The sequence below is a fragment of the Natrinema gari JCM 14663 genome (assembly GCF_000337175.1).
GTDB lineage: Archaea > Halobacteriota > Halobacteria > Halobacteriales > Natrialbaceae > Natrinema > Natrinema gari.
The window spans coordinates 1-54,242 of record NZ_AOIJ01000046.1 but is presented as its reverse complement, the minus strand read 5'-3'; the positions used below and the strand labels follow the sequence as shown (position 1 = coordinate 54,242).

64 protein-coding genes and 5 pseudogenes (1 of these 69 running past the window's edge) are annotated in these 54,242 nt (G+C 64.7%); 35 read left to right on the top strand and 34 right to left on the bottom strand.

What is annotated here, in order from left to right:
• The 7 genes from C486_RS08210 to C486_RS08180 form a co-directional block, all read right to left on the bottom strand.
• Window positions 1-36, bottom strand: the 5' portion of a protein-coding gene (locus tag C486_RS08210; protein ID WP_008455028.1) for an orc1/cdc6 family replication initiation protein. 1,191 nt of this gene lie to the left of the window's left edge; 36 of the gene's 1,227 nt are visible here — the first part of the coding sequence; it begins with the start codon at window positions 34-36; its stop codon lies beyond the left edge, outside the window.
• Between the two features lie 546 nt (window positions 37-582).
• Entirely contained in the window at window positions 583-888 is a 306-nt protein-coding gene (locus C486_RS08205) for a HalOD1 output domain-containing protein (RefSeq protein ID WP_008455026.1), read from the bottom strand.
• A 167-nt stretch (window positions 889-1,055) separates the two neighbouring features.
• Window positions 1,056-1,955 carry a phosphogluconate dehydrogenase (NAD(+)-dependent, decarboxylating) gene (gene gnd, locus C486_RS08200; protein ID WP_008455024.1) on the bottom strand — a complete coding sequence of 300 codons (900 nt, stop codon included), beginning with the start codon at window positions 1,953-1,955 and terminating at the stop codon, window positions 1,056-1,058.
• Window positions 1,956-2,051: 96 nt separating this feature from the next.
• On the bottom strand, window positions 2,052-2,486 hold the full coding sequence (locus C486_RS08195) for a hypothetical protein (protein ID WP_008455021.1): 435 nt from the start codon (window positions 2,484-2,486) through the stop codon (window positions 2,052-2,054).
• 95 nt (window positions 2,487-2,581) lie between these two features.
• Window positions 2,582-3,046: a hypothetical protein gene (locus C486_RS08190; RefSeq protein WP_008455019.1), complete on the bottom strand. Its 465-nt coding sequence runs from the start codon at window positions 3,044-3,046 to the stop codon at window positions 2,582-2,584.
• 159 nt (window positions 3,047-3,205) lie between these two features.
• Window positions 3,206-3,760, bottom strand: coding sequence for a hypothetical protein (locus tag C486_RS08185; RefSeq protein WP_049910285.1), 555 nt, complete (start codon window positions 3,758-3,760; stop codon window positions 3,206-3,208).
• Window positions 3,761-3,839: 79 nt separating this feature from the next.
• Window positions 3,840-4,322 carry a deoxyuridine 5'-triphosphate nucleotidohydrolase gene (locus C486_RS08180; protein WP_008455016.1) on the bottom strand — a complete coding sequence of 161 codons (483 nt, stop codon included), beginning with the start codon at window positions 4,320-4,322 and terminating at the stop codon, window positions 3,840-3,842.
• Between the two features lie 284 nt (window positions 4,323-4,606).
• Here C486_RS08180 and C486_RS22800 point away from each other — a divergent pair.
• The 3 genes and pseudogenes from C486_RS22800 to C486_RS08170 form a co-directional block, all read left to right on the top strand.
• Window positions 4,607-5,494 (top strand): annotated as a pseudogene (locus tag C486_RS22800) (aconitase family protein); the annotation flags it as partial.
• Between the two features lie 51 nt (window positions 5,495-5,545).
• Window positions 5,546-6,559, top strand: a pseudogene (locus C486_RS22795) (aconitase family protein); the annotation flags it as partial.
• A 170-nt stretch (window positions 6,560-6,729) separates the two neighbouring features.
• Window positions 6,730-7,653, top strand: coding sequence for a TIGR03571 family LLM class oxidoreductase (locus tag C486_RS08170; RefSeq protein WP_008455014.1), 924 nt, complete (start codon window positions 6,730-6,732; stop codon window positions 7,651-7,653).
• A 108-nt stretch (window positions 7,654-7,761) separates the two neighbouring features.
• Here C486_RS08170 and C486_RS08165 read toward each other — a convergent pair whose 3' ends face one another.
• Entirely contained in the window at window positions 7,762-8,460 is a 699-nt protein-coding gene (locus tag C486_RS08165; RefSeq protein WP_008455012.1) for a hypothetical protein, read from the bottom strand.
• Window positions 8,426-9,094, bottom strand: coding sequence for a DUF7344 domain-containing protein (locus C486_RS08160; RefSeq protein WP_008455010.1), 669 nt, complete (start codon window positions 9,092-9,094; stop codon window positions 8,426-8,428). The genes C486_RS08165 and C486_RS08160 overlap by 35 nt, the downstream gene beginning before the upstream one ends.
• A gap of 517 nt (window positions 9,095-9,611) precedes the next feature.
• On the opposite strand from C486_RS08160, the gene C486_RS08155 reads away from it, so the two are divergent.
• The 4 genes from C486_RS08155 to C486_RS08140 all read left to right on the top strand — a co-directional run bounded on the left by C486_RS08155 (window position 9,612) and on the right by C486_RS08140 (window position 13,350).
• The gene (locus tag C486_RS08155; RefSeq protein WP_008455008.1) at window positions 9,612-10,139 is read left to right on the top strand and encodes a hypothetical protein; all 528 of its coding nucleotides are present in this window, start codon (window positions 9,612-9,614) and stop codon (window positions 10,137-10,139) included.
• 14 nt (window positions 10,140-10,153) lie between these two features.
• The gene (locus C486_RS08150) at window positions 10,154-10,699 is read left to right on the top strand and encodes a DUF1102 domain-containing protein (RefSeq protein ID WP_008455007.1); all 546 of its coding nucleotides are present in this window, start codon (window positions 10,154-10,156) and stop codon (window positions 10,697-10,699) included.
• A 183-nt stretch (window positions 10,700-10,882) separates the two neighbouring features.
• The gene (locus C486_RS08145) at window positions 10,883-12,031 is read left to right on the top strand and encodes a signal peptidase I (protein WP_169316574.1); all 1,149 of its coding nucleotides are present in this window, start codon (window positions 10,883-10,885) and stop codon (window positions 12,029-12,031) included.
• 23 nt (window positions 12,032-12,054) lie between these two features.
• Entirely contained in the window at window positions 12,055-13,350 is a 1,296-nt protein-coding gene (locus C486_RS08140; protein ID WP_008455003.1) for a DUF5305 domain-containing protein, read from the top strand.
• 95 nt (window positions 13,351-13,445) lie between these two features.
• On the opposite strand, the gene C486_RS08135 is transcribed toward C486_RS08140, so the two are convergent.
• Complete coding sequence (locus C486_RS08135) at window positions 13,446-14,675, bottom strand: MBL fold metallo-hydrolase (RefSeq protein WP_008455000.1); 1,230 nt, start codon at window positions 14,673-14,675, stop codon at window positions 13,446-13,448.
• Window positions 14,676-14,778: 103 nt separating this feature from the next.
• Here C486_RS08135 and C486_RS08130 point away from each other — a divergent pair, with 103 nt between their 5' ends.
• Entirely contained in the window at window positions 14,779-15,078 is a 300-nt protein-coding gene (locus tag C486_RS08130) for an IS1096 element passenger TnpR family protein (protein ID WP_008454999.1), read from the top strand.
• Window positions 15,079-15,207: 129 nt separating this feature from the next.
• Here C486_RS08130 and C486_RS08125 read toward each other — a convergent pair whose 3' ends face one another.
• From C486_RS08125 to C486_RS08105, 5 genes are all read right to left on the bottom strand, one after another.
• Window positions 15,208-15,717: a hypothetical protein gene (locus tag C486_RS08125; protein ID WP_008454997.1), complete on the bottom strand. Its 510-nt coding sequence runs from the start codon at window positions 15,715-15,717 to the stop codon at window positions 15,208-15,210.
• A gap of 3 nt (window positions 15,718-15,720) precedes the next feature.
• Window positions 15,721-16,266 carry a DUF7342 family protein gene (locus tag C486_RS08120; protein WP_008454995.1) on the bottom strand — a complete coding sequence of 182 codons (546 nt, stop codon included), beginning with the start codon at window positions 16,264-16,266 and terminating at the stop codon, window positions 15,721-15,723.
• 213 nt (window positions 16,267-16,479) lie between these two features.
• Window positions 16,480-16,896, bottom strand: a complete 417-nt coding sequence (locus tag C486_RS08115) for a hypothetical protein (protein WP_008454994.1) — start codon at window positions 16,894-16,896, stop codon at window positions 16,480-16,482.
• 79 nt (window positions 16,897-16,975) lie between these two features.
• The gene (locus C486_RS08110; protein ID WP_008454992.1) at window positions 16,976-17,320 is read right to left on the bottom strand and encodes a hypothetical protein; all 345 of its coding nucleotides are present in this window, start codon (window positions 17,318-17,320) and stop codon (window positions 16,976-16,978) included.
• A gap of 53 nt (window positions 17,321-17,373) precedes the next feature.
• Window positions 17,374-17,652, bottom strand: coding sequence for a hypothetical protein (locus C486_RS08105; RefSeq protein WP_008454990.1), 279 nt, complete (start codon window positions 17,650-17,652; stop codon window positions 17,374-17,376).
• A 283-nt stretch (window positions 17,653-17,935) separates the two neighbouring features.
• On the opposite strand from C486_RS08105, the gene C486_RS08100 reads away from it, so the two are divergent.
• A complete protein-coding gene (locus C486_RS08100) occupies window positions 17,936-18,334 on the top strand; it encodes a 30S ribosomal protein S6e (protein ID WP_008454988.1) in 399 nt (132 codons plus the stop codon).
• Window positions 18,335-18,361: 27 nt separating this feature from the next.
• Window positions 18,362-18,799: a DUF7112 family protein gene (locus C486_RS08095; RefSeq protein WP_008454986.1), complete on the top strand. Its 438-nt coding sequence runs from the start codon at window positions 18,362-18,364 to the stop codon at window positions 18,797-18,799.
• A gap of 78 nt (window positions 18,800-18,877) precedes the next feature.
• Here C486_RS08095 and C486_RS08090 read toward each other — a convergent pair whose 3' ends face one another.
• Window positions 18,878-19,378, bottom strand: a complete 501-nt coding sequence (locus C486_RS08090; RefSeq protein ID WP_008454984.1) for a helix-turn-helix transcriptional regulator — start codon at window positions 19,376-19,378, stop codon at window positions 18,878-18,880.
• 298 nt (window positions 19,379-19,676) lie between these two features.
• Here C486_RS08090 and C486_RS08085 point away from each other — a divergent pair, with 298 nt between their 5' ends.
• The gene (locus C486_RS08085) at window positions 19,677-20,117 is read left to right on the top strand and encodes a DUF5807 family protein (RefSeq protein WP_008454982.1); all 441 of its coding nucleotides are present in this window, start codon (window positions 19,677-19,679) and stop codon (window positions 20,115-20,117) included.
• A 606-nt stretch (window positions 20,118-20,723) separates the two neighbouring features.
• Here C486_RS08085 and C486_RS20945 read toward each other — a convergent pair.
• Window positions 20,724-21,707 carry a hypothetical protein gene (locus tag C486_RS20945; RefSeq protein WP_152419140.1) on the bottom strand — a complete coding sequence of 328 codons (984 nt, stop codon included), beginning with the start codon at window positions 21,705-21,707 and terminating at the stop codon, window positions 20,724-20,726.
• A 193-nt stretch (window positions 21,708-21,900) separates the two neighbouring features.
• Between C486_RS20945 and C486_RS20940 the strand changes: the two genes are divergently transcribed.
• Window positions 21,901-22,638: a transcriptional regulator FilR1 domain-containing protein gene (locus C486_RS20940; RefSeq protein ID WP_152419139.1), complete on the top strand. Its 738-nt coding sequence runs from the start codon at window positions 21,901-21,903 to the stop codon at window positions 22,636-22,638.
• A 480-nt stretch (window positions 22,639-23,118) separates the two neighbouring features.
• Here the strand turns inward: C486_RS20940 and C486_RS08080 are convergent, their stop codons facing one another.
• Window positions 23,119-24,315: a DHH family phosphoesterase gene (locus C486_RS08080; RefSeq protein ID WP_049910296.1), complete on the bottom strand. Its 1,197-nt coding sequence runs from the start codon at window positions 24,313-24,315 to the stop codon at window positions 23,119-23,121.
• Window positions 24,316-24,485: 170 nt separating this feature from the next.
• Window positions 24,486-24,953 (bottom strand): universal stress protein, encoded by a 468-nt coding sequence (locus tag C486_RS08075; protein ID WP_008454979.1) that lies wholly within the window; start codon window positions 24,951-24,953, stop codon window positions 24,486-24,488.
• A 116-nt stretch (window positions 24,954-25,069) separates the two neighbouring features.
• Here C486_RS08075 and C486_RS08070 point away from each other — a divergent pair, with 116 nt between their 5' ends.
• Window positions 25,070-25,528: a universal stress protein gene (locus C486_RS08070; protein WP_008454977.1), complete on the top strand. Its 459-nt coding sequence runs from the start codon at window positions 25,070-25,072 to the stop codon at window positions 25,526-25,528.
• A gap of 21 nt (window positions 25,529-25,549) precedes the next feature.
• Here the strand turns inward: C486_RS08070 and C486_RS08065 are convergent, their stop codons facing one another.
• Window positions 25,550-26,146 (bottom strand): GNAT family N-acetyltransferase, encoded by a 597-nt coding sequence (locus tag C486_RS08065; RefSeq protein ID WP_008454975.1) that lies wholly within the window; start codon window positions 26,144-26,146, stop codon window positions 25,550-25,552.
• A gap of 2 nt (window positions 26,147-26,148) precedes the next feature.
• The gene (locus tag C486_RS08060) at window positions 26,149-26,520 is read right to left on the bottom strand and encodes a universal stress protein (RefSeq protein WP_008454973.1); all 372 of its coding nucleotides are present in this window, start codon (window positions 26,518-26,520) and stop codon (window positions 26,149-26,151) included.
• Between the two features lie 147 nt (window positions 26,521-26,667).
• On the opposite strand from C486_RS08060, the gene C486_RS08055 reads away from it, so the two are divergent.
• The 4 genes from C486_RS08055 to C486_RS08040 all read left to right on the top strand — a co-directional run bounded on the left by C486_RS08055 (window position 26,668) and on the right by C486_RS08040 (window position 29,872).
• The gene (locus C486_RS08055) at window positions 26,668-28,083 is read left to right on the top strand and encodes an ATP-binding protein (RefSeq protein ID WP_008454971.1); all 1,416 of its coding nucleotides are present in this window, start codon (window positions 26,668-26,670) and stop codon (window positions 28,081-28,083) included.
• Window positions 28,084-28,184: 101 nt separating this feature from the next.
• On the top strand, window positions 28,185-28,580 hold the full coding sequence (locus tag C486_RS08050) for a DUF2237 family protein (protein ID WP_008454969.1): 396 nt from the start codon (window positions 28,185-28,187) through the stop codon (window positions 28,578-28,580).
• Between the two features lie 56 nt (window positions 28,581-28,636).
• On the top strand, window positions 28,637-28,966 hold the full coding sequence (locus C486_RS08045; protein WP_008454968.1) for a hypothetical protein: 330 nt from the start codon (window positions 28,637-28,639) through the stop codon (window positions 28,964-28,966).
• 81 nt (window positions 28,967-29,047) lie between these two features.
• Window positions 29,048-29,872, top strand: coding sequence for an MBL fold metallo-hydrolase (locus tag C486_RS08040; RefSeq protein ID WP_008454966.1), 825 nt, complete (start codon window positions 29,048-29,050; stop codon window positions 29,870-29,872).
• 34 nt (window positions 29,873-29,906) lie between these two features.
• On the opposite strand, the gene C486_RS08035 is transcribed toward C486_RS08040, so the two are convergent.
• A complete protein-coding gene (locus C486_RS08035; RefSeq protein ID WP_049910295.1) occupies window positions 29,907-30,905 on the bottom strand; it encodes a DUF5787 family protein in 999 nt (332 codons plus the stop codon).
• Between the two features lie 320 nt (window positions 30,906-31,225).
• Between C486_RS08035 and C486_RS08030 the strand changes: the two genes are divergently transcribed.
• The 5 genes from C486_RS08030 to C486_RS08010 are packed head-to-tail and all read left to right on the top strand — an operon-like array spanning window position 31,226 to window position 34,200.
• On the top strand, window positions 31,226-32,458 hold the full coding sequence (locus C486_RS08030) for a translation initiation factor IF-2 subunit gamma (protein ID WP_008454962.1): 1,233 nt from the start codon (window positions 31,226-31,228) through the stop codon (window positions 32,456-32,458).
• Window positions 32,459-32,462: 4 nt separating this feature from the next.
• Entirely contained in the window at window positions 32,463-32,855 is a 393-nt protein-coding gene (locus tag C486_RS08025) for a PIN domain-containing protein (protein ID WP_008454960.1), read from the top strand.
• A complete protein-coding gene (locus C486_RS08020) occupies window positions 32,856-33,425 on the top strand; it encodes a DNA-directed RNA polymerase (protein ID WP_007110506.1) in 570 nt (189 codons plus the stop codon). It abuts the gene before it with no gap.
• A gap of 2 nt (window positions 33,426-33,427) precedes the next feature.
• Window positions 33,428-33,625: a transcription elongation factor subunit Spt4 gene (gene spt4, locus C486_RS08015; protein WP_006185929.1), complete on the top strand. Its 198-nt coding sequence runs from the start codon at window positions 33,428-33,430 to the stop codon at window positions 33,623-33,625.
• Window positions 33,626-33,630: 5 nt separating this feature from the next.
• Window positions 33,631-34,200, top strand: coding sequence for a GTP-dependent dephospho-CoA kinase family protein (locus tag C486_RS08010; RefSeq protein ID WP_008454956.1), 570 nt, complete (start codon window positions 33,631-33,633; stop codon window positions 34,198-34,200).
• Window position 34,201: 1 nt separating this feature from the next.
• On the opposite strand, the gene C486_RS08005 is transcribed toward C486_RS08010, so the two are convergent.
• A complete protein-coding gene (locus tag C486_RS08005; RefSeq protein ID WP_008454955.1) occupies window positions 34,202-35,593 on the bottom strand; it encodes a cryptochrome/photolyase family protein in 1,392 nt (463 codons plus the stop codon).
• Between the two features lie 191 nt (window positions 35,594-35,784).
• On the opposite strand from C486_RS08005, the gene C486_RS08000 reads away from it, so the two are divergent.
• The gene (locus tag C486_RS08000) at window positions 35,785-36,144 is read left to right on the top strand and encodes a hypothetical protein (RefSeq protein WP_008454954.1); all 360 of its coding nucleotides are present in this window, start codon (window positions 35,785-35,787) and stop codon (window positions 36,142-36,144) included.
• A gap of 24 nt (window positions 36,145-36,168) precedes the next feature.
• On the opposite strand, the pseudogene C486_RS22650 reads toward C486_RS08000, so the two are convergent.
• Window positions 36,169-36,361 (bottom strand): annotated as a pseudogene (locus C486_RS22650) (fumarylacetoacetate hydrolase family protein); the annotation flags it as partial.
• A 123-nt stretch (window positions 36,362-36,484) separates the two neighbouring features.
• On the opposite strand from C486_RS22650, the gene C486_RS07995 reads away from it, so the two are divergent.
• Window positions 36,485-37,570, top strand: coding sequence for a geranylgeranyl reductase family protein (locus C486_RS07995; protein WP_008454953.1), 1,086 nt, complete (start codon window positions 36,485-36,487; stop codon window positions 37,568-37,570).
• On the opposite strand, the gene C486_RS07990 is transcribed toward C486_RS07995, so the two are convergent.
• Entirely contained in the window at window positions 37,559-38,137 is a 579-nt protein-coding gene (locus C486_RS07990) for a hypothetical protein (protein WP_008454952.1), read from the bottom strand. The two genes, C486_RS07995 and C486_RS07990, sit on opposite strands and share 12 nt — an antisense overlap.
• 108 nt (window positions 38,138-38,245) lie before the next feature.
• Between C486_RS07990 and C486_RS07985 the strand changes: the two genes are divergently transcribed.
• Entirely contained in the window at window positions 38,246-39,676 is a 1,431-nt protein-coding gene (locus C486_RS07985) for an MATE family efflux transporter (protein ID WP_008454951.1), read from the top strand.
• Between the two features lie 78 nt (window positions 39,677-39,754).
• A pseudogene (locus C486_RS22790) lies at window positions 39,755-39,964 on the top strand (dodecin family protein).
• A gap of 275 nt (window positions 39,965-40,239) precedes the next feature.
• Here C486_RS22790 and C486_RS07975 read toward each other — a convergent pair.
• The gene (locus tag C486_RS07975; protein ID WP_008454948.1) at window positions 40,240-41,580 is read right to left on the bottom strand and encodes a TIGR00341 family protein; all 1,341 of its coding nucleotides are present in this window, start codon (window positions 41,578-41,580) and stop codon (window positions 40,240-40,242) included.
• 57 nt (window positions 41,581-41,637) lie between these two features.
• Window positions 41,638-41,775, bottom strand: a complete 138-nt coding sequence (locus tag C486_RS21655) for a hypothetical protein (protein WP_008454947.1) — start codon at window positions 41,773-41,775, stop codon at window positions 41,638-41,640.
• Window positions 41,776-41,899: 124 nt separating this feature from the next.
• Between C486_RS21655 and C486_RS07970 the strand changes: the two genes are divergently transcribed.
• The 6 genes from C486_RS07970 (at window position 41,900) to C486_RS07945 (ending at window position 45,116) form a co-directional block, all read left to right on the top strand.
• Complete coding sequence (locus C486_RS07970; protein ID WP_008454946.1) at window positions 41,900-42,568, top strand: helix-turn-helix domain-containing protein; 669 nt, start codon at window positions 41,900-41,902, stop codon at window positions 42,566-42,568.
• An 86-nt stretch (window positions 42,569-42,654) separates the two neighbouring features.
• Window positions 42,655-42,936 carry a 4a-hydroxytetrahydrobiopterin dehydratase gene (locus C486_RS07965; protein WP_008454944.1) on the top strand — a complete coding sequence of 94 codons (282 nt, stop codon included), beginning with the start codon at window positions 42,655-42,657 and terminating at the stop codon, window positions 42,934-42,936.
• Window positions 42,937-42,967: 31 nt separating this feature from the next.
• Window positions 42,968-43,372, top strand: coding sequence for an LWR-salt protein (gene lwrS, locus C486_RS07960; protein ID WP_008454943.1), 405 nt, complete (start codon window positions 42,968-42,970; stop codon window positions 43,370-43,372).
• Window positions 43,373-43,506: 134 nt separating this feature from the next.
• A complete protein-coding gene (locus C486_RS07955) occupies window positions 43,507-44,142 on the top strand; it encodes an HAD family hydrolase (RefSeq protein ID WP_008454942.1) in 636 nt (211 codons plus the stop codon).
• Between the two features lie 156 nt (window positions 44,143-44,298).
• Window positions 44,299-44,496 (top strand): hypothetical protein, encoded by a 198-nt coding sequence (locus C486_RS07950; protein WP_008454941.1) that lies wholly within the window; start codon window positions 44,299-44,301, stop codon window positions 44,494-44,496.
• Window positions 44,497-44,873: 377 nt separating this feature from the next.
• A complete protein-coding gene (locus tag C486_RS07945) occupies window positions 44,874-45,116 on the top strand; it encodes a hypothetical protein (protein WP_049910282.1) in 243 nt (80 codons plus the stop codon).
• Between the two features lie 150 nt (window positions 45,117-45,266).
• On the opposite strand, the gene hemA is transcribed toward C486_RS07945, so the two are convergent.
• The 4 genes from hemA to C486_RS07925 form a co-directional block, all read right to left on the bottom strand.
• A complete protein-coding gene (gene hemA / locus C486_RS07940) occupies window positions 45,267-46,613 on the bottom strand; it encodes a glutamyl-tRNA reductase (protein WP_008454939.1) in 1,347 nt (448 codons plus the stop codon).
• Window positions 46,613-47,269, bottom strand: a complete 657-nt coding sequence (locus C486_RS07935; protein WP_008454938.1) for a precorrin-2 dehydrogenase/sirohydrochlorin ferrochelatase family protein — start codon at window positions 47,267-47,269, stop codon at window positions 46,613-46,615. Before C486_RS07935 ends, hemA begins: the two co-directional genes overlap by 1 nt.
• A 29-nt stretch (window positions 47,270-47,298) precedes the next feature.
• Window positions 47,299-48,381, bottom strand: coding sequence for a siroheme decarboxylase subunit beta (gene ahbB / locus C486_RS07930; RefSeq protein WP_008454937.1), 1,083 nt, complete (start codon window positions 48,379-48,381; stop codon window positions 47,299-47,301).
• A gap of 125 nt (window positions 48,382-48,506) precedes the next feature.
• Window positions 48,507-48,923 carry a DUF5778 family protein gene (locus C486_RS07925; RefSeq protein ID WP_008454936.1) on the bottom strand — a complete coding sequence of 139 codons (417 nt, stop codon included), beginning with the start codon at window positions 48,921-48,923 and terminating at the stop codon, window positions 48,507-48,509.
• 176 nt (window positions 48,924-49,099) lie between these two features.
• Between C486_RS07925 and uppS the strand changes: the two genes are divergently transcribed.
• A complete protein-coding gene (gene uppS, locus C486_RS07920) occupies window positions 49,100-50,032 on the top strand; it encodes a polyprenyl diphosphate synthase (protein WP_008454935.1) in 933 nt (310 codons plus the stop codon).
• 151 nt (window positions 50,033-50,183) lie between these two features.
• Window positions 50,184-50,579: a DUF7344 domain-containing protein gene (locus tag C486_RS07915; protein ID WP_008454934.1), complete on the top strand. Its 396-nt coding sequence runs from the start codon at window positions 50,184-50,186 to the stop codon at window positions 50,577-50,579.
• Here C486_RS07915 and C486_RS07910 read toward each other — a convergent pair.
• The gene (locus tag C486_RS07910) at window positions 50,576-51,181 is read right to left on the bottom strand and encodes an undecaprenyl diphosphate synthase family protein (protein WP_008454933.1); all 606 of its coding nucleotides are present in this window, start codon (window positions 51,179-51,181) and stop codon (window positions 50,576-50,578) included. The genes C486_RS07915 and C486_RS07910 overlap by 4 nt on opposite strands.
• 161 nt (window positions 51,182-51,342) lie before the next feature.
• Between C486_RS07910 and C486_RS07905 the strand changes: the two genes are divergently transcribed.
• Window positions 51,343-52,668, top strand: coding sequence for a DUF92 domain-containing protein (locus tag C486_RS07905; RefSeq protein WP_008454932.1), 1,326 nt, complete (start codon window positions 51,343-51,345; stop codon window positions 52,666-52,668).
• Window positions 52,669-52,807: 139 nt separating this feature from the next.
• On the opposite strand, the gene C486_RS07900 is transcribed toward C486_RS07905, so the two are convergent.
• Together C486_RS07900 and dnaG are read right to left on the bottom strand one after the other, a co-directional pair.
• Window positions 52,808-53,011 (bottom strand): hypothetical protein, encoded by a 204-nt coding sequence (locus C486_RS07900; protein ID WP_008454930.1) that lies wholly within the window; start codon window positions 53,009-53,011, stop codon window positions 52,808-52,810.
• 67 nt (window positions 53,012-53,078) lie between these two features.
• A pseudogene (gene dnaG / locus C486_RS07895) lies at window positions 53,079-54,224 on the bottom strand (DNA primase DnaG); the annotation flags it as partial.
• Between the last annotated feature and the right edge of the window lie 18 nt (window positions 54,225-54,242).

Below are 54,242 nucleotides of genomic sequence, written 5' to 3'. Positions count from 1 at the left end.
CTGGAAGATGTTCTGCTTCCGCTCGAACCGAGGCATGTCCGTACCAAGCGAGATACAATATTTAAAACCACCTTTTCATATGATGCAAGTGAACTCAGACACACCACTGTTTCACGTGAAGACTAGTGTAGGGGGAGAACAAGAGAACAGTCCGCGCTTTCATCTAAAGCAGTGACACTTTCCCGGAACTGCGGATCGGTTTCGGGAGATTCGGATCGACTTCCCGATAGACGGGCTGTCATGCCGTGAGACGGCGCTTCTCGAGTTCGAATCCAATCCGTGCGGCCGAACGACGACCAGCGACGGGACAGTTCCCCATCGCGGGCCCACCAGTCCCACCCCGCACGACGGCACTTCACTTGCAACAGTGGTGTGTGTCTGTTATCCGTCCCGTTGGCCACGGCTCGAGGTGCCTGCGTCGTTCGGTTGGGACCGGTAATCGACCCCGCCGCGACGCACCCGATGGCCCCGATCGGCACTCACGTATTCACGAACAAAACCCGATTCTCCGCGATCGAAGCACTGATTCCCGCCGGCGACCCGGGTCCGGTTCGCCCGCCGTCCGCCGGGGTCCCAAGCGGCTTACGGAGACGAATCGATGCGAGTGTCCGTCGACTCGTCGGCCGACCCCCCTGCGTCCTCGAGTGTTACCTCGACGCTCTCGCCCGTGACAGTGACCGTTACGGCATAGCCGTGATACGCGAACTCGAGACTGGTAAAGCCGGCCTCCGCCGGAAGCGAATCGAGGAGATCGGGATCGATCGCGTCGTACAGCGGTTCTAACTCGACTGGATCGGTGTCGCTGGTCCGGGCGACGAGATCGACGACGGCCATACTCAGTTGCTCGTCGGCTGTGTCGACATCTGCTGTGGGCTCGAGCGAATTCATAACTCCTGGTCGGGGACCAAGAGTAAAGAAGATGTCCCAATGTTTCAACCGTTCATACATGGAGAAAAGAATGGTCCGATACGCCGGAATACCGGTCGGACGAGGACGACTGTGAGCCCGTATTCCGGGGTCGTATATCCGTGTTCCGGAACGCTTGTCGTGGTCCCCTACTCCTGGCGCGGGACCTCGTGGCGGCCGAAGCCGTACCGGAGCCGGTTCGCCAGCCGTCGCGAGAACCGCCCGTCGTCGGCCCGCGAGCCGAACCGTTCGGACAGCGCCGTGTAGATCAGCGGTAGGGGAACCTCCTGCTCGAGGGCCTCCTGGACGGTCCACGTGCCGGTCGACCCGCCCTCGATGCGGTCGGCCACGGTGCCGAGGTCGTTCCCCTCCTCGCGGAAGGCCTCTTCACAGAGTTCGAGCAGCCACGAGCGGATCACCGCACCGTTGTTCCAGACCGAGGCCACGGTCTCGAGGTCGAGGTTGTACCGACCCTCGTGGAGCAACTCGAACCCCTCGCCGTAGGTCTGCATCAGGGCGTACTCGACACCGTTGTGGATCATCTTGACGTAGTGGCCCGAGCCGGCGGCCCCCATTCGCTCGTGCCCGTCGGGCCCGGTCGCGACGGCGTCGAAGACCGGCTCGAGTTCGTCGTAGGCCCACTGTGGGCCGCCGACCATCAGTGAGAATCCCAGTTCGGCCCCTGCAGGACCGCCGGACGTGCCACAGTCGAGATACGCCGCAGGGCATGACTCGGCGCGGCGAACGGACTCTTCGAAGTAGGAGTTGCCGCCGTCGACGACGATATCGTCGCCGTCCAGCTGGGGCTCGAGTTCCGCGAGCGTGACGTCGATCGCTTCGCCGGCGGGGACCATCAGCCAGATGCGCTTGTCTGCGCCCAGCCGATCGACGAAGTCGTCGATCGAGTCGGCGGGCTCGGCACCGGCGTCGGCAGCACGTTCGACGGCCGCGTCGTCCAGATCGAACGCGACCACATCGTGGCCGGCGGCGAGCGTGCGGTCGACGACGATCCGTCCCATCCGTCCGAGTCCGATCAGGCCCAGTTGCATGGATAGGCGTCGGCCGTCCGGTGTGGTAGTGATTGCGGTTCCGCGGCGGTCGGGGGCCGCGATCGACGTGAAAGAGACCGACAATCGGCGAAACGCCTACGCGATCGGTTCCTCGAGTCGCGCCCAGCCGATCGCATCGAGAACGAGAATGCGATCGTTGTATCGGACGTAGACGCCGTTGTACTCGCCGTCGTCGGCGTCGTAGTAGGGCAGCGTCTGGCGGATGCGGTCGACGACGGACCAGGCACCGTCACGCTCGAGCGTGATGTGTTCCCATTCCTCGCGTGCGCCGTTGCGGATCGCCCGGTCGAGCGCCCGCCGCGCGCCGGGGATCTCGCCAAGTCGTTGTGCGGACGCGTCGACGATCGTCGCGTCGTCCGGGATGTCGTCGGGCCCGACGACTCGCGCACCGAGGTCCGCTTTCGATCGCGACGTGTGGCTCGCCGACCGCTCCGAGTGCAGGACGTAGCCGGCCACGGCGGCCGTCCCCACCGCGAGGACCGACAGGGCGATGTCTTTACCCCTGATCATTAGCGAGTACGTTACAGTAACCGGCTAAGTATCTTTCGCAAGAATGTTCGGCACTGACGTGTCGGACGATGGAACCGAACCGCCGGGAGCGGCGATCAGAGTAGGCGAGCGACGTTGGCCGAGAGCAGGCCCGCGACGACCAGCAAGGCGATCGCGGCGAGGGCCGCCGCGCGGAACACCGGAAGCGCGTCCCGGGCCGGTTCACGGATCTTTTTGCCGGTGAGGCCGGTTTGGAACCGTTTCACGCCGATCTCGACGAGCGCCGTCAGAAGCAGCCAGAGCGCGACCATCGTGAGCACCAGTCGGCCGTTGGTTGTCTCGATAAGTCCTTCGAACGTGTAGCCGTTCCCTGCCAGATGGCCCCCCGTGAGAAGGAGAACGAGCGAGCTCACCCGCGAAATACTCGTCAGTTTCCCCGAGATGACCTCGAGCGGCTGCGTCCTGTTGAACGCGCCGTCGCGTGCGAGCGGAACGACGACGGCGGCGACGAAACAGACACTGCCAGCCCAGAGGGCGGCGAAGACCAGGTGTGCCGTTCTGGCGGCGAGCACGTCGACCATACGGGGCCGGTCGGTTAGCGGGCGTATCAGGGTTCCGACTTCCGGCCAAGGGACAGTCTGCAACGCTGTCACGTCCGTGCGCGAGATGTGGTCGCCGGTCGTCCGAGCGTGCTCCCTGCGTCACTCATTCTCTTCACTCCCCCGCGTCGCTCACTCTCTTCACTCGAGCCAGTCGGGCGTCCACGCGACCAGCCGACGCCGGCAGACCGCGTAGAGCAGCGAGACGCCGATTCCACCGACGATCACGGCGGGGAGTCGGCCATCGAAGACGAGCAACGCCGGCCCCGCGAGCGCGAGTCCGAGGGCGGCGTCCTCGGGTGCGCCGTCGTAGCGAATCCACCGTCGGGGGCGAAGCCATCGCCCGCGGACGTGATCGTAGACCGCCCGCTCGGTCCGTTCGTTCCACGGGTCCAGTTCGGGGCCGCCGCCGATCGAATCGCTCGCGGCGTGGAGCCAGGCCGCGACGGCGAATGCAGCCACCGCGAGCGTGAGCGCCGAGGGAGCGACGACCGCGACGCCGACCGCCGGGACGGCGACCCCGAGTCCTGCGACGGGAAAGTGGAAGGTCCGCCGGTGGACGAAAACGAGATCGAGATCGGGAGCGAGGCCGCCGAGGATCGCCCCCACCGCGAGCGCGACTGCGAACTCGGGGACGACGTACGCGATCGGCGCGACGACCGCGAGTCCCGCGAACACGTGGGTGGTCGCCATCATCGTGTGTCACTCGAGGGAACGCGAGCGAACGGCAAAACGGTACGCGAACCGGCAGGGGTTCGAACGCGCAGGCGGACTCTCACTCGACGTTTTCGCCCTGGTAACGCCCGTCGTAGACGCCTTCGTGGTCGGCCTCGGCGAAGACCAGCTGGGCGATTCGGGCACCGCGCTCGAGTTCGATATCGTGGTGGACCTGCAACAGTCCCTCGCCGCGCCCCTCATATCCCGCGTCCCACACCGCCGTATTGAGCATACAGGAGTTGCGCATGAGCGACGAGCGCGGGTAGACGAAGCCGATATGCCCTTCGGGGATCGCGATCCGTTCACCGTAGCGGACGATGTAGGCTCCCGTCGGCAGGTAGTAGGTGTCGGGGTCGGCCTCCTCGAGTTCCTCGAGCGGGCGAGCGACGCGGTCGCCGATCTGTTTGCCGTCCCGGCCGAGACGGCCCGGCTCCAACTGCTCGAAGACGACGTCGGCGGTCAGATCCACCCCGTTTGGCTGGATCTGCGCGTCGGTCGTCGGCGAGACGTGGTCGGCGACGAAGGCACCGGAACGGAACATGCGTTGTCTGTCCACCCAACGCCGCGGCGACGAGAAAAACGTATCCGTTCGAATCGTCCACTCGGTTTGGTACCGTGCAACACGGTTGGCGTGGACGCGACGGGTCGAGCCGAGCGCGCGGCCGTTTTTGGGGTCATATGGTGGGCTAGTAGAACGTTCTCGACGCTCGTTCACTCGTCCGGCAATACTTACTCGAATCCCCACGTTTCAACCCCCCACACGCCGGTCGTTGCTCACAGAAACACGCTGGATTTATCAGGACGGACGGCCGAGTTCAGAGTGCTATGGGACAGACTCTCACCGAGAAGATTCTCGACGACCACCTCGTCGAGGGCGAACTCGAGACCGGCGAGGAGATCGGGATCGAGATCGACCAGGTACTTACCCAGGACACGACCGGGACCATGGTTTGGCTCCAGTTCGAGGCGATGGGGCTGGACGAGGTCCAGACCGAGATCGCGGCGCAGTACTGCGACCACCAGACTTATCAGTTCGACTTCAAGAACACCGACGACCACCGCTTCCTGCGTTCTGCGGCCGGCAAATACGGCGCTCACTTCTCCCGACCCGGTAACGGTATCTGCCACAACGTCCACCGCGAGAACTTCGCGGCCCCCGGCAAGACGCTGCTGGGTTCGGACAGCCACACGCCCACGCCCGGCGGCCTCGGCGAACTCGCCATCGGTGCCGGCGGGATCGACGTTACCGTCGCCATGGGTGGCGCACCGTACTACATCGAGATGCCCGAAGTCGTCAACGTCCGTCTCGAGGGCGAACTCCCCGAGTGGGCCACCGCGAAGGACGTCATCCTCGAACTCCTCCGTCGCCTCTCGGTCAAGGGCGGCGTCGGCAAGATCCTCGAGTACACCGGTCCGGGCGTCGAGACCCTGACCGCACCCGAGCGAATGACCATCACCAACATGGGCACCGAACTCGGTGCGACCACGTCGATCTTCCCGACCGACGAGCAGACCGAAGACTACCTCCAGCGCGTCGGCCGCGGCGACGAGTACGTCGAGCTCCAGCCCGACGACGACGCCGACTACGACGACGAGATCGTCGTCGACCTCTCCGACCTCGAGCCGCTGATCGCACAGCCCTCGATGCCGGACAAGGTCGTGCCCGTCAGCGAGGCCGCTGGCGAGGACGTCGAGCAGGTCATCGGCGGCTCTGTCTCTTATACACATCTCTGATGGCGCGAGGNGATGTGTATAAGAGACAGGACCGATACGATCGTCGCACCCGGCTCCAAGCAGGCCTCCGAGATGCTCGCCCGCGAGGGCTGGGTCTCGGAGATGATGGCCGCCGGCGTCAACTTCTCCGAGGCGACCTGCGGTGCCTGTATCGGCATCGGTCACGTCCCCTCCTCGGATTCGGTTTCGCTGCGGACCTTCAACCGCAACTTCGAGGGCCGTTCGGGAATCGAAGACGACAACGTCTACCTCTGTTCGCCGGAGGTCGCGGCCGCGGCCGCGATCAAGGGCGAAATCGTCGACCCGCGAGACCTCGCCGACGAACTCGGCGACCTCGAGGCCCCCGGCGTCGAACTCCCAGACGAGTACGACGGCTCCAAGACGGACCTCATCAGTCCAGACGAGGCCGTTGACGACGAGCTCATCAAGGGCCCGAACATCGGCGACGTGCCGCTGAAAGACCAGCTCGGCACGGACATTCAGGGTGAAGCGCTCTTGAAGATGGAGGACAACATCACGACCGACCACATCATCCCCGCGACCCAAGACATCCTGATGTACCGGTCGAACGTCCCCAAGCTCTCCGAGTTCACCCTTTCCCGGGTCGACGAGACCTTCGCCGACCGCGCGCTCGAAGCCGACGGCGGCTTCCTCGTCGCCGGCGAGAACTACGGCCAGGGTTCCTCGCGAGAACACGCCGCGCTGTGTCCGATGTACCTCGGTATCGAGGGCGTCCTCGCACAGAGCTTCGCACGCATCCACCGCGCGAACCTCTTCAACTTCGGGATCGTCCCGCTGACGATCGACGAGGACACCTACGAGAACATCGATCAGGGCGACGATGTCGAGATCGTCGACGACGTCTACGACGCCGTTACCAGCGGCCAGGAGGAGTTCACCGTCCGCATCAACGGCGAGGACGAGTACACGGCGACGCTCGACGCCTCCGAGCGCGAGCGCGCAATCCTCGCTGCCGGTGGCAAGCTGTCCTGGACGAAAGAGCAGGCCGAAGGCGCCAGCGGCGCGACACCCGCCGACGACTGAGGACCCGGCGACGCTCTCGATTCTCCCTTTTTCTCAGCGCCGAGGAGTGACGACGCTCTCGCGAGCGCCCGCGCGCCGGGCTCCATTCGCCCGACCTCGAGCGCCGCGGTACCGGCAACAGTGGCTGGCCAACGCCATCGTCATGCCGGTCCAGCCGATAGCACAGTCGAATGCCTGCCGGTGGACACGAAAACGCTGGCTATCGACGCCTGTTCGAGCGCGACGGTCTGACCTTCGGTGCCGGCTTTCCGCTCACGGGAGCGACCCGTTCGTCGCCGCCCATCGAAGACGAACTGCACCTCGCGAACCACGCCGAGTCGGTCGGGTTCGACGGGCTCTGGGCCCGCGATGTCCCGACCTACTGGCCGACGTTCGGTGATGCCGGTCAGACGTTCGAGACGTGGCCGTGGCTCTCGCACGTCGCCGCCCACACCGACGACATCGCGCTGGGAACCTCGAGCGTCGTGCTCACGCTTCGCCACCCCCTCCACGTCGCGACATCCGCGGCGACGGTCGATCGCCTCTCGGACGGACGACTCGTCCTCGGTGTCGCCTCCGGCGACCGCGACCCCGAGTACCCCGCCTTCGATGTCGACCGCGAGGAGCGCGGTCACCTGTTCCGCGAGTCCGTCGAGACGCTTCGCGCCGTCTGGCGCGAGGACTTTCCCGAACTCGAGGGCCAGTGGGGACGGCTCGAGGGCGACCTCGACGTGGTGCCAACGCCGACGACGGAGACGCTACCGCTGCTCCCGACCGGTCACGCCCGGCAGTCCCGGGAGTGGATCGCCGAGCACGGCGACGGCTGGCTGTTCTATCACCTGCCCGAACGGACGCTCGAGGACTACCTCGTGGACTGGCGCGAGGTCGCCGGCGAGAAGCCGTTCGCGATCGCTGTCCGGGTCGAGTTAGCCGACGATCCGACGGCCGGACCGGAGCCGCTCCACCTCGGATTCCACGCCGGCGTCGAGTGGTTCCGGGCGTACTTCGCCCGGCTCGCGGACTACGGGCTCGACCACGCGATCATCGGACTCCAAAACGATGACCGAGAGGCGGCGCTGTCGACATTCGCCGACGAGATCATCGGCGAACTGTAGTCGCTGCCGGTGGCAGCGTTTCTCCTGGGAGCCGGATTCCGCTCACCGGCGAGTTCGACGGCCGCCCCGCTGGGGGACCCGTGTTCGCCGCCGGCGGGCCGGCATTCGTCAGGACTCGCTCGAGTTCGATGCCGGCACTGACCCCGACTGCCCAGTCGTACCCGAGCGTTGCTGTCTCGACCCCGTGTCGGGGACCGCGATCGTGAGTTCGCGCTCGGCTTCGATGCGGATGTCGTCTCCTCTCGCATCGATCGCGACCAGTCCGGTGATCGTCTCCCCGCTGTCGACCGAGTCCGGCGGGACCCCGATCGTCACGGCGTCGACCCGCTCGCCCGGCCCTAATCCTCCGGTCCCGCCGTCGATGACGAACCGGGTGCCGTCGATCGACTCCCCGTCGGCCGACTGAAGCCGAAACGGGTCGACGGTAAGCGCGACGGTGAGCGACGCCGGACACTGGTTGCTGAGATCGAACCGGACTGGCGGGTGGCGCGGGCCTCCTCCGAACAGCACGCCGTCGTCCTCGACCCCATCCTCAGTCAGTCCGAGATAGCCGGTTGCGTCACTGGCGGGGGCGACGCGAACGTCACGGTCAGCGTCCGCGCTCGAGAACCCGGCCGTTTCGACGGCGAGGACGCTACTCGAACCGGCGATCAGGGCCAGCGCAGCGCGTCGCGTTCGTTTCATGGGCCGTTCGTGTCCAGTGGGTTCGCTGGCGGGGGCGCTGCCGATGGCGAGTGCGGTCTCGAGGTCGCGCCGACCGGTCGACGCGCCATCAGCCGTCCGGGTCCGTTTCGTTCCGGTACTCAAGGGCCACGGCCGACGGGTCGTCGCCGATTCCGAGGCGGGTGCGTCGCGCGTAGTAGCGGTGGGCGACCGCGGAGACGCCGAAGGAGACGACGACGAACAGGCCCCACGCTGACGGCGAGAGCGACGCGAACGGGCCGGGTCCGATCGACACGACCGCAAATAAGAGGCCGGAAAGCGCCACCAATCCGAGATAGTAGTCGCTCCAGGGAATCTCGCGCCCGCGGACGATGTCCATGTAAATTTCGACGTCCTCGAGGGCGGGGGTCGGTTCGACCGTTCCCCGATCGCGGTCGAAATCGACGACGCCGGCCTCGTCCATCTTCGGGAGATGCGACTGGCGAAGCGCCGTGTACACCCGTTTGCGGTCGCTGCTCGAGACCTCCGTGAGTTCGATGTCGTCCTCACAGGCGGCGATTTCCTGCGAGAGGGTGCCGATATCGAGCCGTTCGTCCGCTCGCATCAACTCGTGGAGAATGTACCGCCGTCGTCGGTTCGAGAGGATGGTAAAGAGTTCGTCCTCGGTGAGCGAGTCGGCGGCTGCCGAGGCGTTCACCCCCATCTCGTCTGATTCGGGGTCCGGGTCCGGCTGCGACGCGTCAGCGTCCCCGGACGGTTCGATCTGAGTCGCCCCCATTTCGGATCGACGTACTACATTCCCCGGTAAAAGTGTTAGGACGTAAATAAGTGGTTGTCCGTGATCGGTTCGAAAACCCCGATTTTATTGACTCCTTTCTCGTGTTCCGACCGGTATCGTGAGACGAAACCCTGGCATACCGACGCGTCAACCGTCGATAGACCAGCTCTCGAGGCTGCAGGGACGGCCGGACCCGGGAGTCAACGATCCCAATACCGCACTGATCGCTCGGTCAGTGACCCGTTGACTCCGAACCGACGGACACCGGGCCGCAGGGCATACGACGTTGCGTTTCGCTTCGGGCGGGTCAACCGGGCATAGCCAATCGTTCCGAACTGGTCAGCAGACGGTTGAATCCGCCGAAGGAGCGGTTGAGATTTCGGACACGAACGTATTACAATATCCCTTGTCAGCCATCCCCGATCCGTGATCCCCGCGGCGGGGATCAGACGCGACGAGTCGCGGCGTAGGTGACGAGCGGTCGGACGCAGGCCACACGACAACGGAGAATTCACCAATGCAACGACGCAAATTCGTCATCGGAATGGGAGCACTGGCATCGGGCACAGCCGCAGTTATCGGAACCGGCGCGTTCTCGAGCGTCGAGGCCGACCGACAGGTCGACGTGCAGGTCACCGAGGACGCCAACGCGTACCTCGGACTGGACAACTCGGGGGAGGCGAACGATATGTACTTCGACACGTCCGGCGACGAGTACGCCGTCGACTTCGTCGACTCCAGCAACGGCGGCAACGGTGTGAATCCGAACGCGGACACCGTCGCCGAGGACGTGTTCACGATCACGAATCAGGGGACTCAACCCGTGGAGGTCAGTCTGAGCGGGTCGGGTGACCTGAGTGCGCAGTTGCCGGGGAGTCTCTCGGCACCGAGTTCGGACGGTATCACCGTCGCGCTCGCGGAGGACGACGGCGATAGTGATGACACCTACGAACTCGGGGTCGGCAAGTCGGTCAACGTGGACTTCGCCATCAACGCCGGCACGTCGAATCTCTCGGGAACGCTGACGATCGGCGCGGAGGCCTGATGAGGTCGTCGAGTATGAATCGGAGACGGCTGTTGGCCGGATTCGGCGCGGTCGCCACCAGCGGCGTCGCGCTCGGGACGGGTGCGTTCACGAGCGCCGAAGCCGATCGATCGGTCGGGGTCACCGTCGCCGACGACGATCAGGCATACCTCGCACTCAGTCCGACGCAGGCGGCGAATGCGACGTTCGTCAACCAGGACAGCAGTGCCAACAACGAACTTTCGATCGACATCAACGACGCGACCGGAACGGCGGACAACGGCGACGGCGTCGGACCGAATTCGGTCTACGAGTTCGACGAGGTGTTCCGGATCGAGAACCAGGGCTCCCAGGAGGTCGCGGTGTCGATCGGTAAGTTGGCCGACGGCGACTTCGACCCGACTGCAAGCGGACTCACCGTCCAGTTCTACCCCGGGACCGATGTCGATAGCCTGCTTTACGACGATCCCATTACCCTCGGAACGGGCACCGCGCAAGTGATCGGCCTCAGGATCGAGACCGGAGAGTCGGCCGTTGAGAACTTCGATGCGGACGCGATCGTGAGGGCCGAGGCAATGTAAGGTTCGCTCCTCCGGACGCGACCACGGGCAGTCCCACCTCGAGTCATCGATGGACGGGGACGAGGGCCCGATTCGGACCCGAACGGCAGCAGCCTCGAGCCGCGGGAGCCACGGTTTCCCCCGCCTAACGTGTTAACTATCACAAATGTATAAGTAGTATACTATTGCTGCACTATGTGAGGCATGATTCGACGAGAGGTGACACGAGGGGTCGGGGGCATCGTACTGGTTACCCTCGGTGCTCTCGTCGTCGGGCAGCCGGTTCTGCTGGGATTCGTCGAAACGGGGAGCATGGAGCCGACGATCGACACCGGCGACGGATTCGTGGCGATCCCAAGCGAACTGACCGACGATCCCAAGCCGGGCGATATCATCGTCTTCGAAGCGACGAAAATCCAGGGCGGCGGTCTCACGACTCATCGAGTCGTCGAGGAGACCTCACAGGGCTACGTTACGCGCGGGGACGCGAACCCGTTTACCGATCAGGACAGCGGCGAGCCCCACGTCCGGGACGCCCAGATCGTCGCCGAGGGCTGGCGAGTGAACGGCGAGGTCGTGACGCTTCCGCTGCTGGGGACGACCGTGATGACGGCAGGTGAGACGTTCGAGCGCGTCGGAGCCCGACTCGGCGTCAGCGAGTCCGGTGACGCGTCGGAGTTCGCGCTGCCGATCCTCGGGTTCTCGATCGTCCTCTACGCCGTCGAAACGGTTCGTGAACGGCGGTCCCCTTCCCTCGAGTCGAGAACGACCGGCGACGAGCGCGGGACCGGAGACGGCTGGATCGATCCCCGGTTGCTTGCGGCGGGGTTCGCGCTTCTGGTCGGTCTCGCCGCCGCCGCAGCGATGCTCGTCCCGGCCGGTACCCAGTCCTACGACGTTATCAGCGCGGAGTTCGAGTCGGACCGCCCGCTGGTGATCGAGCGAGGGACGACCGACGACGTCCCCTATTCGATTTCCAACGGCGGGGTCGTCCCGACGCGGTCCTACGTCGAGTCCGGCGACGAGAACGTCCACCTCGAGCCCGAACGGGCGACGGTCGGGCCCCGTGGGGAGACGACGGTTGCGGTTTCGATCACGGCCCCCGACGAGACGGGCCACTACCCGACGTACGTCACCGAGTATCGCTATCTATGCGTCCTGCCAGCGCCAGTCATCGACGCGCTCTACGAGTGCCACCCGTGGCTCCCGTTCGCGACGATCGTCTCGCTGCTCGGAGGTGGGACGTATCTGCTGAGTCGATGGCTCATCGGCCCGGGTGACGTCCGCTCGAAACGGGCGGCGGTCCGCAGTCGCTGTACGGGGGCGCGATCGTTCGTCCGGCGGTTGTACTGAGACCCTGTATCAGAGCACGAACTATGTGTTTCCGATCGACCGAAACCGACGACGCGACGGAGCGACGAACGAGGGCGGACGCGGAGCGTCGGGTGCGGCTCCGCGTCCTGCTCGCGACGTATCGAACGCCGGCCGTCGTCGTCCTGATTTGCCTACTCGCCGTGGGCGCGTGGATGAGTTACGGTGCCTACGCAGCCCCGACCGGAGAGGCGGAAACGACCCGTCGGGTCGAGACGACTTGGACCGCCACGGGGGCCGTCTCTCACGGTGCCTCCGTCACCGAACCGACTGCGGTCTATCCGGCGGGGACGCGACTCGAGAACGAACCGCTGTACTACTCGGCCGTCAGTCCGACGGTCAACGGGACGTTCGTCGGGGGCTACGCGGCCGACGGCGCTGCGGACGTTAGCGTCTCCCTGACGGTCGAGTTGGTGTATCGGTCGGTCGACCCCGACAACGGGACCGTGTACTGGCGCGAGCGCGAACCGCTCGCGGCGACGAACGAAACGGCCGTCCAGCCGGGCGAGTCCGTCACCGCGGCGTTCGACGTCAACGTCTCCGCCGTCACGGCACGAATCGACCGGATCGAATCCGACCTCGGAGCGAGTCCCGGGAAGACGGAACTCCGCCTCGTCCTCGAGCGAGAGATCGATGGCACGATCGACGGCGCGGAGCGGTCGGTCGCGGACGACTACACGGTCCCGATCAGCGTCGAGGACGGGACCTATCGGCTCAAGGACGAAGCGAGCGACGCGTACAACGAATCCTACGAGGAGTACGAAACCGTATCCGCGTCCCCCGCTGCTGGCCCCATGCGATCCCTCGGCGGACCGCTGCTCGTCGCGGCCGGACTCGGCGGCCTCGGTGCGATCGCGGTCGCCTCGCGTCGGTTCCCCGGACCGACGGCGGCCGACCGCGAGTGGCTCGCGTACCGCGACGACCGCGAGCAGTTCGACGAGGTCGTCACGGTCCTGCCGCTTCCCGACGCGGCGCTCGAGGGACCCCACGCACACGTGGATTCCCTGGCGGCGCTGGCCGCGTACGGCATCGATGTCGACACCGCGATCGTCTTCGACCCGGACCGGGCAGTGTACGCCGTTCGCCGCGACGACTTCGTGGCCGTCTTCGAACCGCCGCGACCGCCGTCGGCGGCGGTCGGCGACAACGGCACCGGTGACCGCCCGGACTCGATTTCCGAGGCTGGGTCCGAAGCGGACGCGGTCGGTGACGGGGACGCGACTCCGGACGAGAGCCGGAATCGTACTCGACCGCCCGGCGCGGATGTGTCGACGGTGGGCGAGTCCGGCGAGGAGAACTGAGCGACAGCCGGTCGGTCACTCTTCCCGTCTCGAGTACGGTCGCGGACCCGCCGTTTCTGTCGGTGTTCAGTCACGTTGGCCGACGCGCCCGCTTGTCACCACTCGAGGCGGTCGCCGAGTGCCGGCGCGGTGGCGTCGACGCCGTCGTCGCGAAGCTCCGCGGCGAATGCCTCGCAGCGGTCGCCGTGATTGACGAGGATTCGCGCGTCCTCGTAGGCCGCGAGAAACGTCCGGATCCCGTCGCGGTCCGCGTGCGCGGAGAAATCGTACTGCTCGACCTGCGCGCTGACCGGCAGCATTCGGCCATCGATCTCGGCGCTCCCCGTCTCGAGCAGGTCCCGGCCAGGGGTCCCCTCGACTTGGTAGCCGGTCATGGCGATCTTGTTGGTCGGGTGCGAGCGGACGGCGGGGACGTAGGTCATCGCGGGGCCGCCGTGGAGCATCCCGCTCGTCGTGACGACTGCAGTGTTCTGCTCGGCGATGCGCTTGCGCTGGCCGTCGCGGCCCGTCACGAACCGGGCGTGAGATGCCGCCCGCTGAAGCGCGTCCGCGTCGCGGACGAACTCGGGATGCTGCAGCAGTAGCTTCGTGATTCGTTTTCCCATCCCGTCCACGTAGCAGGGGATATCGTGTTGCTCACAGATGAGCAACATCTCCTGCGTGCGACCGATGGCGAACGCGGGGATCACGACGGTCCCGCCCTCCCACAGCGTCGTCTCGACGCTCTCGACGAACCGGTCTTCGACCGTCGATCGGTTTTCGTGTTCGACGTCGGAATAGGTGCTCTCACAGATCACCACGTCGGCGTCCGGATGGACGGTCGTCTTGGAGACCAGTCGTTGGTCCACCGTGTGGAAGTCCCCGGTGTAGAGCAGTCTGGTCTCCCCATCGTCGACGAGTATGTGCGCCGATCCGGGAATGTGGCCCGCGTCGAACAAGGTCACCTCGTGACCGGCGGTCTCGAACGTCTCGCGGTAGCCATGAGTCTCCGAAACCTGCGTAACGCGCTGGACGTCCGTCTCGGTAAACGGACACTGTATCGTGCCACCGTGTAACTTCAGCGTGTCTCGCGCGAGCGTCAGCGCCAACTCGCGCGTCGGCGGCGTCCAGTGGATCGGCGGTTGGGTGCTGCCGCTCAGCAGCGACGGGATCGCGCCGACGTGGTCGAGATGACCGTGACTTACCACGACCGCGTCGGGAGCGGCGTCTTCAGGGAACTGCGTCGGATTCCCCGATTTCATCCCGTAGTCGAGCAGGAGGCGATCGTTTACCAGGATCGCGCTCCGACCGACTTCTCCCGCACCGCCCAGAAACCGAATATCCATTAGCGACTGGTAGTCGCTCGTTCCGTTTGACAACGTCGAATCACCCCACCTCGTTCAGAGGCCGAACGTTCGCTATCGTCGGTCACGGGAGAACGAAACGAGAATGACAGCCTACCGCTTCCGCGTCAAACTCGATTCTGACTCGACATCGCTGTGGCGAGATATCGTTGTCGGCTCGGACTCCACACTCGAGGCGTTCCAGACGACGATTAATGCGGCGATGGGGCTCGATCAAGGACACCTCTGGTTCTTCGGCACAGACGATGACTACTGGCGGAGCGACGTGAAGTACCAGTGTTCCCAGGAAGTCGAAGATATGCCGAGCGGCGAGCCCTCGCAGAGCCGGCGTTCGGCGGCTCTCGAAGAGTCCAACGATACTCAACGCCGGAATCGGCTATCGTAGCAACTGAAAGCCATTGTACACCTGATTGCCCGACAGCGTTGTGACCAGCGTGTAACTCATTTCAGTCTACTATAATTCGGAAGTAGTGGTTCTGAACGAGACGATCTCGTTTGTCAGCCTGAAATAGCGTCACACGTCGTCAGGCGGCCACCGAGAGAGCCTCGGACGGTCGTTCTCCCACGCCACCAACTCGAGAATCGACGGGACGAGCGAGAGCCGTTGCTCGAGGACGGTCACCGGATGGCTGTCGTGGAACACGGCCGGTTTTCGGGCGACCGTTTCGTCACGATGGTCGAGTTGGAAGTGACACTTCCCGAGATCGGGATGAGTTTCGTCCTGGTGCCATCCGAACGAGTAGTTCCGTTCCCCGTCGATCCACTGAATTTCGTAGTAATCGTGTTCGGTATCGTCAGGGAACTCGAACTCGACGCGAAGTTCCGCCGTCTCTGAGTGAGACGGCTCTCCCAGCAGTATCTCGGGATCGATCGTCGCACAAACCTCGTATCGCCGGATGGAACTCGGCGCGTACCGGACATCGCGGCACCCGCCCTGGTTGCACAGCCACGTTTGGATCTCACCGTGAGCGGTGTGCTGGTCGAGCAGACTTCGGTGAGCGAGAAAGACGAACAGCGACGCCATCGGTTACTGTGCCGCCTCGCTTGGCCGAGAGCCGGATTCGGGGCCGGTGACGCTTTCGAGGTCGTCGTACAGGGAGAGCGCGTGGTCGACGAGGCGTTTCGTCTCCCGGGACCGCTCCCACCGGCGGATGACTGCGTTTCGCTTGCGAATCTCGTCACTCGACAGGTCGGCGTCCGTCACCGAGGTCTCCAGTTCGCTCAGGGAATCCACGTCGTAACTGTCCTGCCACGCTTCGATTTGCTCTTGGATTGCCGCGACCTCGTTCCGTAGTTCGTCTTTGGTGTGTTCGGCCGCGAGTTCTTCCACGCGGTCGAGATAGCGCCGCCGATAGTCGGGACCGTACCGATACTGCGTCTCGCTCCCGCTGTCGTCTTCGATGCGCTTGATCTGCCCGTACTCGACGAGTCGCTCGAGTTCGTCCTTCGTGGTATCCCACGACGCGACGTCGGCTTCGTTCTTGATCCAGTTAACCGACCGAGGTCGGGTGAGCGAGAGCGCGATCTTTCGGACGCGGTCTCTGGTACTGACCCCGTCAGTCCACGAGTCCATGATATGCAACCCGTGCTGGAGTACGAGATGGGGATCTATTATATTTTGGGCTAGACCAGAATAGAGTGACTCATTTATAAACAATCGCCGATGTTACCTAGCTACTACCAGCGCCCCTTCGTTTCCGAGCAGTCCACTCGTCGTGGGGATGACCGTGTTTTGTTCGGCGCTCCGCTTTCGCTGCCCGTTGCGTCCGTCTCGGACCGGGCCCCGTCACCGATCCCGAAGTCGCTCCCGTTCGCTCGCCGGGTCACGGGTCCGCGAGCCGTCGACACCCGGCCGGGTCGATCGGTCCTCGGTATCGAGGACTCGCTCGAGTTCCCGTTCGAATGCCTCGTCGTCGAGGTCGCCGTCGACGTACCGGGAGCGAACGCGTTCTTCGGGACCGGGGCGGTTTTCGGCCGGGGTATCCGAGCCGCTTCCGGTGCTCGAGTCCGAGCCGAACAGCGAGAGCAGTCCGACGGCCGCCAAAACGACCACCGACAGGACGGCAAGCGTCAGGACCAGCGAGAGGACAGCGGCGATCACCGAGAGGGCGATGCCGACGATCGTACCGACGACGCTCAGCACGACGATCGCAAGGAGGAGCACGCCGAGCCCTTTGAGCAGGACGGAACTGAGACGTCCCATACTCGTCGTTCGGGCGACAAGTACAAAAACCACGCGGGGGGTCACACTACTCGAAGCCGGCGTCGCCGACACGGGAGCGTCAGGAACTGTTCGAGCGACGGTCGTCCCCGCCGGCCGGCGGGAGCGTGGTCCGTTCGACCAGCCCGATGAGATAGACATCGAGCAGACAGACCAGGAGGATCGTCAGCGGGACGGCCACGTCGGTGTAGCTCACGGCGTCGAACTGCAGTGCGGTTACCACGAACGGCTCCTCGAGGCTGAGCGCACCCGAAACGGTTCGCGCGCTCAGGAACACGAGCGCGAGGCCGTAACAGAGGAACCAGATCCCGCCGCGCTTCCACCGGCCGAGATAGCAGTGACCGAGGCCCGCGACGAGGACCGACAGCGGGTACGCCGGCCAGACGGGTCGCGACAGTTCGCTCATCGGCGTCGTCTACGGGCCGGAGGACAATCGGTGTTGCCCTTCGTTGCGGGTCGCTATCTCTGATAGCGCTGAATATCGAACCGGTTGTAGCCGCCGTATGCGAGTTCGAGCGAGCCGATCCACCAGTTCCACCGGTCCGGCGGGGTCCCATCGGGAGCGTCGGCCAACTCCTCGAGGACGATCTCGTTTGTCAGGGCGGTCCCCACGTCCGATTCGTACGCACCCGAGTCCGCGAGATCGACGGCCTGCCGGACGACGACCCGCAATTGGGCCGTCGTCCCGCCGAACTCCTCGCGTAGGCGCACCTCGAGTCGCTCGGGGTCGATGAACACGTGTCGACGGAGGAGTTGCAGCTACTTGACTGTTCGAGCACACCGACTCCTGAATCGAACCGAGCCTGTACTTACTGGCCGGGAGGACGTCTCGAGCGCTGCGAGAGCCGTCCGACCCGGGGAAGGGCAGGCGCTCACCCCTTCCCACCGTGAGCGACTGCAAGGAGCGAGCGGCCTTTTTTGGTCGAGATTTTTGCGTGAGCGGTGAACGCAGTGAACCCGAACGGAAAAAAGGTCGGTACCGATCGATGATCTTTTGACCGACGGCCGTCTTCCGTCGGGCATGGCAAGTTTCACTGTCGTTGTCGGCGACCCGGAGTCCGGGTTAGCCCACCAGCTCGAGGCCGAGGAACAGGACGCGAACCGCTTTATCGGCAAGTCGATCGGCGAGGAAGTCGACGGCGGTGCCGTCGGGCTCGACGGCTACACGCTCGAGATCACCGGCGGCTCCGACGAGGCCGGCCGCCCGCTCACCGACGAGGTTGCGGGGCCGAACCTGAAGGAAGTCATGATGACAGACGAGCAGACCGGTTACAAACCGTCCCGTGACGGCGAGCGCCGCCGGATCACCGTCCGCGGCCGCGAAGTGTCCGACGCCGTCGCCCAGATCAACGCCTCGATTGTCGACCGCGGCAGTACCGACGTCGACGAACTGCTCGGCGACGACGGCGACGACGAGTAAGTCGCCGCCCGTATTCATTCGTTTTCAATGACTGACAGAGTTGCGAGCGACCATCCCTCAGTCCAGACGGTCCGGTCGACGTGTACGGAGACGGCGACGGGCGTCAAACTCGAGGTGCCAGCCGACGACCGCGAGGCGTTCCCGACCGACGAGGTCGTCCGAGTCGTCCTTGACGGCGAGGAACTGTTCGCGCGAGTCGAACGGGCGTTGACCGGCGACGACTTATCGATTCCGGGCGTCTACGACACACCGGACCTGGCTCGAGACCCCAGCGGCGGGACCGACCGGCTCACCGAGTGGACCACAGACCACGACGTTCCGGCGGGCGGCTCGGTCCTGATCGATGTCGTCGAACCCGAGTTCCTCTATGGCCTCCGCTCGCCCGGCGAGACGACCTACTACGATGCACGCGAGCCGCCAACCGAGAGCCTGAGCGAGATCGCGGACAGCCTCGAAGACGAGTAATCCGGGTTCGATCCGCGCAGTGGCGTCGAACGCCGCCGTCCCGCGCTCGAGCGACGCGTCGCGACTTCGTGATCGGGGTTACAGACGCGGGAGGACGGCGTACAGCAAGAGCCCGAAGGCGAGGTGTTGGACCATCGTCTGCTCGACGGTCGCACGCACGTACGCCTCGTCTGCGATCGAGTACTCCTTGGTTCGAACTTTGGCGTGCATCGAAAGCACGTCCGCGTCCTCTAACTCGTGGAGGGTCGGATAGACGGTCCCCGGACTGAGTTGCGTCTCGAAGAGGGAGGTCAACGCCGAGATAAGCGCTTTGCCGTGGGTCTCCCCGTGGAGCGCGATGAGCAACAGGAGGAGTTCCTCCAGATTGTCCCTGATCATGGCCTCGTCGAACTGGACGTCGTCGGCCGGGAACGCTCCGTGGACCTGCTCTACGAGTTCGTCGAGGTGCCGTTCGATGTCTTTCGGTTCGTCCTCGGTCGACTCGAAGGCGGGATCGGACGGGTCCGACTGACTGTCCGTGAGTATGCTCCTCGTGAGTTCGTCGAGCACGGATTCGACGGCGCGGCTGTTGTCATACATTGACGATCACTGGTGGGGGTCGTGAGATGGGCGTCCTCGGCCGCCGGCTGTGGTCGACCAACGGTGGAGCGAGTGCGGGACAGCGATACGACTACTGAGTCCGTATCACTGAGACGTATTAAGCGGCAGGGAAACGAACGGTCGCCCGCTCTCATAAATTAATAGATCGGAACGGAAACGACAAACGTCAACCGCCGAAACACCCGTAATCGGGCGGCTGACTGTGGGTCGTGTGTCGGTCCCGAACGGAGCGACGCGAATACCGCCCTTTTTCCACGTCGAGCGTGAATCCGTGGCCATGAGTAACCCACGCGAGGAGTTTCTGGCGGGCGACCGCCTCGAGGACGTTGCGTTGTTTCTGGCGGACTCTTACGTTTCGGACGAGCGACTCGAGCGGTTCGGGGACCGCGTCGACGATGGCATTCTGATCGTAGTCGACGGCGAGCGCGGCCGGAGCGCCTTTCAGGCGGCGACGGGAACCGGTGCGATGGAGTTCGCCAAGTCCGCGATGAGCAACGAAGGGGAAATCGAGGGCGACCTGACCGACGGTCACTGCCCGGACGCGTCGGACGATGAAGACCACGCGGTCCAGTTCGTCTTCGCGTTCGCCGAAGCACAGAACGAGGAGGTTGGCGGCATCTACGCCGAGGGAGCTGTCGTCCACGCCTACGCCCAGTGCACGTGCGGGACGGCGTTCTCGGACCGATGGAACGCAGTTGATGAAAAGAGTACCAGTTAGATAATTGAAATCGACTATTGTAGCCTCTATTTCGAATTAGCCATATTATAAACATGTGTGTTCTCAATACTTGTCGGTACCTCTCCTAATTCCCCTAGAAACTGGCTAGTTGAGTTTGTTTGTAAAGGTACTACGTTGTTGGTTTCTTATTGTCAGAGCAGCCACCGGATGGTTGCTTTACATTCGGTATTGAATGAAATAAAATTCTGATAATACCATAATTAAATATGTATTGCAGCTCTCGAAATACGGTTTGATTGGTATACAATTATATGAATAAAATTTCACTGACTTAGAAAACTCAATTTGATATATGTTCGACAGCAATAACAAGACGATATAGCAAGTATAGAACGATTAGAAAGGCTATTACAAGGATCCATCTCCCAACAAACCCGTACAAGATACTAGCGCCAAAACCCACTATCCCGAAAATAGTAAGAGCAAGGAGTTGCAGATTACTGACCTGATCTCTATGGTTCATAGTGAGAAATACTATCTGAAACTACATGAATGTATCGGTTGTTCTCAGCTATATTTTAGCATAACAATTTAAAAATAACACCTGTGCGATCTTGTCTAGAAAAACATGCTATAAATATAAAATTACGTTATGGAACAAATTGAAGCAAGCCCTACATCTACATGTGTTTTCCACCAGAACGACCTTGGACCTGAAGAGCGGGTGTCCAGAATGAAACTACCTGTAGCTAGTCCAGTAATACAATCACCAACTTCGTATCCAAATTGAGCACCACTGTGATCTGGATTCCATTCATCCTCATACTTGGACGGTGGTTCTTCTCCATATCCATCCTCAATTTTTGATGGGGATGGCTGTTGATAGCCGCTGCTTCCGCCACCGAAATCAGATCCAATTTCTGCGAATCCGAGGTTCAAAGATATACTATCCCCCGAACTACCGAACTCTTCTTTTGTATCGGGTTCGTACTGCACAAATTCCATATTATCATCTCTGAACTGAACCTTTGCAGTCATTGATTTTGTTGCGTATTTCCCAGCTAGATCATTCTTGGCGTCAGAATAATTGTATCCTCTCCAGAGGTAGACTGTGTTACCATCACTATCAGTCTCGTCTGTTTTGAATAGTGTGATAAAATGGTTAGTCTCGGATATGTTCTGGTTGATACTATTCTCTACAACGTAAGAGTGATCCCAACTGTCGACTCTTGTTACGCCCTCTGTGAGACCACCGTCACCCATCATCGTACTCACTGTCTGGTTATCTTTGTTTAATCTACTTGGTGCTCGGTCGGGGAATGTTGCCAGAGCCGCTCTTTCACCATGCTTTTCGCTAATTTCATCAATTGCTTCGGACACCTCCTTATCGCTCATTGAGTTTTCTGGTGTTACCTCCATCACATGTCCATTTGAGCCACGGTACTTTTCGGCTTTTTCGGCACTAGTTTTCTTCTTTTTTTCTCCCTTGTAGTTAGATTCGTTACTCTGGTGAGCTCCAGCACTTCCTGTAAGAGCGAGACCCAGTATACTTCCAGTCGTCATTCCAACAAACGTTCGCCGGTTAGTTGAATTGTTTCTACCACTCGAATTGGATCTTTTATCTTCCATATCCATTTTAGAACTACTCTATCACGTATTAACTTTATTCCCTGAATATCTATTCATAGTTTGAAATATTCTCAGAGGTTGATGTCGATGAACTAAACTATTAGGTTTGGCTAACTAGGGCACTATCTTCTGGATATAGTGGCAACTTATTTTTAGTAGTAACTTTATTCACTACATAGGGTGAATTAACCAGATGAATGAAAAAATACCCAATCACGAATATACAGTTATTAATAGATGGAAGGTTTTAAAGAGGCTAATTGAAATAGGTGGGACAAAACGTGACTTAGAGAGGTGTTTAAACATTTCTCGTTCAACGATCGACCGCTCAATCCAGGATTTGCGGGATGAAGACCTACTTGAGCAAAACACACTTGATCCAACATTATTTGGATTGATGTTATATGACGCATACAAAAGATTTACCAATGCATCCAAATCAATAAATAATGCAAAAATCATTCTCATCGAACAGGGTCAAACTCCTCGACTTCCATTAGAAATATTTGACAACGGGAAAATAATACTAAATGATAAAGAGTGTCCTCAAAAGGTACTAATGGAACTTTCTAAATTAGTAGCTGATACACAGCACATTCAAATTGCAATTCCGGTTATAAATTCGTGGTATCTCCAATTCTTCATAGAATTTTCACACAGTGGGGGATCAATTGAGGTATTGCTGGAGGAAGATATATTTCAGAAACTCAAATCGGATTTCGACCAATCCTGGGAAATGATACATGAATCCAATGATATCAGAATAGAAACGACAGCAAACGAAATACCATTCGCGCTCTCAACCCTTGATAAAGACGTTGCCTGGATCTGTCTTTACAATAACCGTGGTCTAGAAATCGGGGGTATGGTTTCAGAAGACGATTTAACCGTTGAGTGGGCCAGAAACATCTACAAATCGTATGTAACCTGAATAAGCGGAACTAACTAGTTAAGCCAGTTTGAGAAGTGAACAAGTTTGTGAGTAGTAGGGATAATGAGCAGGTCTGCGAGCATCTTTGGACAAGAAACTCAACGCCCTGTTCACTTCTCACACTGACTCAACTAGACAGTGCCAGTGATTTATTCTCGTCGGTACTACTAAGACAGAACTGCACGGAGTTCCGCAAGAGAAGGGAAGTGCTATTCGAAGGCCCTCAGATTGAGAGCAGGGTCTTCTGACGTACCGTTTTTTGATGGTGACCAAACCCACATGCCAGCCTAGCTACTCAGGCTGTCACGTGCTACCATGCTGTATCGGCTTCATTGGTAAGATGTAGCGATTTGTGTAAGTGGTTCGGCGTCAGCCGAACCGAGCGACCATCCAGTACTGGTACCTCTTCCAATTACTATCGGAGTCACCATGGTCTGGAGATTAAACACCTATCGAACCCCTCAAACGAGGAGGTTTAATCTAGCAGTATCCCTCATCAGTTGAATTCGCATCTTCTGCGAGAACATCACGGAACGCATCCAGAATGACCCGTTTCGTCACGGCCCCCCGCGTCGTCCAGTGGTTCGCGTAGTCGAGCATGTCGTCGTAGATGTCGGGCTTGCAGCCCGCGGCTTTGGGGTGGCCACCGCCGTTGACCTTGCCCGCGACCTCGTGACAGCGTTCGAACTCGTCGGTCCCGCGAATGGAGGCCGAGCCGGCGGGCTTGACGATGATCGAAGCGTCGGCACCCTGTTCGCGCATCGCTTCAGCGACCTCGTTTTGCGAACAACGGCCGTAGGTGATCCCGACCGTGTAGCCGCCGATTTCGCGGAGTTCGGCGCGGCCAACGGCCTGATCGATGAGCGCCTCCTTCTCGACGCGGCGCTCGGCAATATACTCCTCGACCCACGCGGGGAGGTCAACGCCGTACTCGCGGACGACTTCGACGTACTCCGCGGGATCGGTCCAGTAGGCGTAATCCGCGAGGTCGTCGCTGCGCGGGTCCTCGCGCAGCCAGAGGTCGTGGTCCCGGGTCACGGCGGCCAGTTCCTCGTACATCGGCCCGAACTCGTACTCGAGCGAGCGGGCGACCACGTCGGCGCTACACTCCTCGTCGGAGTCGCCGATCACGAGGTCGACCCCGGCATCCCGGACCGCCCGTGCGACGTCGTCGCCCCACTGGTGGTGGTCGTACCACGCGAGCCGATCGGCGATCTCGAGCGCGGCCGTGAGTTCCTCCGCGACGTACTCGTACCGATCGGGCGCGAGGTCGCACACGAAGATATCGATCCCGTCGTCGCCGTACTCGGCGACGCGAGCCAGCGCGTCCTCCACGTCATGAGGACTCGCAGGGAGCAACGCGACGCCGTTGGGCGTCGGCTCGGGCTCCTCGAGCGGTGCGCCGGCGGGGTCCGTCGTGTCGCCGTCGTCATCGATCTCGTCCGACTCCGGAACGTTCTGGATGTCGTCGTAGGCCTCTCGAATGAGCGCGACACAGGCCAGCCCGTCGGCGTCTGGATCGGCGATGACCGCGGTTTCGGCTCCCTCGAGTGCGGCCTCGGTCCGTTGGTCCGCGAGGTCGTCCTCGAGCGTATCGGGCAGGAAGAAACCGGTCCCCGGCAGGACGGACTTCCGCGAGAGCGACAGATCGTCACTTCGAATGAGTTCGTCGTACATGCTGCGTACTGAGAGACCGCCCGGGAAGTAATCGCCGGTCTCGCGGTTCGTCGGTCGGTCGCTGCGCCGCGGCGTCGTGCGACGCCGCCGCCCGAGCTCGGACACGCGTCCCGGACGCGCTCGGCGATCGTCACCGCCGGTCGGCGAGCGCGGTCGTCTGGGACGGGCCGTCAGGCGACGCTCGCGTCCCCCTCATCCCCATCGTCGTCGCCCGCAGGCGCGAGTTGCCGCACCGTTAGTACGGGGACCGGCGAGGTGCGAACGATCCGTTCGGCGACGCTGCCGAGCAGGAGACGGTTCTCGCCGTGGCGACCGCGGGTGCCGGTCGCGACCACGTCGGCGTCGACCTCGCGGGCGTAGTCGCAGATCTCGACGGCGGGCCGCCCCTCGCGGACAGCCGTCATTACGTCTCTATCCGCCCGCTCCTCGACAGTCGTGAGCGCGGCGTCGGCTGTCGTCTCGAGAGCAGTGCGGAGTTCGTCCCGGAGCTGCTGGGGTGAGGCGTCGACCTCGCTGGCGTCGATCACCGAGAGCGCGTGGACCTCGGCGTCGAACCGGTCGGCGAGATCGAGCGCGATGTCGACGGCCCGTTTCACGCTGTCGGACCCGTCGGTGGCGACCACGACCGTATCGAACATACGTAGCGGTTACGCTCGCGGTTGCTTAAATACCCCCGTTCGACGGGGCCGCGGCAGCCGACTCGGTCCCGGAACGGTGGGATGGCTTTTTTGTGACGGGCCGCCCACTGCCGCGTATGGACGCCAGCGAGCCGTTTACCGTCGACACCGTTCTTGCACCGGTCGACGGGAGCGACGAGTCAGCCACCGCCGTCGAATACGCCGTCGCCGTTGCCGACCGCTATGACGCCTCCGTCCACGCGCTGTTCGTCCTCGGACGCGGCGTCGTCCGGGGATTAGACGCCGGCACGGTCGACGAAACCGCCGTCGCGGAGAACACACAGGAGTTTTTGGATGATATCGGCGACATCGCCGCTGACGCGGACGTGGCGCTTACGACCTCCGTCGACGAAGGCTTCTCGCAAACACGAAAGACGCGGCACCCGGGCAACGTCGTGCTCGACACCGCCGACGACATCGACGCCGACTTCATCGTTCTCCCCCGGGAACCGGTTACCGAAACCGAGGCCGAGGTCCTCGAGAAGGCCGCCGAGTACGTCCTCTCCTACGCGAGCCAACCGGTCCTCTCGATCTAACCGTCTGGGCGTCCGACGCGGTCAGCCGCCGTCGGTCACACCGCTGCCGTCGCCCGCGAGGCGGATCGCCATCTCCTGTTCGAAGCTCTCGGTGCCGGTCGACTCGAACCCGACCCGCTCGTAGAGCGTGATCGCCGGGTTGTTCCAGCGTTCGACTGTCAACCACACCCGCTCGATGCCGCCGTCGCTCGCATGGCCCAGGAGGTTCTTCAGCAGAACCGTCCCGATTCCGGCCCGCTGGTAGGCCTGCAGGACGAAGATCGCGAGTTCCCACTCGATGTCGGACGCGTGGTCGATCGCGGACGGATCGTCGGTGTCGGGAACGAGCATCGCGTGGGCGATCGCGTCCCCGTCGTGGCGGGCGACGACGTTGACGCTGTCGTCACCGATCGTCTCGAGCCAGGTTCGGATCCGCTCCTCGCCGGTCGGCGGGATCCCCTGTGCACGGTCGGTCGGATCGAACTCGGTGTACATCCCGACGACGTCGTCGAGCGTCTCGCCGGTGAACGACTCGGCTGCCCGTACCTCGATCGACCGTCCGTCCCGATCCTCGACCGTCGTCGGGGGCGAGGGGAAGGGGCCGGACGGTTCGTCGGGATACTGACGCGTCCCGGCCATCGTTATCGCACCAGTTTGACCGTTGTCGGCGCGTTCAGCAGGACGAACTCGGTAATCGGGCCGAGCTGAATCTTCCCCATCGGGCTCAGGGTTCCGCCGCCGATGACCAGCTGATCGTAGTCCCCCTGCTCGGCGTAGTTGACCAGCGCGCTTCCGGGGTCGCCGTCGAGTTTCTCCACCTCGACGTCGGTGATGTCAGCCTCCTCGAGTTCGTCGACCGCCTGTCGGTACATCTCGTCCTGTGAGCGTTTCGACTCGGGTTTCTCGACGACGACGATCGTCAACTCGTCACCGACCTCGCGCGTTCGCTCGATGGTTCGCCGGAGCGTCTTCACCGACTCGTCGCTACCGCCGAGACCCAGCAACACGTTCATACGGGTGATTGTGAGCCCGTACACGAAAACGGTTGTGCCGCTGGCCGGGGCCGATACGCCACTCGCACGGTCGCCGGGGATGGAACCCCCTCACATACGTTGCACGGGACGACGCTGTTAAGAACGTGTAGTGACTACGTTCACCGAATGAGTGATGCAGCGCTCGATGTCGTGGAGTTCCTGCTCACGACGAGCGTGTATTCGGACGACCGGACGCTAGACGAGAACGACCTCCCGCCGTCGTTCCGACGGGTCTACTGGACCGGGGGCGTCGGCGACGAGGACGGGAGCGACACCGAGGGCGGTACCGGATCCACTCGAAAACCCGCCGGCATCGACCGCCCGCTATCGGTCACGACCACCACCGCCCGCGAGGCGACCGGCGTCGACCGCCCGTGGGAGGCGGTCTCCGAACTGATGTTCACCGAGCGCGACGAGTTCTCCGGGACGATCACCCTCGCCCAGCAGGGGATGGCCGAGGAGTGGTTCGCCGAGCGCGTCGACGCGGACCGATTGCTCGAGAACCCGACGCTGGCGAAACACTTCGAGCGCCACGACGACTACGAGTTCGACGTCACTCACGAGGCGGCTCGCGAGCGCAACCGGCCGATTCAGGCCGACCGCGTCTGGATCGACGGCCTCCTCAACGAGTACTTCGACGAGGAGGACGACGAGGAGATGTTAGACCTCGTGGAGGTTCGTGCGCCCGAAGAGGTCGACATGTCCCTCGACGACCTCGTGCTCACCGAGGATCAGCAGAACGAACTCGACAAGATCTCGAAGGCGATCGAACACCGGGATTATCTCGCCGATATCGGGCTGCGAGAGATCGGGAAACTGCTGTTCGTCGGGCCGCCGGGAACCGGGAAGACGTCCACTGCGCAGGCGCTGGCACAGGACATGGATCTGCCGTTCGTCGAGGTCAAACTCTCGATGATCACGAGCCAGTATCTGGGTGAAACGGCGAAAAACGTCGACAAGACGTTCGAGGTCGCGAAGCGACTGTCGCCCTGTATTCTCTTCATCGACGAGTTCGACTTCGTCGCCAAGACCCGCCGCAGCGACGAACACGCCGCGCTCAAGCGCGCGGTCAACACCCTCCTCAAGAGCATCGACAACATCTCGCTCATCGACGACGACGTCTTGCTCATCGGCGCGACCAACCACCCCGACCAGTTAGACGACGCCGCCTGGCGACGCTTCGACGAGATCATCAACTTCCCCAAGCCCGATTCGGGCATGCGGGCCGACATTCTCGGCCTCATTACCCGAACGATGGACATCGACGAGTTCGACCCGCATCTCATCGCCGAGGTCACGGAGGGGCTGACCGGCAGCGACCTCCGGATGGTCTTGCGGGAGGCCGTCCTCGAGGCGCTGACCGAGGACCGAACGACGCTGACACAGGAGGACCTCCTGAACGCCGTCGAGGAGTTCGAGGAACGGGACACGTTGAAGAACATGGACATGATGGAGGGCGACCACGACGCGCTCGTCGCCGGCGGCGACATCGACAAGGCCAGCGACGGTGGCCACTCCCACGATCACGACCACGATCACTGACGATCGATCCCATTTCGCCCGGGCAGCGACGCGAGGATGGCACGGCTGTTCGCCGGCGATCCGACGCCACGCTTTTGCACCCGTCCGCCGTTACGGGGCACATGCCCGACGACCGGAACGTATACGGGACCGAACTCGAGCCCTGCTGTACCGACCCAATGACGGGCTTTCTGCGGGACGGGTGCTGTCGCCGGGTCGAATCCGATCGTGGCCGCCACGAACTCTGTGCCGTGATGACCGAGGAGTTTCTCCGCTTTAGCCGCGCGCAGGGCAACGACCTGCTCACGCCGAAGCCGGCGTTCGAGTTTCCGGGGCTCGAACCCGGGGATCGCTGGTGTCTCTGTCTCGCACGGTGGTTGGAAGCCGAAGCGGCCGATTGTGCGCCGCCGGTCGTGCTCGAGGCGACCCACGAGGCGGTCCTGCGCGATGTCGATCCGGACCTCCTTCGCGACCACGAGTACGACGCCGGCGATGACGCCGATCCCGGGACGGTGTAGGGACCGCCCCGTCCTACGGGGAATACCATTTATGCGACGGCTGTCAATCACCCCCTATGAGCGATGACCCACCACAGGGGGACGCCGCGGACGCGTTCGCGGCCCGGGCACGGGCCGACTACGGCGAGTCGATCCGCGAACTCGTCGTCTTCGGCGATGCCGTCCGGGGTGACGACCGCGGCGTCCACACGTCCGTGGAGGTACTGCTGGTCCTCGAGGAGGCCGACGAGGAGAGCGAACGACAACTCGAGGCCCTCGCCGAGACCGTCGGGCTGGAGCACGGCGTCGTCTTCTCGGTCCACGTCCTCCCGGCCGATCGGTTCGACTCGCAGTCGGACCACCCGTTCATCCGAACGGCGCTCGAGGACGGGCGATCGTATGTGTAGGGTGTGGCGAGCCGTGGGGTCGGGCTCCCGGCGCTCGCTCGCGTCCCGTCCCGCGACCGCACCCGGAGGGGCGACGTAACGATGCGCGTGACGCTGCTCGGAACCGGCGACACGACGGGGACGCCGACCGTCGGCTGCGACTGTGACACCTGTACCGCCGCACGCGAGCGCGGCGTCGAGCGCACCCGATTCTCGGTCCACGTCGAGAACGAGCGGACCGACGAGTCGCTGCTGATCGACTTCAGTCCCGATTTCCGGTACCAGTTCCTCCGCGACGAGGTTCCGCTGCCCGACGCCGCCGTCATCACGCATATCCATTTCGACCACCTCGACGGCCTGGGCAACGTCTTCCGCGTGCTGGACGACCTCGCGGTCTACGCGGCTGACGAGACCGATCCCGAGACGGGCGCGAGCGTCGCCGAGACGGTTCGCGACGACTATCACTACCTCGATCGCGTTACCGTCGTGCCGACGACACCCCTGGAAACCGAGCGGATCTGCGGGCTCGACGTGACGCTGGTACCGGTCGAGCATCCGCCGCTGGTCTGTTACGGACTCGCCGTCGAAGATCCGGAGACGGGCGCGAAACTGTCGATTACCGGCGATACGAGCTACGCGGTTCCCGAGGAATCCCGCGCAGTGTTGGCCGGTCCGGACCTCCTGCTGGCCGACGCGATCGTCCCGGCGAGCCTCTGTGACCATCACCCCCTCGGCGGCCGCCACGAGGACGCCACCGGTGTCGCGCGGACGTTCGGCACGAAACACATGACTCGAGAGGGAGCCCTCGCACTGGCCGCGGAACTGGACGCCGAGCGGACGCGGTTGGTCCATCTGGCCCACTTCTATCCCGCCGCGGAGGCGTTCGAGGAGCCGCTGGCGATCGACGGCGAGCAGTACGTCCTGTGACCGCGGCCGTCTGTCGACGCCGCGGCCGCGAGCGTCAGCCGAACCGATCCAGCCCCGACTGCCGTCGACGCTTTCCGCTCGGCTCGGCCTCCCACGACGTTCGCCGATCTCGTTCGGCCTCGAGATCGACGGCGGTCGCCGACGCCGCCTCGTAGCCCGGACACGCGCTCCCACACTCCGATCCAGCGTTGATCACGCGGTCGTTCCACTCGCAGTACGGTAGCGTCGCGCCGCTCGCGTCGTCCGGACGGCAGGCCACACAGTCGGGGAAGTCGTACGTTCGCCAGCCCTTTCCATAGGCCCGTTCGGCGAGCCGGCGGCGGGCCCGCGCCTTCGCGGCGGGCGAGACGGGCGCGATCTCCGTCCGACCGGGATGGGACTCGAGGGGCTCGATCCCGGGTTCGGCGACCGCTAACGGCGTCGGCTCGCGGAGCACCTCGATCTCGAGCGAGCGACCCGCGTCCGCCCCGTCGCGGTGGAGCCGCCAGACGCCGACCGCCTCGGGGAGCCGGTGTAGGTGGGCACGGGTCACGTAGCTCTCGGTCGCGAGCACGACCTCGTCGACCAGCGCGAGGCTCACGTCCGTCCGTAGCTGGGCCTCGAGATCCCCCGGGCGGCCGAGATCGGGCTTGTTCTCGATCCCGACGATGCGGTCGTACCAATCGGGGTAGCGAGCGACCTGACGGACGTACTCGCGGCTGCTGGCCGCGCTGGCGCTGTGGTCGCGTTCGAAGAAGCCGATCTCGAGCGCCCGCTCCGTGGCGCTGCGAGCGCGCTCGGGATGGCAGTCGAAAGCGTCCTTCCAGTAGCGCGCCTGCCCGGTGCCGACGGCCGACTCGATGGCGGCGTCCGGGATCGTCTCGCTCGTGATCGCGACGCGGTCTTCGAATTCGGGTCCGGGGTCGACACAGACGATATCGAGGATCCGCCCACCGGGTTCGGCGACGCCGCCGCCGAGCTGACGAGCGACGAGTCCGTCGCCGTGCTCCTCGAGGCGGGCGCACAGTTCGAGTTCGAAGGCGAACTCCGACACGGTCACAGGGAGTGTGGGCACGGAAATAAGTCGTCGGATTCGGCGGGCTCGAGCCGGTCGGCGGGCCACGACGCCGAGCACGGCGATGGAGTTCGGTCGTGACGCTGCGCCTGCATTTACAGTCCCCGCTCGAGGGCCTCGGACCGTCGACCGTCTCCGTGTGGAGATTGGGGCACTACGTGGGACCGCCGAAACCGACCCGTGAAAAGCGCCCGTCCTGACGGGAGCTGTCATCATACTGGCTCGTCCGAGCCAAGCGATAGCTCGCAACCTTTATCAGTCGCACAGCGGAATCACTACGCAAGATTACTCATCGTCTTATGGTAGGAAATCGACAACCGGAGGTGAACATCGGGCTCGTCGGTCACGTCGACCACGGCAAGACGACGCTGGTGCAAGCGCTCAGCGGCTCGTGGACGGACCAACACAGCGAAGAGATGAAACGCGGGATCTCGATCAGGCTCGGCTACGCCGACGCCACGTTCCGTCACTGCGAGGGACTGGACGAACCCGAGTGTTACACCGTCGAGGAGGAGTGTGCGGACGGCACGCCGAGTGAGCCGCTCCGGACCGTTTCGTTCGTCGACGCCCCGGGGCACGAAACCCTGATGGCGACGATGCTGTCGGGCGCGTCGCTGATGGACGGTGCCGTGTTGGTGGTCAGCGCCAACGAACCCGTCCCACAGCCCCAGACCGAAGAGCACCTGATGGCGCTCGACATCATCGGGATCGACAACATCGTCATCGCACAGAACAAGGTGGACCTCGTCGACAGCGAGACCGCGCGGAACAACTACGAGCAGATCAAGGAGTTCGTCGAGGGGACCGTCGCGGAAGACGCCCCGATCGTCCCCGTCTCCGCTGGCCAGGAGGTCAACCTCGACCTGCTCATGCAGGCAATCGAAGAGGAGATTCCCACACCGGATCGGGATCCCGACGCTGACCCCCGGATGCACGTCGCCCGGAGTTTCGACATCAACAAACCCGGGACGACCGCGACAGACCTCTCTGGCGGCGTCCTCGGCGGCAGCCTCGTGCAAGGCGAACTCGAGGTCGGCGACGATATCGAGATCCGACCCGGCCGCGAAGTCGAGGAAGGCGGCAAGACCGAGTACGTCCCGATCGAGACGACCATCCGATCGCTGCAGGCCGGCGGCGAAGCCGCCGATACTGTTACGCCGGGCGGGCTGCTCGGCGTCGGGACCGGCCTCGACCCCTCGCTGACCAAAGGTGACGCGCTTGCCGGTCGGATGGCCGGCCCGCCGGGCTCGCTCCCGCCGACGTGGAACGAGTTCACCATGGATGTCGACCTCCTCGAGCGGGTCGTCGGCGCGGAAAGCGGCCAGACGGTCGACGAGATCAGCACGGGCGAACCGCTGATGATGACCGTCGGGACGGCGACGACCGTCGGCTCGGTTACCAGCGCTCGCGAGGGCGAATGCGAGGTCGCGCTCAAGCGCCCCGTCGCGGCCGATCCGGGGACGAAAATCGCGATCAACCGCCGTATCGGCGCGCGCTGGCGGCTGATCGGCCTGGGAACGCTCACGGATTGAGGCGATGAGCACGCCGACGCGGGTCGCCATCGACACGAGCGCGCTCATGATGCCGGTCGAACTTGACGTACGGCTGTTCGAGGAACTCGAGCGGCTTCTGGACTCGTTCGAGCCGACGATTCCGCAGGCGGTCCTCGAGGAACTCCGGCGGCTCTCGGAGACGGGCGGCCAGGAGGGGACGGCCGCGACCGTCGGCCACGACCTGGCGACCGAACGCTGTCTCGTCGTCGACACGGAGGCATCGTACGCCGATGACGCGCTGGTCGAACTCGCCCGCGAGGGGACCGTCGACTACGTCGTCACGAACGACCGCCCGCTGCGCGACCGAGTGCTCGAAGCGAGCAGACCGGTAATTGCATTACGCGGGAGAAACAAGTTAGCGATCACTCAACCATAGATGTACAAACGGGTTAGACTGAAGGACACAGTGGAAGTACCGCCGGAAGAGCTCGGCGACGTTTCGCCGGATCGAGTCAAACGACTGCTCCAGGACAAACTCGAGGGGCGGATGGACGAGGAGGTCGGCAGCGTCGTCTCCGTCACCGAGGTCCACGATATCGGTGAAGGAACGGTGTTGCCGAACCGTCCGGGCGTCTATTACGAGGCCGAGTTCGACGCCGTCACCTTCGATCCGCAGATGCAGGAGGTCGTCGACGGCACCGTCGTCGAAGTCGTCGAGTTCGGTGCCTTCGTCGGGATCGGCCCCGTCGACGGATTGCTGCACGTCTCGCAGATCAGCGACGAGTATCTCGCCTTCGACGGCGAGAACCAGCAACTCGCCTCGAACGAATCCGCCCGCTCGCTCGGCGTCGAGGACGCCGTCCGGGCCCGCATCGTCACCAAGAGCATCGACGAGCGCAACCCCCGCGACTCGAAGATCGGGCTCACCGCGAAACAGCCCGGGCTCGGCAAGCACGGCTGGCTCGAGGACGAACGCGAAAAACGCGAAGCGGCCGCAGGTGAATAACCATGGCATCCGACCGTCTCGTCTGTCGCGAGTGTCACCGGGTCAACGAACCGGACAACGAGACCTGTGACGCCTGCAACTCCTCGTCGCTGACCGAAGACTGGGCGGGCTACGTCATCATCGCCCACCCTGAAGAGAGTCAGATCGCGACGGAGATGCAGATCACCGAACCGGGCGCGTACGCCCTGAAGGTTCGCTGACTCGCGTGACCCGCGACGACGAAGCGCCGACGCTCACCGCCGACGAACAGCTCCTGGTTTTGCCCGACGACCTCCGCCACGAACTCAAAGAGCCGATGGGCCCGATCGAGACCGACGCCGAACGGCTCCTCGAGACCGTCGACGGGCCGGTCATCGCCATCGGCGATGTCGTCACCTACCACCTCCTGCAGGCGGGCCACCGCCCCGCCGTCGCGCTCGTCGACGGCCGGACGAAACGCACCGCGGTCGACGAGGAGATCCGCGATGCGGTCACCGAAGGCGCGAGCATCGAGGTCCGGAACCCGCCGGCCGAACTCGGCGCGCCGGTCGTCCGGGCGCTCCGGCGCGCGCTCGCGGCCGACGACCCGACCACGATTCTGGTCGACGGCGAGGAGGACCTCGTTGCGCTACCGGCGATCGTCGCCGCGCCCGAGAATGCGAGCGTCGTCTACGGCCAGCCCGACAAGGGGATGGTCCATGTGACTGTCACCGACGACCACCGCGCCGAGATGCGCGACCTGCTCGAGCGGTTCGAAGGCGACACCGAGCGGTTCTGGGAGTTGCTCGAGGGATAAGTCAGCCGTCGTCTCGGTTTCCGAGTGCCCGTTCGAAGACCCGCTGGGCTCGCTCGTACGCGGCGGTTCTGTCGACGATCGGTGCCGGATAGTCGGGCGCGAGCGCCGTCCGGCGCTCGGCCGGCAGCGTCGGCCACTCGATGATCGCCTCGGCGGGCACGTCGGCCAGTTCGGGGACGTACTCGCGGACGAACGCCCCGGTGTCGTCGTACTTGGCGGCCTGTGCAACGGGATCGAAGATCCGAACGTCGACCGAGTCGGTCCCCGTCGAGGCGATCCACTGCCAGTTCCCGGGGTTGACCGCGGGATCGTGATCGACCAGCCGCTCGCGGAAGTGTGTCGCACCGCGTCGCCAGTCGAGCAGGAGGTGTTTCGTCAGGAAGCTCGCGACGACCTGTCGCGGTCGGTTGTGGATGTATCCTTCCCGCTCGAGTTGGCGCATCCCAGCGTCGACGAGTGGGTACCCGGTCTCGCCGCGTTTCCAGGCACGGAAGTCGGCCTCGTCGTTCCGCCACGTGATCTCGTTCGGGAACTGCTTGTAGTTCTCCGTCGCCAGATCAGGGGTGTGGGCGAGCAGGTGATAATACTGCTCGCGCCACGTGAGCTCGAACGCGTACTTGTCGACGTTTCGTCGCTCGTCGCCGTCGACGCCGTCCCGGATGTCGGTGACGGTCGCCCAAACCTCGCGGATCCCGATCGCGCCGGCGGCCAGAGAGGGCGAGAGCCGGGAGACGGCCTCGAGCGGGCGCTCGACCGCGGCCGCGAGATCGTCCCGGGTGTCGGCGTAGCTCCGCAGTCCGGCGTCCCGGAAAGATGCGAGGCGCTCGCGGGCGGCGTCGGTCCCCGCCTCCGGGAGGTCGATGTCGGTTTCGGCGACCGGGATCGGTTCGTCGGTGGTGATGTCGGCGAGCGCGTCCGGGGCGGGCTCGGGTGCCGGGGCCGGCTTCGGCCGCTCCTGCCAGTCCGCGTGAAACTGGCTGTGGGTCGGGTACGAGGGCTCGATCGTTCGCGGGTCGACCAAGACCGTATCGACGTGGGTCTCGAGGGCAGCCTCGAGCGCAGCGTCGACGGTGGCCGTTCGGTCCCGCCGCACGGGAGCGTAACACTCGGTGGTGACGACGCGGTCGATGTCGTACTCGTTGCAGAGGTCGGCGAGGACGTCAGGTGCCGTCCCCGACCGCACGAGGAGGTCGCTCCCGAGGTCGCGATACCGTGCTCGGAGCGCCCGGACGGTCCGATCGACGAACGCGCGCTTGCGTGCCCCGAGTCGATCGGTGACCGTGGGATCGAACACGTAGACTGGAAGGACGGGTCCGTCCGCGGCAGCGACCGCAGCGGCCAGGCCCCGATTGTCGGCCGTCCGCCGATCGCGCCGGTGCCAGTACAGGAGCATGGTCGCGCTAGCGACCCGACGGTATAATGTCCTTGGCCCCGGTGGCCGGAGCTTCAGGCTCGAAAATCGTGATTTCTATACGATCGCTCGAGAGCGCGGGATGCGACGGTCGCCGGGATCGGGAAGCCTCGATACGGCAACTCAGACCGGCAGTGGGATACATTTTTGTCAACCGAGCAACGATCCCCTCCGTGAACAGGGCGCTTCCCGCCGGGTTCGGCGTCGGACTGGTCGCCGGCGGCACCCTCCGTCTCGCGTTCGGGTCGAACTGGTTTCTGGTCGCTGCCGTCGTCGCGCTGTACGCCGGTTGGGGGTATTTCGCCGTCGCGTATCGTCGGCTGCTCGTCTCCGAGTTCCCCGCCTTCGATCGATCGACGGATCGACTCGGCTACGGGATCGGTCTATTCGGCCTCAGTATCGGTCCCGTCGCTATTAGCCAGCAGTTCACGACGGGCGACGTGAGCCTCCAGTTCCTTGTCGCCTACCTCGGTGTCGTCGGTTTTCTGCTCACGTCGAGCAGAGTGGCCGCCGATCTCGTCGACGGCCGGTAAACGCCACGGGCAGGACGGGTATGTGACCACAGTGTGCTCGAGCGTGCCGCTCCTCCTCGATCTCGAGTGCGATGGAATCCTCGTCCTCGAGCTACTGGCCCAGCTCGAGACCACAGCCCTCGCCGATGGTACCGCTGCCGATGACGTCGCCGTGGTGGAGCGTCTCGGACTGGGATACGTGTTCGATGATGTTGGCGAAGGAGTGGTTCAGCTCGTCGCCAGCCGACCGGCCGGACGGTCGTCGGCATCGGGCCGCGACCCGAATGCCGTTCGGCTGGCGACCGACGCCGACGAGCACATCTCGAGAACCTATTTACCGTCCGCCGTGAACGTGCCGAGCATGTACGATTTCCTCGTCGTCGGCGTCGGCCCGCCGGGCGCGCGCTTCGCCCGACGAGCCGCCGAGGCGGGTTACGACGTCCTCGCGCTCGAGAAGGGACGGGTCGGCGAGCCGTTGGCCTGCTCGGGCCACGTGAGTACGGACATCTGGGAGTTCACGGGCGACGGCGCTCGCGAGGAGCTGTTTCAAAACGAGATCTACGGCGCACGGTTCCACGTCGGCGGCCCCACCAGCGACGCCTACCCGTTCTACAAGACGGACGTCGCGTCGAACGTCATCGACCGCGTGGGGTTGGATCGCCATCTCGCCGCACTGGCCCGCGAAGCGGGTGCGGACGTTCGCGAGGCACATACGGTCACGTCGGTCACCGAACACCACGACCGCGTCGCGGTCGTCGCCAGCGGACCCGACGGCACCCGCGAATTCGAGGCGAAAATGCTCGCGGGCTGTGACGGCCCGCGCTCGAGGGTCCGGGACGAACTCGACCTCCCCCAGCCCGAGGAGTTGCTTCACGGGGTGCTCGCCTTTTCAGAGGAGGACGACCACCAGGACTTCGTCGATGTCCATCTCACGCCGCCGACCTTTTTCGCGTGGCGAATCCCCCGCGGCGAGGCCGGCGTCGAGTACGGGCTGGCGGCCCCGCCGGGGGTGCAGGTCACTAAGCATTTCGAGGATCTGATCGACGGCTACGAGATCGATGTCGCCCACCGCTGCTCGGGAGCCATCCCGATCGGTCCGCCCGACCGCGTGACGACCCGCCGGGCCTTCCTCATCGGCGACGCGGCCGCCCAGACCAAGCCCTTCACCGGCGGCGGCATTCTCTACGGTATGACCAGCGCCGACCACGCCGCCCGCGAGATCAATCCCGAGCGACCGGCCACGCTCGCAGCCTACGAGCGCGCTTGGCGCGCCGACCTCGAGCGCGAACAGGCACTCGGCCGCTGGATTCGGCGGGCGTACTCGTTGCCCGAACCCGTCCAGCGGCTCGGGCTGAGGGCGCTGTCGGGCGAAATCGGCGTCCACATGGATCGGCCGACGTCGCTCGTCTCCCTCGAGCACCTCAAGACGATACTCTCACGTCGCTGAGCCGCGGCCGTGTACTAGTCCCATGACGACCGTCCCGACCCCGAAACTGCTGATCAGAAACCCGGCCAGGGTCCCGAGGGTGGGAACGGCACCGACGGCCGTGGAAACGGCGACCGCGACGCCCAGCGCCGGCAGCCAGTCGTCGGCGACGAGGCGGCCGATCGCCAGATAGCCGGGCACGCTGACGACCACTGCCACGAGAAGCGACGCGACGACCGCGAGAACGACGAGGAACCGTTCGGTTATCGTCATCGCGATCAGCAGCGCCAGGCCGATGACGCCGCTCACGAGTGGACATCCGTATAGAAGCGCGGTGAGTGGACTCTCGAGCGCCCGGTCCGTCCGCCGTCGCGTTGCTGCCGGTGCGGTCGCGATCAGGAGGCCACCGATCCCGAGCGTGAGCAGCCCAGCGATGGCCGACTGGACGTACCACGGGGAGCCGGCGACCGCATCGATGACGGTTTCGATGTCGTCGAGGTCGTGCAGTGCGAGCGGCACCGGTGTCCCGTGTCTCGTGGTCGGCGGCGTCATCGCTACGACGTGGCCGGCGGCGAAGGGCGGACGCATACGTTTGCTACCTCACATCGAAGCAGAATAAGTGTAGACGCTATTCCATATTTGTGGGCAGTCCGGCGAACGACAGACGGAAGGGGCCCCTGCCGCAACGGGAGAGGGATGACTGGGCGGCGCAGGACCGCGGTCGAGTTCGTCGCACGCACGCTCGATCGCTGCGGGATCATCGATGCCGAGCGGTTTCGCCCGACGATGGAGTTGGCGTGGCCTCGGATCGTCACCGGCTTCGCGATCATGTCCAAGCAGACGGCCGATCTCGCCATGGTCGGCCTCGCCGTCGGGACGACGGGGACCGCGGGGTTAGCGTTCGCGCTTGGCTACTGGCAGATCGTGACGCTGCTGGGGCTCGGTCTCGCGGGGGGCACCGTGACGCTCGTTTCGCAGCACTACGGCGGCGAGGAAACTGCCCGCGCATCGCTGGCGGTCAATCAGAGCGTCCTGTTCGCGATCGCCTTCTCGCTCCCGCTCGTGGGCGTCTTTCTCGCCGTCCCCGACACGCTGATCGGCCTGCTCGGTGCGGGGCCGGCCGCGCTCCGTCACGGGAGCGTCTATCTCGTCTACGTCGCGCCGGCCGTGGTCTTCGAACTCCTCAATCTCATCGCCAGTCGAACGTATACGGGCGTCGGCGACACGTTCACCGAAATGGTCGCCCGCGCCGGCGGGGCGATCCTCAATATCGTCCTCAGCGGTGCACTCATCTTCGGGTTCGGACTCGGCGCTGCGGGCGCGGCGATCGGGACGACACTCGCGAGCGGATTCGTGACGCTCGTCCTCGCGTGGGGGATGGTCGGCCGGTCGTACGGCCGGCTCGGGATGGAGCCCAGTCCCGTCCCGATCGCTCGAGGCGGCCCCTGGTTCGAGCCGACGCTGCTCCGCCATCTGATCGAGATTTCGCTGCCGGAGATCGGCCGCCGGCTCGCACAGGGTGCGATCGTGTTCCCGCTGCTCTGGATCGCCGCCTCGTTCGGCCCCGTCGTCGTCACGGCCCTCGAGGTCGGCCGGCGGATTCGGGCCCTGATCAACAGCATCAACTGGGGGCTGTCGCTCGCCTCGAGTTCGCTCGTCGGGCAACACCTCGGTGCCGGCGAGGAAACCGAGGCGGGAGCCTACGGCGCGGGAATCATTCGGCTCGCAGCGGTGATCTACACTGCGGTGACCGTCCTGGTCGTGCTCTTCGCGCGGCCGATCGCGGAGCTGTTCGTCACCGACCCGGCGGCGGTCGCACAGGCCGCCGTCTTCGTCGCCGTCGGCGCGCTCAGTTCGATCGGCTACGGCATCGACGGGGCCGCTGCGGGGGCGCTACTGGGAGCCGGCGACACTCGCTGGCCGTTCGTTGCCGCCCTGCTCGGTCGCTACGCCTTCGCGCTCCCGGCGGCCGCGCTCGGACTCGTCACGCCGCTTGGCATCGGCGGGCTCTATCTGGCGCTTTTCCTCGAGACCGCGGTCCCGGGCGGGATCAACTACTGGCTGTTCCGGATCGGCCGCTGGAAGGTGGTGAGTCGCCGGTACCGGCCGTCGTCTGGATCCGGCTAACGTTCATCGGGTGGGGTACCCCGTGCCGGCATGCCCCCGGCCAAGGACTATGTTCGTCGGCGGCGTCCGTCCCCGCGCATCACGAGCGAAACCGCCAAAGTCATCAAACTGGTCGGCACCTCGACCGACTCGTGGGAGGACGCCGCACAGTCCGCGCTCGACGACGCGGACGAGACGCTCGAGGGAATCACCGGGATCGAAATCGAGTCCTAGACGGCCGACGTACAGGACGGCCGGATTCAGGAGTACACGACGACGATTCACGTCTCGTTCGGACTCCAGCGGTAGGCGCTCGAGACGGACCGATTCCGTCCTGCCGGTCCCCGAACCGAAACCCGTGGGAGTGCTCGACGTTCTCGGCGACCCATGGTCGAATGGGAGGACGACCCGACGACTGAACCGGGGGAAACGACGCCGATGAGACTCCGTTCGGACGGGGCATCGCGATCGGAATCGCGATTGGCGTCGTCATCGGCGTTACAACGGGGGAGTTGGCACTGTGGCTCCCGATCGGTGTTGCGATCGGTGCCGGTCTCGAAGCGGCGCGACACTGACACCAGTCCTCATGGGCCGTTCGAGGACCGAACCGACACCTGCTGGTCGCCGTTACCCCCTCGCTGTTGGGTGACAACGTACTGAACCTCGATCGCGACTCCCGCGTCGCTGTGGGGACTGATCTCCTCATACAGTCGGTCGGCGAGTCCCGGCACCGGACTGGGATCGTTGCTGGAGACCGTCACGACGATCCGCTCGACCGACTGTATCGGATAGTCGCCGTCGAGTTCGACTTCGATGTCTTCGTCCTCGAGACCGTCGTATCGCGACTCGGCGAGCACCGCATTGACCTCCGCTTCGGTCGCCGACTCGAGTTCGGTCGTGTGGAACTCAAGCAGGGTGATGCCGGCCAGCGGTGCAGCTAGCACTAACAGCCCGATGCCGAAGATCGCCGCATAGGTGTACGTCGGCGTCCGTGTCGGCGAGACCTCGAACAGTCCCTGCGGGCGATAGCCGGCGATCCACAGCGTCGCCAGCGCGGCGAGGTTGATCGACAGGAGGTTGACGATCACGAGGACGGCGGCACCGATCGCCGCGCCGGACATCCCCCAGGCGACCGTGATGCCGACCGCGGCCGAGGGCGGAATGAGCGCCGCAGCGATCATCACGCCGACAATGGCCTCCGAGAACCCCCTGGTGAGACTCAGTATCCCGGCGATCCCGGCACCCAGCGCAACCGCGAGCGAGAACAGATTGGGCGCGACCCGCTCCTCGAGTTCGGTGGCGGCGACGATGTCGACCCCCGCGGGCTCGAGGCCGGCGAGCCGAGCGAGCGTCGCGAGGCCGACCGAGGCGACGACGACCAGCGTTACGCCGACGACCTGGTACCTGAAGCCGGTCGACTTCAGTCGACCGTCGCCGGTCACGATACCGATGTTGGCAGCGAGTGCGGGACCCAAAAGCGGCGCGATAACCATCGCACCGATTACCACTGCCGGCGAATCGGCCAACAATCCGGCGGTGGCGACGACGGCGCTGATGAGCAGCATGACGGTATAGATCGCAAACGGGGGCGTGAGCTCGTCGGCCTTCGTGCGCAACACCTGTCTCGAGGTGCGCGATCCCGTCTGCCCGCCGCGACTGTATCGCTCCCGGAGCGTTGCGAACTGTTCGGAGATGACCGTCTCGGCGTTGAGCACGACGACGCTGGCCTCGTCGCCGATCCCGGCCCGCCGCAGTCGATCGAGCAGGGGTTCGACGGCCTGAGTCGGGACCGGGAATCGGACGACCGCGGTGTACCCCCTGCCGCTGGTCTCGTCGCTGACGACGTAGTCGATTCCCTCGTCCTCGAGAACATCGAGCACGGCCCGGCGTTTCCCCTCCGGGACCGTAATCTCGAGATAGCGCATACTGCGGGAACGACCGAGCCGCGGATAGTACTCGGGTCGGCAGTGGACGGGCGGTCGTCAGCCGTCGGTTCCGACGATACCGCAGGCGATCGCTTCGGGCTCGATCAGTTCCGTCCCCTCGATGGCCTCTGGGTATCCCAGAAGCACCGTGTCGTCGGGCAGTCCGTCCGCAATGCGAACCCGCCGACCGAGCACCGTCTCGAGGTGTTCGCTCTCGGCCGCTCGTCGACCGCAAACGAGTCGAGACAGTGGTCACCGGACCCGACAGTCAGCCTCGTCGTCACAGCGGTTTTTACGCGGTGGCGGTGTACGAAGCCCGATGTCGACGATAGCCGATCTCCGGCTTCCGGCCGCGGACACAGCCCTGGCGGCCACCTTCGAGCGCGCACCGGAGGCCACGTTCGAACTCGAGTCCTCGGTGTCGAAGACGCGGCCGTCGCTGTGGGTGTCCGGCGTCGATCCCGAGACGGTCGCCGCGGCCTTCGAGGCCGATCCCTCGGTCGAGACGGCCGAACTCCTCGTCGAAACCGGATCGCGACTGCTGTACGACGTGACGTTCGGCGAGGAGGCGGGCACGAACCGGCTCTGGGACGACCTGCTTGCCGACGGCGGCTCCCTGCTCGAGGCCCGGGCGAGCGACGGGTGGTGGCAGGTCACGGTTCGGTACCGTGACCGCGACACGCTCTGTGATGCCTACGACCGGCTGCTTGAGCGCGGTGTCAACGCCGACCTCCGGCGCGTGACCGACGTGACCGACGCGCTCGACGCCGAGGACCACCAGACGCGACTGACGCCCGAACAGCGGGAAGCGCTCGAGGCCGCACTCGAGTACGGCTACTTCGAGATCCCCCGCGGGGTCTCGATGGAGGAGTTGGCCGAAGAGCTGGGGATCTCCCATCAAGCGCTCTCCGAACGGTTTCGGCGGGCCTACGAGACCCTCGTCGATGCCGAACTCCAGCCGGCTGGCGAGGAGTCGCGGCTCGACTGACCGCCGCCCACCTCGAGCGACGAGCGCCCGCGATGGGTTGGGAGCGCGGCACAATCGTTATTTGATTGGCTTGCGTTCGGCCTGACATGGCTGATCTACTTTCCGACGAGGAGATCGATGCGGAACTCCCTACCGAGTGGGATCGGGAGGACGACGAGATCGTTCGCGTCTACGAGTTCGACGACTACCTTCGGGGCGTCAACTTCGCCCAGATGGTCGGCGAGATCGCCGAAGCACAGTTTCACCACCCCGAGATCGTCATCCGGTATTCCGGCGTCGAGATCCGGCTCACCTCCCACGAGGAGGGCGGCATCACCGAGGCCGACATCGAAATGGCGGAACTGATCGAGTCCGAACGCGACGCCTGAACCCGACCCCGAACCAGCGACCGACTTCACGATGGATGCCGCCTACGTCTTCCGCGTCCGGTTCCGTCTCGAGCCCGCACGGCCGTTCGTCTCCCTCGAGCCGACTTCCGCGGAGACGACGGTTACGCTCTCTCGCGAGGCACCGGAGCCGGGGACGGACGGGTGGCTGTTCTTCCGGAACACGTTGTGGCGCGGCGAGGTCGGCGATCGGGAGTACGGCCGCCGACTCGCCGCGGAGTGGCTCGGCATTCCCGAGCGGACCATCGAGTCCGTCGACTTCCGCGAACTCCGGACCGACGCGGAGTACTTCGACGCACTGCAAGCGGCGATCGCGGCTGAACTGGAGACGTTCAAGGCCGACGATGTCTCTGACGCCCTCTCGAAGTATCTGGGCTCGAGCCTCCGCGTGACCGATGCATCCGATAGTCGCTGCTGAAACGAGTGCCACGCCGACCGCAACGCCGTCAGCATCAGGTGTGCAGTGACTGACAGTGTCTACGATACCGACGGCGTGGGCGACTCGCCCGGTCGATAGGCATTTAATCGCGACCGCCCTATGTTCGGCTCTGCATGGCTCTCGAGCGCGAGTACGATTTCTGGCTGCTCGATCTCGACGGGACGCTCGTCGATGTCGAGTGGTCGTACACTCGTGAGGTATTCGACCAGGTCGGCGACCGGCTCGGCCGTGAATTCACCGATCAGGAAGCGGACATCCTCTGGAACGGGCTGACCGGGTCCCGGGATCGCCAACTCGAGGCGTGGGGGGTCGATCCGACGGCGTTCTGGGAGGCCTTTCACGAGGAGGAAGATCCCCTGGTCCGGGCCGAGCAGACCTATCTCCACGAGGACGCCGCCTTCGTCGCCGATCTCGAGGTGCCGGTCGGGCTGGTGACCCACTGTCAGGAGTTCCTCTGTGAGCCAGTCCTCGACGCCGTGGGAATCCGCGACTGGTTCGACACGCGGCTGTGCTGTACCGAGGAGACGGGCTGGAAGCCCGACCCGGGACCGGTACAGTCCGTCATGGCTGACCTCGGGGTCGCCCACAACGGCCATCGGGGCGTGCTCGCGGGCGACGGCGCGAACGATGTCGGCGCGGCCTGGAACGCCGGGATCGACGCGATTCACGTCGAACGCGTCGGCCACGAGCGCCGCGGACAGTGCGTGCTCGGCGATTATCGCGTCCGCTCGTTCGACGAACTGTCCTGAGCCGTCACCGCCGACCGACGGGTGGGACCCGCTCACGGTCCGCGTGTGCGAGACGACTGTCCACATCTGATCCCGTCCCGTCGAGAGCGACGGCCGGGGTCGCGCTCGCACCCTCGGACCGAAAGGGCTTCAGGAAGCCAGCGGGAGACGGAGACGATGAAGTACTGTCTCGACTGCGACTGGAGCCAGTCCGCCGTCGACGACCCGTCCCAGCAAAGCCGCTCGCGGGCGGCGATCAACCACCACGTCGAAACGGGGCACACGATCGACTCGAGCGACGGGACCGTCCGTCCGACGGTTCCCGCTGTCTCCGGTGTCCTTCTCGTTCGTGACCTGGGTCCCGCGAGCGACTGAGCCGCGGTAACCGCCGCGGTGCTCTCTCACTGCGGCGAGCTGACGGCGGCGTCCGGACTCGAGAAGCAAGTGTCAGCCGGTGCTACGTCCCGGTCGGCGGGATCGAATCGGATGTGAATGTGTGTTAAAAATTTTTGGGTTCAGTCTACTGCTATGAACATATATAATGGTCAATCGAACGTAATTCGATAAAATGGAATTGAGGGTGACCGATCGATCCGATCACACTTCCGACCGGCTGCCCTCTCGGCGGGCCGGAAACAGGAGTCGCTCCCGATTGCCGACCAGCCTGTTTGTGGCAGCCGCGCCCGCATTCACGCTTTCTTACCAATCTCTCGACAGGAAGGCGTATACCGGGATGCTGGGCTTATCGAAGCATGCCACGTGAGACAGCGATGCAGAACAGAACCGGCGCGATCGCACCCGATAGCCCCCTTCCGAACCTCGTGACGATCGTCGCGAGCGGTGTCGCCGAGGGTGCGATCGACGTCGGCGTCCAGCGGTTCCGATTTTCCGGCCGGATGGCGAACATCCGTCTCGTCGACTGGAACGGCGACGAAGCGCTTGACTCCCCGAGCGTCCCGACGGTCCACGTGGCGTACGGCGCGCCGAACCGGTAGCGCGACGCCGAGGCGGTCGAGCGCGGTGGGCCACGGAGCGTCGTCGCCCCGGTTCCCGGCTACAGTACACTGTCGCGTTCGGTACTGTGTCTGGCCGGACTCGAGTACAACCGACCTATAACGAAAATCGAGTCGGAAGGCGGCGCTCGCTCAATCGTCGTCCGTCGCGCCGATCCCCGGGTCGGCGTTCGTAGTGACGACTGACGGCGGCGCGAGCGGGCCGTCGTCCCCGTTGAACTCCGGATTGAACAGTTGCAGTGCGGTATGGATCGTGCTCCAGTCGTCTTCGGCCGCCGCCTCGCGGAGGCTCTTGGTCGGCGGCGCGAGCAATTGGTTGACCAGCGCGTCCGCCATCGATTCGACGACCTCTCGTTGCCCCTCGGTGACCTCGCCCTCGAGACGGGAGAGCGCGGTCTCGATCTCCCGATCTTTGATCCGCTCGGCGGATTCGTACATCGCGGCGATCGCCTCGTCGGCGCGTGCCCGTTTGTACTGTTCCGTGAGCAGGTCGTACTCGCGGTCGATCATCGCCTCGACCTCCCGGGCCGCGTCGGCCCGCTGTTCGCGGGTCTCCGCGGTGACCGACTCGAGGTCGTCCAGATCGAACACCTGAACTGTCGGCAGTGTGCCGGCCGTCGGCGCGACGTCCCGCGGCTGGCCGAGATCGACGATCACCTGTTCGGTCCCGCTTTCCGCCGCGTCGCGATCGGGATCGGCATCGAGATGGCGCGGTCCGAGTATCGGCTCATCGCTGCCGGTCGCTGTGACGACGACTTCGGCACCGGTCACGACGGTCTCGAGCGCCTCGAGCGGCACGACCCTCGTGTCGATTTCGACTTCCAGATCGCCGACGAGGTGGTCGGCGTGGGCGACGGTTCGGTTGGCGACGACGAGTTCGTCGATCCCGCTCGCCGCAAGGTTACGAGCGGCAAGCCGTCCCATCTCGCCGGCTCCAACGACCAGTGCGGTCGCACCGTCGAGGGGGAGTTCCGCGGCGGCCCGCCGTGTCGCGGCCGACCCCAGGGAGACGACCCCCTCGTTGATCGCCGTCTCGGTCCGTGCACGTTCGCCGACGTGAATCGCTTTCGTGACGGCGGCCTCGAGCATCGACCCGATCCCGCCGGCGGCGCGGGCGTCCTCGTAGGCGGTCCGGACCTGACCGATGATCTGGTCCTCGCCGAGAATAACCGATTCGAGGCCGGCCGCGACCCGCAACAGGTGTCGCAGGCTCTCGTCGTGGGCTGTCGTGACGACGGCATCGTCGTCGACCGCGGCGAAGAATTCCTCGAGTGCGGCCCGGCCGACGGCGTGGTCAGCGCCGACGACGTACGCCTCGACCCGATTGCACGTCGAGAGGACGTACGCCTCCTCGATGTCAGGAACGGTCAGCAGCTCTGTCACGGCGGTCTCCTGACTATCGGGGCTGGCTGCGGCCAACTGGTCGACGGTCCCGCTCTCGTGGGTCACTCGCGCGGCAGTCACGACGCCGGTCGACATCACGGCCGTTCACCCCCGGTTGACAGTTTCTCGCCGAGCACGTCCTCGATCACTTGCTGACAGTTGGAAGTACCCGTACGTAAAGCTGTCCAAAGGTCCGGAGAATTGACGACGTCCGTGACGATCTCCCGTCGTCGCTCCGCCGAAATGTCACGCGCCTTTAAATCTTCGCGCAATCCCGCACAGACCCGTGCCATCTCGCCGGCCCCGTCGAGCGTCTCCTCGAGTTCCTCCCGGAGGTACTTGCTCACCGCGGGGGCGGTTCCGCCCGTCGCGACCGCGACGGTCACCGGCTCCTCGCGGACCGTCGCGGGCACGACGACGCTGCCGACCTCGCGTTCCCCCGACCGGTCCGCCCGGTTGACGAGGAGTCCCCGCTCGCGAGCCGCCTCGACGACCGCGTCGTTGATCGCCGCGTCGTCGGTCGCCGCGACGACCAGTGCGGGCGTCGTTCGCTCGAGCCAGTCCGGCACGTCCTCGGGGGCGGGCGCGGCCCGGATCAGTTCGGTGTCGCCGAACTCCCGGTCGGCGAAGGACGGGCTGACGACGAGTACCTGCGCCTCCCGGGCGAACCGCCGGGCCTTCCGGGCACCGACCGACCCGCCGCCGACGACGAGCACCGTCTCGTTCGTGAAATCGTGCAAAAGCGGAATCATTCTTGTTGGAGTGGGGCGGACGTGACGTCCTACTGCTCTCTGGTGTTCGCTTCGGCGCGCTCTGCCATTCGAATCCCGGTTTTCTTCAGTATCTGCGTCGAAAACAGGGACGCCCAGTCGTCGTCGGACACGTTCCACTGCTCGCTCATGACCTCGCGCACCCGTTCGATGCGCCGTTGACTCTCGGTCTCGCTGCGACCGTGGGTCATCGCGAAGAAGTTGTACGGCCAGACGCCATCGTGGCGCGGGCGTCGGTAACAGTGGGTAACGAACGGGAGCGCGGCGACTTTCGGGCCGACCTCGGGAACGACCTCGTCGGGCACGTTCCAGACGGTCATCCCGTTTTCCGTGTAGCCCAGTGCGTAGTGGTTCGGCACCACGCCGATCCGTCGGATTTTCTCCTCGTGTTCGAACCGTTTGACCGTCTCGAGGACCCAGTCGACGTCCTGCCCGATCGCATCGGCGATGTCCCCGTACGGCGTCTCGGTCAGCGGGAAGCCGTCCTGAATCTCGAGGACGAGGTCCCGTTCGGCGGGTGTGAGGGTGGCTTCGTCGGTCGGCGCGACAGCGGGACCGAGCGCCGAGCAGTCGACCCCGGCGGCGGCGTCGTCGCCATCGCCGTCGAGCGGGCCGTCGACGTAGAACTTGGCTTCGACGCGGAACTCCCGTTGTTTCGGCAGATTGTACGTTTCCTGTCCCGTCTCGGCTTCGATTTCGGCGAGGACTTCCGCGACGCGGTCCTCGTCGGCCACGCTCACGACGAACCAGACGTTCAGGTGGGGGTGTTCGCGCTCGTAGTTGTGGGCCACCTCGCGGTGGTCGTTGACCGTCTCGACGATCTCGTCGAACCGGTCCTCGGGGGCGTGCATGGCGACCAGCGTCGCTGCGCCGCCGATTTCCTGGGCGTTGACGAGAGCCCCGAACCGCGAGAGAACGCCCCGCTGGTCGAGGTCGCGAATCGTTGCGAGCAGTCCCGCCGCGTCGATGTCGACCCCGTGGTCGCGCATGGCGGCCGCGGCGTCCTCGAACGGCCGTTCCACGACGGGGAACCCACCCTGAAAGGCGTTGACGACCGCCCGCTCGCCGTCCGTGAGGTCGACGTCCGTTGTCATATGCGTCACTCACGGCTGGCGGTGCATAAGCGGATTGGAAGGCGACTCGAGCCGATCGGCGGCGCGTCCGTTCCACGCGGCCTGAAAACAGGGGTTCGTTGTGGCCCGGCCCCAGTCGTCCGCCCTTACTCCCCTTCGACGCCGGTCACGTCGAAGCCGAGGGCCTCGATGTCGTCGAGGATCGCCTCGTGGTCGGCGCTCGCCTCGTAGTAAATGACGATGTCGAAACTGCCCTCGCGCAACAGTTGCTGACACTCCCAGACGAACGCCTCGTCCCCGAGCGTCAGGCCTTGGTGCTGGTTCGAGGAGAAGTCCGGGTCGTCGTTGCCCGAGTAGACGTAGCAGTCGCTCGGGTCGTAGCCCGAGTGGTCGGCGATGATATCGCCGACATCGATCGTCGCCTGCATCATTTTGACGTCCGCTTGCCCGTCGTAGTCGGTGTGGACGATCGCCCCATTGAGGTCGACCTCGCCGGGCTCGAGCAGCGCCTTGGTCCGCTGGTAGAGGTCCTCGTCGAGCGCGTCGGAATTGGTGGTCGTCATTGTTCGAGTCGAACGGGGCCGGACTGATAGCCGTCACGATTCCGTCAGCGCGAGTAACCCGTCGAACGACGGGATTTCATGGAGTCCCGACGCGACAGCGGTGTGCCCACCGCTGAGTAATAGTGGTACCTAGTCTCACACAAGACACATAGTCGTCGCTGACTTTTACTGGAGTGATGAAGCGGTGGTTCCGTCGGCGCGTCGACGCGGCATACGAGCGGCTGCTCTCCAGGGAAGTCTCCGGCGCACCGACCCACGTCGCGGTGATTCAGGACGGGAACCGACGGTATGCCCGCAGTCAGGGCGATGACGCTCCCGATGGCCACCGCGCCGGTGCCGAGACGACCGAGCGCGTCCTCGAGTGGTGTCAGGATATCGGCGTCGAAGAGCTGACGCTGTACACGTTCTCGACGGAGAACTTCGAGCGTCCCGCGGCCGAAAACGAGGCGCTGTTCGACCTCCTCTGTGAGAAGCTTCGGGAGTTCGCGGAGGCCGACCGCGTCCACGAGAACGAGGTCTGTATCCGTGCGATCGGCGAGACCGAACTGCTCCCCGAGCGCGTCCGAGACGCCGTCGACTACGCCGAACGACGCACGCGTGACTACGATGCGTTCGTCCTCAACATCGCGCTCGCCTACGGCGGCCGTTCGCGACTGCTCAACGCGACCCGCGGGGTCGCCGAATGCGTCGCGGCGGACGAGTTAGCGCCCGACGAGATCGGCGTCGAAGACATCGAACGGCGGCTGTACGACCAGCCAGTGCGGGATGTCGACCTGATTATTCGGCCCGGCGGCGAAGAGCGCACGTCGAACTTCCTGCCCTGGCACGCCAACGGCAACGAGGCCGCGGTGTTCTTCTGTACGCCCTACTGGCCGGAGTTCTCGAAGGCCGATTTCCTACGCGGCATCCGAACGTACGAACACCGGGCGGAATCCTGGCGGCGGACGCGTGCACGCCGCGCACTGGCACTGCTCGGGGCCGTCAGCGAACCCGAACTCGCCGAAGCCCGCTCGATCGTCGACCGGTTTCGCGACTCGCTCCCCTCGAGCGAACAGCCCGACGCGGAGACGCTCGAGGCGGCCGACTCGAACGGCCGGGCCGCCGACTGAGTGCGCACAGGAGACGACAGCCCACCGTGTGGACCCACGGGTCGCCGCGATCACGACTGCGAGACCCGGTGCTCTCGTCGTGCGATGGTCGGTCGCTCCGTTCTCACCCACCCAAAGACATTTATTTATAATTATAGCAACCATACGTACGATGTCGGTACCGAACAGCGCCCCCGCCGTCGATGTCGAGCGGTTCGTTCGTCTCACGGACATCCCCCTCGACGAAGCGTACGCGCTTCTCGCGAACCCCCGAACGCGTCTCACGCTCCACGTCCTCTCGACGTGTGCATCGTCGCTCTCACTCGCCGGACTGACCGAGGCCGTCGCCACGCGAGACGACGCCGACGAACACGCCGTCCGGGCCGCATTGAGCCACGCCGTCCTTCCGAAACTCGAGGCGCACGATGTCCTCGAGTACGACCGCGATGTCGGCAAGGTCCGGTTAGATCGGCCGGTCGTCGCCGCCGACGACCCGGTGGCAGCGCTCGTCGATCACCCCGACTCGACGGGCTCGAGTCCCTCGCCGCCGCGCGACTCGGCGGGTTAACGACCGAAGCGCCGCGACCGATTGCAGTACTCGCGAACCGCCCGCAGGAAGTCCCGCTTGCGGAAGTCCCGCCAGTTAACGTCCGTGAAGTACAGTTCGGAGTAGACTGATTGCCAGATCATGAAATCCGAGAGCCGCTCCGCCCCGGTCTTGATCACCAGGTCCGGCTCCGACGGGAAGACGAGGTGATCCTCGACGTGTTCGTCATCGATCTCGTCGGGGTCGAGATCACCCGCGTCGACGCGCTCCGCGAGGGTCCGGACCGCACTGGTGAACTCGTGTTTCCCGCCCAGACCGATCCCGATCCGGATCGGTGCGTCGGCCCGGGCCCTGTCCTCCGGACCCCGCACTGCGACCGGGCGCGGCGCATCGATCGTCTCGAGTTCGCGCTGTAAGGCCGGCACCGCCGCCGCATCGAGGACGCTCACGTAGACCGTTATCCGCGTGGCGTATTCGACGGCCCACTCGAAGAAGTCGGTCAGCGTGTCGTAGGCCCCCCGCTCTAACAGGTCGCGTTCGGTGATCACGAGCGCGACGTGGTCGGGTGGCTCGGCCTCGTGGCGGCGGATGCGAAGCGCCAGATACCGTTCGTACAGTCCCACGGTCGCGAGTTTCACGGCCGATGGCATACGGGTTACGGGTCGCGCTCGCCGCTCTCAGTTTGAGAACCGTACTCGCGTTGCTGACGGCTGAGGGCGGTGAAAATCGTCTCGAGGCGGGTTCACGAACCTTCAAGTGAACGCCACAGAAAGGGACCGATATCGTGACAGCACCCGTTCGGCGAGCCGGCGTGTTCGCAGCCCTCTGTACGCTCTCGCTCGTCGTTCCGCTCTTCGGTCCGCGAGTGGGAGCTGCCGTCGCCGGCAGCGTCCTGCTGGGGGCCTACGTCGTCACCGGTGGGCCGCTCTTCGACCTGCTCGCCTATCCGGGCGATTACGAGGACGCGCGTCTCTACGGCGTCATCACCTTCGTCCTTGCCGGCGTCGCGCTCGGACTCATGGCGACCGCGGCGTCGATGCCACAGACCGTCTTCGTCGGCACGCTCTTGCTCGTCGGCTACGGCAACCTCGGCGAGCAACTCGTCAGGCTGCGCACTGACGATGCGATCGTCCGCGTCACCGGGTTCTGTCTGACGGGAGTCGCGGCCGCCGCCGCCGGTCAGGTGGCGACCCACACCCTCATTGCCACCACCGCCCCGTCTGCGATCCCGACACTGGTCTTCCTGGCCGCCAGCGGTGCCCTTCTCGGGGCTCTCCTCCGCGACGTGTTGCTGCGCTCGGACGATCCTATCGTCGTCCTCACCGTCGGTCTCCTCCTCTGGCTGCTCGCCGAACTCCGCCCGGCCGTCGCGACCGGCGAAATCGCCATCGCACTCGCCGTTACGATCGCGTTCGGATACGCTTCCTACGCTCTCGAGACGGCCTCGATCGCGGGGATGCTTACGGGCGTGTTGCTGGGACTGGTAACGATCGTCCTCGGGAGCTACAGCTGGTTCGTCGTCCTCATTTCGTTTTTCGCTATCGGCGGGCTGTCGACGAAGTTTCGGTACGACCGCAAACAGACCCTCGGCGTCGCCGAGGACAACAACGGTGCACGCGGCAGCGGTAACGTCCTCGGCAACGCCGCCGTCGCGCTCGTTGCGGTGCTCGGTTACGCCGCCAGCGACGCCGGATTCCTCCCCCACGAGCCCGAACTGTTTCTCTTCGCTTTCGCCGGCTCCATCGCGACCGCGATGAGCGACACCCTCTCGAGTGAGATCGGCAGCGTCTTCGAGCGACCGCGGCTGATCACGACCCTCGAGCCGGTCGAGCCCGGCACCGACGGCGGCGTCACCTGGCAGGGTGAACTCGCCGGTCTCGTCGGCGCGACCGTTGTCGCGGGCCTCGCCTACGGGCTCTTCCCCGAGATCGAACTCGTCGGCGCAGCCGTCATCGTCGCCGCCGGTCTCGTCGGGATGACCGTCGACAGTCTGCTCGGTGCGACGCTCGAAGGACCCGTGCTGGGCAATCAGGGGGTCAATTTCTTAGCGACGCTGTCGGGGGCGCTCGTCTGTGCGTTGCTGGTCCTGTCGTTTGCGGTTCTCGGCTAGAGGCCGTCCGTCGCGTGGATCGCCGCTGCCGGATGCCAGCCCTCGAGCGGAGCACGCGTCGTAGCCGTCACTACGGCCCGTCCTTCGAGGGTGCCTGTCCGGCTCTCCATCGGTCCGGATGGTCGATCGCGGACGGCGGTCAGTCGTCCGCGTCGGAGAAGGCCCGTCCCGGCCGGCTGTCGTCGGCCGCCCGATCGGGTTGCTCGCCGCGCGCGCCGGGTGCGCTCGCCTCGTCGTGAGACTCGAGTTCCGAGCCGGGCGTTCTGACCGTCGCCGTCGCCCAGAACATCATGAAAACGGTGCCGCCGAGCAGTGCGAGCGCGGCCGCCGGTGGCGGTGTCATTGCGAGTGGGTCACCGCCGTCGATATATGAACGGCACGGATCGACACCGACGAGACCCGCACGTCTGTCAGTCCCGCTTCGGCGGCCGCTCTGCGATATCGTCGATTGCGTGGATACGGACGCCGGTCGGGCGTTTGGTGAACTGCCCGAGCGAGCGCGCGACGATCCGCTCGACGCCACGGTCGGCCGCCAGATCCAACAGTCGCTGGCTGAGGATCCCGTCGAGCACGACCGTCGTCGGCACCGTCTCGAGTTCCTGCATGGCGCTGTCGGCGTCGCCTACGTCCACGTCGTCGATCGTCTCGTCGTCGGCATCGAGGAACCGAACGCGGTCGGTGCCCTCGCGGATGACGGTGGTCGCGTGGTCGTAGACTGTTTCGGGGCCGCTCGGTTCGTCGGTCGGCGACCCAGCCACCGCCACGGCGTCGGTGTCCCCGCCGGCCGATCCGCGCTCGCTTTCGTCGGGTCGTGCCGGGGACTGGGGCCCGCTCGACGTCGGCTCCGCGTCCGCCCGTTCGGTCTTCGCCTTCGCTGCCGGTCCCGCCTCCGACTCCGTCATCGACCCGGTGGCGCTCGCGTCGCCGTCGGGCCCGTTCGGGTCCGCGTCGACGCGCTGTGGCGACGCGGTCGTGGAGTCGGACGGCTGCGGCGCGGGCGACGTACTCCCGTCGGTTGCGGCGACGGCTTCCCGTGGTTCGTTCAGTTCCGAGACGGTCTCGTACGGGACCTTGTTCCGCAGCGCGGCGAACAGTTCGTGGTGGTCGAGGTCCTCGACGGAGTTGTCGGCGGGAGCGAAGGCGACGTAATCGATGTCGCCGACCTGGGCGAGCTCCTCGAGGATCAGATCGCCGCCACGGTCGCCGTCGAGGAAGGCGGTGACGGTTCGGTGGCGGGTGAGTTCGGCCACCGCGTCGGGAACGTTCGTCCCTTCGACGGCGATCGCGTTCTTGATGCCGTACTTGAGCATGGTGAGCACGTCGGCACGGCCCTCGACGACGATGATAGCGTCGCTGTCCGTGACGCGTGGGCCGGCCGGCAGTCCCTCGTACTCGGTGATGTCCTCGACGCGGACGTGCTGGCGGACCTCCGCGAGGATCTCTTCGGAGGACATGATCGTGTCGTCGAACCCCGTCCGGAGCAGTTCCTTCGCGCGGTCGACGACTTCCTTTCGCTTTGCCGCCCGGACGTCTTCGATTTCGCGCACCTCGAGCTCTGTCTCTTATACACATCT

Coding starts and splice junctions, on each gene's coding strand:
- C486_RS08075 (WP_008454979.1), bottom strand. CDS start 24,953: ATGTTCGATACGGTCGTGGTCGCCACCGACGGGTCCGACAGCGTGAAA.
- C486_RS07965 (WP_008454944.1), top strand. CDS start 42,655: ATGGCTGATCTACTTTCCGACGAGGAGATCGATGCGGAACTCCCTACC.
- C486_RS07925 (WP_008454936.1), bottom strand. CDS start 48,923: ATGACGACCACCAATTCCGACGCGCTCGACGAGGACCTCTACCAGCGG.
- C486_RS20945 (WP_152419140.1), bottom strand. CDS start 21,707: ATGGAAGATAAAAGATCCAATTCGAGTGGTAGAAACAATTCAACTAAC.
- C486_RS08060 (WP_008454973.1), bottom strand. CDS start 26,520: ATGAACGTGTTGCTGGGTCTCGGCGGTAGCGACGAGTCGGTGAAGACG.
- C486_RS08020 (WP_007110506.1), top strand. CDS start 32,856: ATGTACAAACGGGTTAGACTGAAGGACACAGTGGAAGTACCGCCGGAA.
- C486_RS08140 (WP_008455003.1), top strand. CDS start 12,055: ATGTGTTTCCGATCGACCGAAACCGACGACGCGACGGAGCGACGAACG.
- spt4 (WP_006185929.1), top strand. CDS start 33,428: ATGGCATCCGACCGTCTCGTCTGTCGCGAGTGTCACCGGGTCAACGAA.
- ahbB (WP_008454937.1), bottom strand. CDS start 48,381: ATGACAACGGACGTCGACCTCACGGACGGCGAGCGGGCGGTCGTCAAC.
- C486_RS20940 (WP_152419139.1), top strand. CDS start 21,901: ATGAATGAAAAAATACCCAATCACGAATATACAGTTATTAATAGATGG.
- C486_RS07955 (WP_008454942.1), top strand. CDS start 43,507: ATGGCTCTCGAGCGCGAGTACGATTTCTGGCTGCTCGATCTCGACGGG.
- gnd (WP_008455024.1), bottom strand. CDS start 1,955: ATGCAACTGGGCCTGATCGGACTCGGACGGATGGGACGGATCGTCGTC.
- C486_RS08180 (WP_008455016.1), bottom strand. CDS start 4,322: ATGTTCCGTTCCGGTGCCTTCGTCGCCGACCACGTCTCGCCGACGACC.
- C486_RS07945 (WP_049910282.1), top strand. CDS start 44,874: ATGCCACGTGAGACAGCGATGCAGAACAGAACCGGCGCGATCGCACCC.
- C486_RS08025 (WP_008454960.1), top strand. CDS start 32,463: ATGAGCACGCCGACGCGGGTCGCCATCGACACGAGCGCGCTCATGATG.
- C486_RS08125 (WP_008454997.1), bottom strand. CDS start 15,717: ATGGCGTCGCTGTTCGTCTTTCTCGCTCACCGAAGTCTGCTCGACCAG.
- C486_RS08155 (WP_008455008.1), top strand. CDS start 9,612: ATGCAACGACGCAAATTCGTCATCGGAATGGGAGCACTGGCATCGGGC.
- C486_RS08100 (WP_008454988.1), top strand. CDS start 17,936: ATGGCAAGTTTCACTGTCGTTGTCGGCGACCCGGAGTCCGGGTTAGCC.
- C486_RS07950 (WP_008454941.1), top strand. CDS start 44,299: ATGAAGTACTGTCTCGACTGCGACTGGAGCCAGTCCGCCGTCGACGAC.
- C486_RS08110 (WP_008454992.1), bottom strand. CDS start 17,320: ATGAGCGAACTGTCGCGACCCGTCTGGCCGGCGTACCCGCTGTCGGTC.
- C486_RS07970 (WP_008454946.1), top strand. CDS start 41,900: ATGTCGACGATAGCCGATCTCCGGCTTCCGGCCGCGGACACAGCCCTG.
- C486_RS08040 (WP_008454966.1), top strand. CDS start 29,048: ATGCGCGTGACGCTGCTCGGAACCGGCGACACGACGGGGACGCCGACC.
- C486_RS08205 (WP_008455026.1), bottom strand. CDS start 888: ATGAATTCGCTCGAGCCCACAGCAGATGTCGACACAGCCGACGAGCAA.
- C486_RS07915 (WP_008454934.1), top strand. CDS start 50,184: ATGTCGGTACCGAACAGCGCCCCCGCCGTCGATGTCGAGCGGTTCGTT.
- C486_RS08170 (WP_008455014.1), top strand. CDS start 6,730: ATGCCTGCCGGTGGACACGAAAACGCTGGCTATCGACGCCTGTTCGAG.
- C486_RS08085 (WP_008454982.1), top strand. CDS start 19,677: ATGAGTAACCCACGCGAGGAGTTTCTGGCGGGCGACCGCCTCGAGGAC.
- uppS (WP_008454935.1), top strand. CDS start 49,100: ATGAAGCGGTGGTTCCGTCGGCGCGTCGACGCGGCATACGAGCGGCTG.
- C486_RS07900 (WP_008454930.1), bottom strand. CDS start 53,011: ATGACACCGCCACCGGCGGCCGCGCTCGCACTGCTCGGCGGCACCGTT.
- C486_RS08195 (WP_008455021.1), bottom strand. CDS start 2,486: ATGATCAGGGGTAAAGACATCGCCCTGTCGGTCCTCGCGGTGGGGACG.
- C486_RS08070 (WP_008454977.1), top strand. CDS start 25,070: ATGGACGCCAGCGAGCCGTTTACCGTCGACACCGTTCTTGCACCGGTC.
- C486_RS07990 (WP_008454952.1), bottom strand. CDS start 38,137: ATGCGTCCGCCCTTCGCCGCCGGCCACGTCGTAGCGATGACGCCGCCG.
- C486_RS08190 (WP_008455019.1), bottom strand. CDS start 3,046: ATGGTCGACGTGCTCGCCGCCAGAACGGCACACCTGGTCTTCGCCGCC.
- C486_RS08135 (WP_008455000.1), bottom strand. CDS start 14,675: ATGGATATTCGGTTTCTGGGCGGTGCGGGAGAAGTCGGTCGGAGCGCG.
- C486_RS08090 (WP_008454984.1), bottom strand. CDS start 19,378: ATGTATGACAACAGCCGCGCCGTCGAATCCGTGCTCGACGAACTCACG.
- C486_RS08050 (WP_008454969.1), top strand. CDS start 28,185: ATGCCCGACGACCGGAACGTATACGGGACCGAACTCGAGCCCTGCTGT.
- C486_RS08115 (WP_008454994.1), bottom strand. CDS start 16,896: ATGGGACGTCTCAGTTCCGTCCTGCTCAAAGGGCTCGGCGTGCTCCTC.
- C486_RS08005 (WP_008454955.1), bottom strand. CDS start 35,593: ATGCTCCTGTACTGGCACCGGCGCGATCGGCGGACGGCCGACAATCGG.
- C486_RS08150 (WP_008455007.1), top strand. CDS start 10,154: ATGAATCGGAGACGGCTGTTGGCCGGATTCGGCGCGGTCGCCACCAGC.
- C486_RS07935 (WP_008454938.1), bottom strand. CDS start 47,269: ATGATTCCGCTTTTGCACGATTTCACGAACGAGACGGTGCTCGTCGTC.
- C486_RS07995 (WP_008454953.1), top strand. CDS start 36,485: ATGTACGATTTCCTCGTCGTCGGCGTCGGCCCGCCGGGCGCGCGCTTC.
- C486_RS08120 (WP_008454995.1), bottom strand. CDS start 16,266: ATGGACTCGTGGACTGACGGGGTCAGTACCAGAGACCGCGTCCGAAAG.
- C486_RS08065 (WP_008454975.1), bottom strand. CDS start 26,146: ATGGCCGGGACGCGTCAGTATCCCGACGAACCGTCCGGCCCCTTCCCC.
- lwrS (WP_008454943.1), top strand. CDS start 42,968: ATGGATGCCGCCTACGTCTTCCGCGTCCGGTTCCGTCTCGAGCCCGCA.
- C486_RS08145 (WP_169316574.1), top strand. CDS start 10,883: ATGATTCGACGAGAGGTGACACGAGGGGTCGGGGGCATCGTACTGGTT.
- C486_RS08130 (WP_008454999.1), top strand. CDS start 14,779: ATGACAGCCTACCGCTTCCGCGTCAAACTCGATTCTGACTCGACATCG.
- C486_RS08080 (WP_049910296.1), bottom strand. CDS start 24,315: ATGTACGACGAACTCATTCGAAGTGACGATCTGTCGCTCTCGCGGAAG.
- C486_RS08030 (WP_008454962.1), top strand. CDS start 31,226: ATGGTAGGAAATCGACAACCGGAGGTGAACATCGGGCTCGTCGGTCAC.
- C486_RS07975 (WP_008454948.1), bottom strand. CDS start 41,580: ATGCGCTATCTCGAGATTACGGTCCCGGAGGGGAAACGCCGGGCCGTG.
- C486_RS08095 (WP_008454986.1), top strand. CDS start 18,362: ATGACTGACAGAGTTGCGAGCGACCATCCCTCAGTCCAGACGGTCCGG.
- C486_RS08045 (WP_008454968.1), top strand. CDS start 28,637: ATGAGCGATGACCCACCACAGGGGGACGCCGCGGACGCGTTCGCGGCC.
- hemA (WP_008454939.1), bottom strand. CDS start 46,613: ATGTCGACCGGCGTCGTGACTGCCGCGCGAGTGACCCACGAGAGCGGG.
- C486_RS08185 (WP_049910285.1), bottom strand. CDS start 3,760: ATGATGGCGACCACCCACGTGTTCGCGGGACTCGCGGTCGTCGCGCCG.
- C486_RS08055 (WP_008454971.1), top strand. CDS start 26,668: ATGAGTGATGCAGCGCTCGATGTCGTGGAGTTCCTGCTCACGACGAGC.
- C486_RS07985 (WP_008454951.1), top strand. CDS start 38,246: ATGACTGGGCGGCGCAGGACCGCGGTCGAGTTCGTCGCACGCACGCTC.
- C486_RS08160 (WP_008455010.1), bottom strand. CDS start 9,094: ATGGGGGCGACTCAGATCGAACCGTCCGGGGACGCTGACGCGTCGCAG.